At 39.0% G+C, this 42,978-nt stretch carries 36 protein-coding genes and 1 other RNA gene; 21 read left to right on the top strand and 16 right to left on the bottom strand.

Annotated elements, in window-relative coordinates; genetic code table 11:
• Positions 1 to 216 precede the first annotated feature (216 nt).
• Positions 217 to 314: signal recognition particle sRNA small type (gene ffs, locus C5N92_RS02160), an RNA gene on the bottom strand.
• Positions 315 to 512: 198 nt separating this feature from the next.
• Between ffs and C5N92_RS02155 the strand changes: the two genes are divergently transcribed.
• Positions 513 to 1,397, top strand: a complete 885-nt coding sequence (locus tag C5N92_RS02155; protein ID WP_111749245.1) for an acyl-CoA thioesterase — start codon at positions 513 to 515, stop codon at positions 1,395 to 1,397.
• Between the two features lie 372 nt (positions 1,398 to 1,769).
• Positions 1,770 to 2,732, top strand: a complete 963-nt coding sequence (gene cmoB / locus C5N92_RS02150; protein ID WP_111749244.1) for a tRNA 5-methoxyuridine(34)/uridine 5-oxyacetic acid(34) synthase CmoB — start codon at positions 1,770 to 1,772, stop codon at positions 2,730 to 2,732.
• A 71-nt stretch (positions 2,733 to 2,803) separates the two neighbouring features.
• On the opposite strand, the gene C5N92_RS02145 is transcribed toward cmoB, so the two are convergent.
• The 5 genes from C5N92_RS02145 to mazG form a co-directional block, all read right to left on the bottom strand.
• Complete coding sequence (locus C5N92_RS02145; protein WP_281267736.1) at positions 2,804 to 3,577, bottom strand: Nif3-like dinuclear metal center hexameric protein; 774 nt, start codon at positions 3,575 to 3,577, stop codon at positions 2,804 to 2,806.
• Positions 3,578 to 3,584: 7 nt separating this feature from the next.
• On the bottom strand, positions 3,585 to 5,504 hold the full coding sequence (locus C5N92_RS02140) for a MacB family efflux pump subunit (RefSeq protein ID WP_111749242.1): 1,920 nt from the start codon (positions 5,502 to 5,504) through the stop codon (positions 3,585 to 3,587).
• 115 nt (positions 5,505 to 5,619) lie between these two features.
• Positions 5,620 to 6,996, bottom strand: coding sequence for an envelope stress sensor histidine kinase CpxA (cpxA, locus tag C5N92_RS02135; RefSeq protein ID WP_111749241.1), 1,377 nt, complete (start codon positions 6,994 to 6,996; stop codon positions 5,620 to 5,622).
• Between the two features lie 69 nt (positions 6,997 to 7,065).
• On the bottom strand, positions 7,066 to 7,791 hold the full coding sequence (locus C5N92_RS02130; protein ID WP_111749240.1) for a response regulator: 726 nt from the start codon (positions 7,789 to 7,791) through the stop codon (positions 7,066 to 7,068).
• A 98-nt stretch (positions 7,792 to 7,889) separates the two neighbouring features.
• Entirely contained in the window at positions 7,890 to 8,666 is a 777-nt protein-coding gene (gene mazG, locus C5N92_RS02125) for a nucleoside triphosphate pyrophosphohydrolase (RefSeq protein WP_111749239.1), read from the bottom strand.
• A gap of 134 nt (positions 8,667 to 8,800) precedes the next feature.
• Between mazG and pepP the strand changes: the two genes are divergently transcribed.
• The 3 genes from pepP (at position 8,801) to hisC (ending at position 12,377) form a co-directional block, all read left to right on the top strand.
• Complete coding sequence (gene pepP / locus C5N92_RS02120; protein ID WP_111749238.1) at positions 8,801 to 10,120, top strand: Xaa-Pro aminopeptidase; 1,320 nt, start codon at positions 8,801 to 8,803, stop codon at positions 10,118 to 10,120.
• A 66-nt stretch (positions 10,121 to 10,186) separates the two neighbouring features.
• The gene (gene serC, locus C5N92_RS02115) at positions 10,187 to 11,269 is read left to right on the top strand and encodes a 3-phosphoserine/phosphohydroxythreonine transaminase (RefSeq protein ID WP_111749237.1); all 1,083 of its coding nucleotides are present in this window, start codon (positions 10,187 to 10,189) and stop codon (positions 11,267 to 11,269) included.
• A gap of 13 nt (positions 11,270 to 11,282) precedes the next feature.
• Positions 11,283 to 12,377 carry a histidinol-phosphate transaminase gene (gene hisC, locus C5N92_RS02110; RefSeq protein WP_111749236.1) on the top strand — a complete coding sequence of 365 codons (1,095 nt, stop codon included), beginning with the start codon at positions 11,283 to 11,285 and terminating at the stop codon, positions 12,375 to 12,377.
• Between the two features lie 54 nt (positions 12,378 to 12,431).
• Here hisC and C5N92_RS02105 read toward each other — a convergent pair whose 3' ends face one another.
• Positions 12,432 to 12,761 (bottom strand): DUF496 family protein, encoded by a 330-nt coding sequence (locus tag C5N92_RS02105; protein WP_111749235.1) that lies wholly within the window; start codon positions 12,759 to 12,761, stop codon positions 12,432 to 12,434.
• A 218-nt stretch (positions 12,762 to 12,979) separates the two neighbouring features.
• On the opposite strand from C5N92_RS02105, the gene C5N92_RS02100 reads away from it, so the two are divergent.
• Both C5N92_RS02100 and C5N92_RS02095 read left to right on the top strand, forming a co-directional pair.
• Positions 12,980 to 13,621 carry a glutathione S-transferase N-terminal domain-containing protein gene (locus tag C5N92_RS02100; RefSeq protein WP_111749234.1) on the top strand — a complete coding sequence of 214 codons (642 nt, stop codon included), beginning with the start codon at positions 12,980 to 12,982 and terminating at the stop codon, positions 13,619 to 13,621.
• Entirely contained in the window at positions 13,621 to 14,037 is a 417-nt protein-coding gene (locus tag C5N92_RS02095) for a ClpXP protease specificity-enhancing factor (RefSeq protein ID WP_111749233.1), read from the top strand. The genes C5N92_RS02100 and C5N92_RS02095 overlap by 1 nt, the downstream gene beginning before the upstream one ends.
• Before the next feature lie 58 nt (positions 14,038 to 14,095).
• Here the strand turns inward: C5N92_RS02095 and C5N92_RS02090 are convergent, their stop codons facing one another.
• Positions 14,096 to 14,881, bottom strand: coding sequence for an alpha/beta fold hydrolase (locus C5N92_RS02090; protein WP_111749232.1), 786 nt, complete (start codon positions 14,879 to 14,881; stop codon positions 14,096 to 14,098).
• A 107-nt stretch (positions 14,882 to 14,988) separates the two neighbouring features.
• On the opposite strand from C5N92_RS02090, the gene seqA reads away from it, so the two are divergent.
• From seqA to lysS, 5 genes are all read left to right on the top strand, one after another.
• Entirely contained in the window at positions 14,989 to 15,549 is a 561-nt protein-coding gene (seqA, locus tag C5N92_RS02085; RefSeq protein ID WP_111749231.1) for a replication initiation negative regulator SeqA, read from the top strand.
• Between the two features lie 12 nt (positions 15,550 to 15,561).
• On the top strand, positions 15,562 to 16,986 hold the full coding sequence (gene menE / locus C5N92_RS02080) for an o-succinylbenzoate--CoA ligase (RefSeq protein ID WP_111749230.1): 1,425 nt from the start codon (positions 15,562 to 15,564) through the stop codon (positions 16,984 to 16,986).
• A complete protein-coding gene (mscK, locus tag C5N92_RS02075; protein ID WP_111749229.1) occupies positions 16,979 to 20,275 on the top strand; it encodes a mechanosensitive channel MscK in 3,297 nt (1,098 codons plus the stop codon). Before menE ends, mscK begins: the two co-directional genes overlap by 8 nt.
• Before the next feature lie 12 nt (positions 20,276 to 20,287).
• Entirely contained in the window at positions 20,288 to 21,370 is a 1,083-nt protein-coding gene (gene aroC, locus C5N92_RS02070; RefSeq protein ID WP_111749228.1) for a chorismate synthase, read from the top strand.
• 267 nt (positions 21,371 to 21,637) lie between these two features.
• Complete coding sequence (gene lysS / locus C5N92_RS02065) at positions 21,638 to 23,140, top strand: lysine--tRNA ligase (RefSeq protein ID WP_111749227.1); 1,503 nt, start codon at positions 21,638 to 21,640, stop codon at positions 23,138 to 23,140.
• A 41-nt stretch (positions 23,141 to 23,181) separates the two neighbouring features.
• On the opposite strand, the gene C5N92_RS02060 is transcribed toward lysS, so the two are convergent.
• The 3 genes from C5N92_RS02060 to cmoA all read right to left on the bottom strand — a co-directional run bounded on the left by C5N92_RS02060 (position 23,182) and on the right by cmoA (position 25,986).
• Positions 23,182 to 24,918, bottom strand: coding sequence for a DUF3413 domain-containing protein (locus C5N92_RS02060; RefSeq protein ID WP_111749226.1), 1,737 nt, complete (start codon positions 24,916 to 24,918; stop codon positions 23,182 to 23,184).
• A gap of 1 nt (position 24,919) precedes the next feature.
• Positions 24,920 to 25,144, bottom strand: coding sequence for a YejL family protein (locus tag C5N92_RS02055; RefSeq protein WP_111749225.1), 225 nt, complete (start codon positions 25,142 to 25,144; stop codon positions 24,920 to 24,922).
• Between the two features lie 116 nt (positions 25,145 to 25,260).
• Positions 25,261 to 25,986, bottom strand: coding sequence for a carboxy-S-adenosyl-L-methionine synthase CmoA (gene cmoA, locus C5N92_RS02050; protein ID WP_111749224.1), 726 nt, complete (start codon positions 25,984 to 25,986; stop codon positions 25,261 to 25,263).
• A gap of 172 nt (positions 25,987 to 26,158) precedes the next feature.
• Here cmoA and gyrB point away from each other — a divergent pair, with 172 nt between their 5' ends.
• Positions 26,159 to 28,597: a DNA topoisomerase (ATP-hydrolyzing) subunit B gene (gyrB, locus tag C5N92_RS02045; protein ID WP_111749223.1), complete on the top strand. Its 2,439-nt coding sequence runs from the start codon at positions 26,159 to 26,161 to the stop codon at positions 28,595 to 28,597.
• Positions 28,598 to 28,673: 76 nt separating this feature from the next.
• On the opposite strand, the gene C5N92_RS02040 is transcribed toward gyrB, so the two are convergent.
• The 3 genes from C5N92_RS02040 to znuC form a co-directional block, all read right to left on the bottom strand.
• The gene (locus C5N92_RS02040) at positions 28,674 to 29,471 is read right to left on the bottom strand and encodes a class II glutamine amidotransferase (RefSeq protein ID WP_111749222.1); all 798 of its coding nucleotides are present in this window, start codon (positions 29,469 to 29,471) and stop codon (positions 28,674 to 28,676) included.
• A gap of 145 nt (positions 29,472 to 29,616) precedes the next feature.
• The gene (gene znuB, locus C5N92_RS02035; RefSeq protein ID WP_111749221.1) at positions 29,617 to 30,402 is read right to left on the bottom strand and encodes a zinc ABC transporter permease subunit ZnuB; all 786 of its coding nucleotides are present in this window, start codon (positions 30,400 to 30,402) and stop codon (positions 29,617 to 29,619) included.
• Between the two features lie 8 nt (positions 30,403 to 30,410).
• Positions 30,411 to 31,196: a zinc ABC transporter ATP-binding protein ZnuC gene (gene znuC / locus C5N92_RS02030; RefSeq protein ID WP_111749220.1), complete on the bottom strand. Its 786-nt coding sequence runs from the start codon at positions 31,194 to 31,196 to the stop codon at positions 30,411 to 30,413.
• A 150-nt stretch (positions 31,197 to 31,346) separates the two neighbouring features.
• On the opposite strand from znuC, the gene mepM reads away from it, so the two are divergent.
• The 7 genes from mepM (at position 31,347) to dapA (ending at position 38,842) form a co-directional block, all read left to right on the top strand.
• Complete coding sequence (gene mepM / locus C5N92_RS02025) at positions 31,347 to 32,924, top strand: murein DD-endopeptidase MepM (RefSeq protein ID WP_111749219.1); 1,578 nt, start codon at positions 31,347 to 31,349, stop codon at positions 32,922 to 32,924.
• A gap of 16 nt (positions 32,925 to 32,940) precedes the next feature.
• On the top strand, positions 32,941 to 33,630 hold the full coding sequence (gene dsbC, locus C5N92_RS02020; protein WP_111749218.1) for a bifunctional protein-disulfide isomerase/oxidoreductase DsbC: 690 nt from the start codon (positions 32,941 to 32,943) through the stop codon (positions 33,628 to 33,630).
• Positions 33,631 to 33,706: 76 nt separating this feature from the next.
• Positions 33,707 to 35,422 carry a single-stranded-DNA-specific exonuclease RecJ gene (gene recJ, locus C5N92_RS02015; protein WP_111749217.1) on the top strand — a complete coding sequence of 572 codons (1,716 nt, stop codon included), beginning with the start codon at positions 33,707 to 33,709 and terminating at the stop codon, positions 35,420 to 35,422.
• Between the two features lie 140 nt (positions 35,423 to 35,562).
• On the top strand, positions 35,563 to 36,411 hold the full coding sequence (locus C5N92_RS02010; protein ID WP_111749216.1) for an OmpA family protein: 849 nt from the start codon (positions 35,563 to 35,565) through the stop codon (positions 36,409 to 36,411).
• Between the two features lie 85 nt (positions 36,412 to 36,496).
• The gene (locus C5N92_RS02005; RefSeq protein ID WP_111749215.1) at positions 36,497 to 37,312 is read left to right on the top strand and encodes a pyridoxal phosphatase; all 816 of its coding nucleotides are present in this window, start codon (positions 36,497 to 36,499) and stop codon (positions 37,310 to 37,312) included.
• 9 nt (positions 37,313 to 37,321) lie between these two features.
• The gene (locus tag C5N92_RS02000; RefSeq protein WP_111749214.1) at positions 37,322 to 37,837 is read left to right on the top strand and encodes a GNAT family N-acetyltransferase; all 516 of its coding nucleotides are present in this window, start codon (positions 37,322 to 37,324) and stop codon (positions 37,835 to 37,837) included.
• Positions 37,838 to 37,954: 117 nt separating this feature from the next.
• The gene (gene dapA / locus C5N92_RS01995; RefSeq protein WP_111749213.1) at positions 37,955 to 38,842 is read left to right on the top strand and encodes a 4-hydroxy-tetrahydrodipicolinate synthase; all 888 of its coding nucleotides are present in this window, start codon (positions 37,955 to 37,957) and stop codon (positions 38,840 to 38,842) included.
• Positions 38,843 to 38,886: 44 nt separating this feature from the next.
• Here dapA and C5N92_RS01990 read toward each other — a convergent pair whose 3' ends face one another.
• Both C5N92_RS01990 and uvrA read right to left on the bottom strand, forming a co-directional pair.
• Complete coding sequence (locus C5N92_RS01990; protein ID WP_111749212.1) at positions 38,887 to 39,267, bottom strand: YacL family protein; 381 nt, start codon at positions 39,265 to 39,267, stop codon at positions 38,887 to 38,889.
• 93 nt (positions 39,268 to 39,360) lie between these two features.
• Positions 39,361 to 42,189 carry an excinuclease ABC subunit UvrA gene (gene uvrA / locus C5N92_RS01985; protein ID WP_111749211.1) on the bottom strand — a complete coding sequence of 943 codons (2,829 nt, stop codon included), beginning with the start codon at positions 42,187 to 42,189 and terminating at the stop codon, positions 39,361 to 39,363.
• Positions 42,190 to 42,352: 163 nt separating this feature from the next.
• Between uvrA and ssb the strand changes: the two genes are divergently transcribed.
• Positions 42,353 to 42,910 (top strand): single-stranded DNA-binding protein, encoded by a 558-nt coding sequence (ssb, locus tag C5N92_RS01980; protein ID WP_111749210.1) that lies wholly within the window; start codon positions 42,353 to 42,355, stop codon positions 42,908 to 42,910.
• Positions 42,911 to 42,978 lie beyond the last annotated feature (68 nt).

Raw genomic sequence — 42,978 nt, 5'->3', positions numbered from 1 at the left:
ACGAGAAGCATCCCGAGTTAAATATAGAAAAGACAACAAATCGAATAGAAGGGCTATTTAAAGAACTTAAAGACAAATTACGCCCACATAGTGGTTTAACGAGAAAACATAAGATATTGTTTATACAGGATTTTTTAAATAAAAGGAGTTGGTAATGATTACGGGAAATAATAATTACCAACTATTTTGTCCTATATGCCGATAAAAAGGCGAGAGCGCTTCCAGCAAACTCTCGGCACACGGAAATTTCAATTCTGGCTGCTTTCTTCCGAACCTGACCAAGTAAACTGAACTCCATTGCGAGAAACCAGAAGCGCTCTCATTGGATTACACGAGTTGTGTAAGGCTTCAAATTATAGATGGACTCCCGCTCTAATACAAGCAAAAAAACAAACAAGCGGTGCGATTGCTGTAAAAATTTGCAAAAAGCCAGACTCATCCGACCGCTTGTGTCTATCTTTTCCTGTTTCTTTCTTTTACACTGACTAAAATTGCTTAGGAAAGGAAAAAATATGTCTCAAGCATTAAGTCGCTTAATCGAATTACTTACTTTAGAACGTTTAGATGACAACCTATTTCGTGGTGAATGTGAAGATGATGGTTTACCACAAGTGTTTGGGGGGCAAGTCGTTGCGCAGGCGTTATCAGCAAGTATGAATGTGGTAGATGAATCTCGCCATTTACATTCATGCCATTGCTATTTTCTACGGGCGGGAGATGTGGCTTATCCGATTATTTATGAAACGGAAATCCTTAGGGAAGGGAAAAGTTTTACTGTAGTGTCTATTAATGCGAAACAACATAATGAAGTGATTTGTCGTGTGATGGCTTCTTTCCAAGTTGTTGAACAGGGTTTTGAACATCAAATTCAAGTAGAGAATAACTTAGAACCTGATAGCCTATTTTCTGAAAATGAGTTAATCCAGTCCCTTGCATTGATGTTGCCTTCTCCATTAAAAGAAAAATTTCAGAAAGAGAGAGCGTTTGATGTTCGCCTAAAATATGTGAATCATCCATTTCAGGGCAAAAAATTGCCACCAGAACAGCTTGTGCTAGCAAAAACCAATGGCATTGCGCCAACATCTCTTCGTTTACAACAATGTTTACTCGCTTACTTTACGGACTTCCATTGCATATTAACCATGTTACACCCACATGAACGGGGATTTTTGCAACAGGGATTAAAAGTCGCAACGTTAGACCATAGCATTTGGTTTCATCGAACGTTTAATTTAAATCACTGGACACGATTTCAGCTTGATACCCCAAATGCTTCAGGCTCAAGGGGGCTTGCTCGTGGGCAAGTTTTTGACCAAAACGGTAATCTTATTGCGAGTTATCAACAGGAAGGGCTAATTCGAGAGCTTGTAGACGTTGTAAAAAGCGATACTATGTAGTCGTTATACAAAACTCAGAAAAGCTTGTAAAGACGGGTTTATCTCCCCGAAACACCCAATATTTAATAGGCGGAGATACCCCCTGCTCCTACGCTGTATTTGTGTAACTGCTACATAAAACCGGATATTTCTCTACCCGTATATGGATGTGAATTTGGGTGGGGATTTATGCAAATGCTATATTAAATTGTAATTTTTTGCTTGCTTTTTTTTTTTTTTTTTTTTACAATCATTAAGTTTGTTTTTTTGGAAGAAAAGGCAAACATTTATTATAACAATAATATTTTATTCATAGAGAAACCCTTTGCCTAAGTTGTTTTCTTAGGCTTTTTTTACCCTAAAATTTATCCTTTCTTACTTAGTACTAATATCATGATTGATTTCCGTCCTTTTTATCAACAAATTGCAACTACTCGTCTTTCAGACTGGTTAGAAACCTTACCTTTACAACTTAAACAATGGGAAAAGCAAACCCACGGTGACTATGCAAAATGGGCAAAGATCATCGAACATTTGCCGAACCTTGAGGCAACGCTTAATTTAGTCGATAAAGTAGAAGCGATTGCTACAGAGCCTTTAAGCACTGGAGAAACGCAACGTTTGGTTTACCACTTAAAACAACTTATGCCATGGCGTAAAGGTCCTTATCATTTACATGGTATTCATGTTGATTGTGAATGGCGTTCAGATTTTAAGTGGGATAGAGTTTTACCCCATCTTTCTCCTTTAAAAGATAGAATAATTTTAGATGTCGGTTGTGGTAGTGGGTACCACATGTGGCGTATGGTTGGTGAAGGGGCAAAAATGGTGGTGGGGATCGACCCGACAGAGCTGTTTTTATGTCAATTTGAAGCGGTACGTAAGTTGTTGAATAATGACCGTCGTGCGAATTTAATTCCCCTTGGGATTGAGCAGATGCAACCTTTACAAGTGTTTGATACGGTTTTTTCCATGGGGGTTCTGTATCATCGTAAATCGCCATTAGATCATCTTTCTCAATTAAAAAATCAGTTAGTCAAAGGCGGTGAATTAGTATTAGAAACCTTAGTGATTGATGGTGATGTAAATGATGTGCTTGTGCCAGCCGATCGCTATGCAAAAATGAAAAATGTCTACTTTATTCCTTCTGTACCTGCTTTGATTAATTGGCTAGAAAAAGTTGGATTTAAAAATGTACGTTGTGTAGATGAAGAGGTTACGACAGTAGAAGAACAACGTAAAACCGAATGGCTTGAAAATGAGTCGTTGATTGATTTTCTTGATCCAGCAGATCATTCAAAAACGATTGAAGGCTATCCAGCACCAAAACGAGCGGTTATTATAGCCAATAGTTAAAAAGCAGTTTCCTATTAAAATAAAGGGACACCAAGGTGGTGTCCCGACACTATATTTGTGTATAGATTAAGTTAAGCGGGATTATCTATATCAATAAATTCTACGTCTAAGCCATATTCTTTACTTAACCACTCGCCTAGTGCTTTTACGCCATCTCTCTCTGTTGCATGATGTCCACAAGCAAAATAGTAGATCCCTTGTTCTCGTGCGGAATGTGTAGTTTGCTCAGAAATTTCACCGCTAATAAATGCATCAATGCCTTTGTTTGCAGCTAAATCAATATAACCTTGACCGCCACCAGTACAAATACCGACAGTTTTTATCTGTTTTTGTGGAAAATCGGTGATAAATTCATCGCATAAAATCGGTTTACGATTGAGAGCTTTTTCTAAACGGCCGGCGAGTTCTTGAGCGGAAATTGCTTCATCAAGCTCACCATAAACAGGGATAGAGAGCGGTTTATCTTCTAAGCCTTGTAGATTTTTTACGCCGACTTTTTCCGCTAATTGTGCGTTATTGCCTAATTCAGCGTGCACATCAAGGGGAAGGTGATAGCCAAACAAATTAATATCATGAGTCAGTAATTGTTTAATACGTTTACCTTTCATACCACGAATGCAAGGGTTTTCACTTTTCCAAAAATAACCGTGATGCACTAAAATTGCATCAGCATTTTTGGCGATGGCTTGTTCAATTAAAGGCAAACTTGCGGTAACGCCAGTGATAATTTTGCGAATTTCACGGCGACCTTCTACTTGTAAACCATTTGGGGCATAGTCTGAAATCGCTTTGTTATTAAGCTTTTCATCTAGAATTTGTTCAAGTGCTAGATTTGTTAACATAATATTTTCCTTATTCTTGTGCTAATGCAGTAATTGGATTTAAGCGCGAGGCATTTCTTGCAGGAATATAACCAAAAATAACGCCAATCAGTGTTGAGCAGAGTACTGCAACAACGACAGATGATGTAGATAAGACCATTTTAAAATCGGTTTCCCAAGAGTTAAAACTTAAAATAATGGTTGTTGCTAACAGAATGCCAATGACGCCACCTAATAAACAGATTAGGATAGCTTCAATTAAAAACTGTTGTAATATATTACCTTGTTTTGCACCAATCGCCATTCTTACGCCAATTTCTTTTGTGCGCTCTGTGACAGAAACTAACATAATATTCATTACCCCAATTCCTCCAACGACTAAGGAAATTAATGCAATTGATGAAATGAGTAATGTCATGGTATTTGTTGTACTTTCAATGGTTTGTTTAATCGTATCTGTATTCATCACGAAAAAATCTTTTTTTCCATGACGAGTAGTGAGAAGCTCCGTTAAACTTTTTTCAGCTGTTTGGCTTTCAATGTCTGATTTGATTTTTACGGTAATAGAATCAATTTTTTTCTCTCCCGAAATACGTTGCATCAAGGTAGTATAGGGTGTCCATAGATTTAAGTTTGTGAATTGCTGCATATTATTTTGGCTGGCAACACCGATGATTTCTAATGGTTTTTTATCTATCAAGATAATTTGTCCTAGCGGATTTTCCAAGCCTAATCCTTTTTGGGTATTCGGATCAATCACGACAACTTGTGCTGCTTCTTTCACTTCCTGTTCATTAAATAATCTCCCTGAAATGAGAGATATACCTCTTACATCAAAATATTGTTCACCAACACCATTGATTTGCCCTGTTACTGCAGTATTGCGAAAAATTAATGTCCCACTATGAGAACTATTGGGTGTTGCACTTTCCACATAACTTTGGTTTCCCAATGTACTAACATCTGCAATCGTTAGATTTTTAGTTAGGTTAGCTCGACGATCACCAAATCCTGTCCCGTTGTAAATACTCATGGTATTTGTACCTAAGTTATTGATATTAGAAAGAATTTGTTCTTGAGAGCCTTTTCCCAATGCTACAACGGAGATAACAGAAGCAATACCAATAATAATGCCTAGCATGGTCAGCAATGCTCTTAATTTATGCGCCATAATGGCACTTGTTGCCATTTTGAAAGACTCATAAAGTTGATCAAGAAAGCGAGGATGTCCACTTTCACGTTTGTATGAATCCGTTGGAGCATGTGCAGGGTGTTGGCGTTCATCACGAATAATCTCGCCATCTTTAATCTCAATAATACGTTGAGCATGGGAGGCGATCTTTGGGTCGTGTGTGACAAGAATCAGTGTGTGACCTTCTTTGTGTAACTCTTGTAAGATTTCCATCACCGTTTCACCGCTATGAGAATCTAACGCACCCGTCGGTTCATCGGCCAAAATAATTTCTCCGCCATTCATTAACGCCCGTGCAATACTCACACGTTGTTGCTGACCGCCAGAAAGCTGATTGGGTTTATTTTGTGTTTTGTCCGAGAGCCCTAATTTTTTAAGTAATTCTTTAGCTCTCGCTGAACGTGCTGATGAATTTATCCCTGCATAAATCGCAGGTAAAGCTACATTTTCTTCAGCACTGAGTGCGGATAATAAATTATAGCGCTGAAAAATAAAGCCAAATTTCCGTTGGCGTAGGTTTGAAAGTTGATCTGAACTGAGACTTTGGGTTTCTTTCCCTTCAATTTTATAGGAGCCTGAACTTGCTGTATCTAAACAGCCTAAGATGTTCATTAAGGTAGATTTTCCTGAGCCTGATGCACCAATAATGGCAACAAAATCACCTTGTTCGATCGTTAAATTGACATTTTTAAGAATATGTGCGGGAGATTCGGGGTTTCCCACATATTTATTGAGATTTGTAATTTCAATGAGTTTCATAGATTCCGAGTAATGATATATTTTTATCATTGACAAGATGAGTGAGACATTGGTTCAACAAGCGGTAGTTTTTGCAAGGTTTTTTACAAAAATCACCGCTTGTCATAGAGATTTATTATTCAAACCAAAGTGGTAATTGCATTTTGACTCTAAGCCCGCCAAGAGAACTTTTTTCAGCTTTAACTGAACCGTGATGTTGTTGCATGGCGTTGTCGACAATTGCTAATCCTAATCCAGTGCCGCCAGTTTGACGAGCGCGATCTTCTTGTACCCGATAGAATGGACGGAAAATTGCTTCATACTGATCTTCTGGTACACCTTCACCATCGTCATCAACCAAAATATATAAGCTAGTTGAATCAATATAACACATAATTTTAACAGTAGAATGAGCATACTTTTTAGCATTTCGAATAACATTTTCTACTGCACTTGAGAGTAATGTGACACTACCATTAATAAAATAACGATCAGGATGTAAAATACGTTGACTGATAACGAGAGTAAAACCGCTCTGTTCTAATTCAAATTTCGCATCTTTAAAAACATCATCCCAAATTTTATGAACGGGGAAAACTTCACGTTTTAAATGATGATTGCTTTCTTTTCTTGAAAGTGCTAATAAATCATGAATCATATTATCTAATTTGAGAATTTCACCTTCAATTCGAGAAATTTCACTGGATTCTCCAGTACGGCGGCGTAATAACGATAGTGCTAACTGCATACGTGTTAGCGGGGTTTTTAGTTCATGTGAAATATTAGAAATTAGGCGTTGCTGATAGCTACTTAAGCGCTCTAATGCAATAATCATTTGATTAAAACTAGTACCAACTTGGCGAAGCTCCATAATCCCTTCTGTTTCAAGTTTTGGATTTACGGCTAAGTTTCCTCGTGCAACGGCATCTGCAGCAAGACGTAGTTCTTTCACAGGTTTAGCAATGCGATAAGATAGCCATAACATGACTGGCGTACTGACAAGTAAAAGTAGGAGAAGCATTAGCCACGGAGAATCAAACATATCATTAATATATTCTCTCTGCGCATCTACTTTTTTCATAAAATAGAGATTGTATGGTTTGCTATCTGATTTTGCTAAAAAGGGCCCATAAAACTCAATATTGTCAAAACGACGTTGTAAGGGATTATAATAATTTTTTGCTTTATACATAAACACATGAAACTCGTCAGATGTGTCGTCTTTTACCCCAGCAATATGAGAATCGATAGGATCTACAAGAATAATGTCAAAACCGTTAACGGACTTTAGTGATAAATTTCGGCGAGAGATTTCATCAAGATTATATTCTTGTACAACATAGCTAGTTTCTTGTTGCATAAGACGAAGTTGAAGGTCTTCTATTCTTTTAAAAATACGAGCATCTAGATTAGGAAGTAATAGTGCTAATGTAAGAACGATAGCAATAATTACCATAAACGAAGCAAAAATCTGATAGGCAAGATAAGTTCTAAAATTGGTGAGCTTTAACATAATATACCACACTAAATGACAAATCCCTCAACAGTGCAAGCAATGTGAGGGATTTTCTTTTGATATTATTTATTTTTCAGTAACAAGCAAATATCCACGTCCACGCAAGGTTTTAAACCAAGGCAAATCATCATTCCGTTCAGGAAGTTTTTTACGTAAATTGGATATATGCATATCAATTGCTCGATCATAAGGCGTTAGGCGTTTTCCTAAGATCTCTAAGCTAAGTAATTCACGTGATAAAATTTGACCTGGATTCCGCATAAGAATTTGTAATAAAGCAAATTCAGTACCAGTTAAATCAAGATCTTTACCTTCGTAAATAACTTGCTGACGACCAGGATGTAATTCTACACCCCCAAATTGAAGATGCTTACGATCATCTTCATGGTTTGGTTCGATAAAGTTATCTGCAATATGAACTGTTTTAGTATTGGCTGAACGGCGTAAAATTGCTTTAATTCGAGCAACTAATTCACGATCATTGAATGGTTTAGGTAAGTAATCATCAGCACCTAATTCTAAGCCTAAGACGCGATCAATTTCATCATCTCTTGCACTTAACATCAGTACTGGTGTTGAATAGCGCTGTCGAACTTGCTTTAACGTTTCAATTCCATTTAAGACTGGCATCATTACATCAAGTAATATGAGATCATAATTGTGAAACTCCAATTCATTCAATGCTTCTTGACCATTGTGTACGGTATGAATATCAAAACCTTCTAGTGAAAGTAATTCTGCAAGAAGCTCGGTTAAATCGATATCATCATCAACAAGTAAAATTTTTGGCATAGCACGATTTCCTATTCCATCTAACATTATTCTGTTAGTTTATCTTTATTTCTTTACATAAACTAATTCTATCTCACACTTTACCGAATTTTGTCAATTTATTCCACTTTTTTTATTTCATTCCAAATAAAATCTAGTTCAGATAAAGTGCAGTCTTGTGGCTTTTTCCCTTGCTGTTTAAGGACTTTCTCTACTTTCTTAAAGCGGTTTTCAAATTTTACATTTGCATTGCGAAGTGCTGTCTCTGCGTCAACTTTATGATGTCTACATAAATTTACGGTAGCAAAGAGCAGATCGCCTAATTCTTCCGCTAATTTTTCAGGTTGTTGCAGGATGATTTCTTCACGCACTTCATCCAGTTCTTCTTCTACTTTTTCAAAAACACCTTGCGGATTATCCCAATCAAAACCGACTTTTGCACAACGTTTTTGTAATTTATCCGCACGGGTCAGGGCAGGCAGAGCAAAAGGCAAATCATCTAAAATCGACTGTTGCTGTTTCGCTGCTTTCTCTTTGGCTTTTTGTGCTTCCCAATTTTGCAACGCTTCTTCGCTGTTATTCGCTGTAGTATCTCCAAAAACATGAGGATGGCGATAAATCAGCTTATCGTGAATGTCGTTTAGTACATCTTGAAAGCTAAATGTTCCTTCTTCTTTAGCTAATTGACTAAGAAATACTACCTGAAGTAATAAATCACCCAATTCTTCACGTAAAGCGGTACGATCTTGAGTATGAATTGCTTCTGCTACTTCGTAGCTTTCTTCTAATAAATTAGGAATCATCGAATCAAAGGTCTGCTTAATATCCCAAGGACAGCCAGTTTTCGGATCTCGCAGATGTGCGACGACTTGTAAAAATTGTTCAATACTAACCATATATTGCTCCCTAAATAAATCTATTGTCTGCCTATGTGAGATAAATGTCTATAACATTTGTCAATTTTGTTCAAGAGCGGTATGCTTAACGTTATTCATTTATCTAAATTCACCTGAATTTATAAGGAATCACTATGGATTTAGCCTATCTTCAAAAACTACCCCAAGCGGAATTTACCACTCGTCGTCAGCGTGTGTTTGAGCAAATGCAAGATAATTCAACGCTGATTGTGTTTACCGAAACGGAAAAGCGCCGTAATAACGACTGCGATTACCTGTTTCGTCCTGACAGCTACTTTTGGTATCTCACGGGCTTTGCGGAGCCGAAATCGGCGTTGGTGTTAATCAAAAGAGCGGGGCAGTGTGAGAGCTTGATTTTCTTACGGAAAAAAGATCCGCTCATGGAAACATGGAACGGTCGCCGTTTAGGGATTGAGCTTGCACCTAAAACGTTAGAGGTCAATGAAGCTTATGATATTGAAGATATTCGCTCCGTTTTTGCAAAAAAAATAGAAAATTTAACCGCTTGTTACTACGCTCGTGGCGTACAGACATGGGGCGATGACATTGTATTTAGTGCATTTGATGCCGTTAAAGCAAACCGTCAGCAACCACCAACAACACTTATTGATTGGCAACCGATGTTGTCAGAAATGCGCTTGTTTAAGTCTGAAGCAGAAATCGCCTTGTTGCAACAAGCGTGCCAAATTTCTGCTTTTGGGCATATTCGAGCGATGAAACAAACTCGCCCGAACCGTTATGAAATGGAAATTGAGGGGGAAATTCAGCACGAATTTTCTCGCTTTGGCTCACGTTTTGTCTCTTACAATCAAATTGTTGCCAGTGGCGATAACGCCTGTATTTTGCACTACAACGAAAACGACCAAGTATTGAAAGACGGCGATTTGTTATTGATTGATGCAGGGGCGGAGTTTGCAATGTACGCTGGCGACATTACCCGAACTATTCCGATTAATGGCAAATTTTCGCCAGCCCAACGTGAAGTGTATGAAATTGTGCTAGAAGCGCTCAAAGAAGCGACCAAGCTGCTTGTGCCAAAAAGCTCAATCAAATTAGCGAATGATAAAGCTGTCCGCATTATGACAGAAGGCTTGGTGCGCTTAGGCATTCTTAACGGCAATGTTGATGAACTGATTGAAAACAAAGCCTACAAACCATTCTATATGCACGGCTTAGGGCACTGGCTTGGTTTAGATGTTCACGACGTGGGCGACTACGGTAATGAGCGAGATCGCCCGTTGGAAATTGGTATGGTACTGACCGTCGAACCGGGTTTATATATCCCGAAAGATGCCGATGTGCCAGAGCAGTACAAAGGGATCGGCATTCGCATTGAAGATAACTTATTGATTACCGAATATGGCAATAAAAATTTAACATCAGGTGTACCGAAAGAGATTGATGAGATTGAATTGATAATGGCGGCTGTGTGAAAATTTTGACAGAGTAACCATTTTCGTTAGAATGCAAAATATGATTTTTTATAAGAGGCAAACACAATGACACAAGTTTATAATTTCAGTGCAGGGCCAGCAATGATGCCAACGGCTGTTTTAGAAAAAGCACAGGCGGAATTGCTTAACTGGCAAAATCAGCACACATCAGTAATGGAAGTAAGCCACCGTGGTAAGCTGTTTATGGAGATGATCACCGAGTGCGAAAAAGATTTCCGTGAGTTGTATCACATTCCAAATAACTACAAAATTCTCTTTTTGCAAGGCGGGGCGAGAGGGCAGTTTGCGGCGATCCCGATGAATTTGATCGGCGAAAAGGGCAAAGCGCTCTATCTTACTAGCGGACATTGGTCGGCAACGGCGGCAAAAGAAGCCCGTAATTTCTGTGAAATTGATGAAATTAACATCTTAGCACAAGGCGATGAACTGAAAGTCGGCAACCTTGATTTTAGCGATATTGCCGAACAATACGATTATGTTCACTACTGCCCGAATGAAACCATTAGTGGTGTGGAAATTTTCGAGTTGCCAAAGGTGGGCAATGCGGTGCTGGTGGCGGATATGTCGTCTAACATTCTGTCTCGTGCAATCGACATCAGCAAATTTGGCATTATCTACGCTGGGGCACAAAAGAACTTAGGGCCGGCAGGGATTACCATTGTGATTGTGCGTGAAGATTTGATCGGCAAAGCTCGCAAAGCCACGCCGTCCATTTGGAACTACGAAACCCAAGCCAACAACGATTCAATGATCAACACGCCGCCGACGTTTGCGTGGTATCTCTGCTCGTTGGTCTTTAAACATCTGCTTGAATTGGGTGGATTAGCTGAAATGGAAAAACGTAATCACGCCAAAGCGGAATTGCTTTACAACTACCTTGACCAAAGCTCGTTCTATCGCAATACCGTAGCAAAAAACAACCGCTCTTTAATGAACGTTACTTTCACTACAGGCAATGATGAGTTAAATGCAAAATTTGTCGCAGAAGCGACCGCTTGCGGTTTACAAGCCCTAAAAGGACACAAGGTGTTAGGCGGAATGCGTGCCTCAATCTATAACGCCATGCCAATCGAAGGCGTGCAAGCATTGATTGCATTTATGCAGAAGTTTGAACAAGAAAACCAATAATAAAGGAATCGATATGCAATTTATCAACATCGCCAACGAAGGAGTTAAAACGTTAGCTCCCTATCAAGCAGGTAAGCCGATTGAAGAGCTTGAGCGTGAATTGGGGATTTCAAATATTGTCAAACTTGCGTCAAATGAAAACCCGTTTGGCTTTCCTGAAAGTGCGAAGCAAGCGATTTTAAAGCAACTTAATGATTTAACTCGCTATCCTGATGCGAATGGTTTTGAACTCAAAGCAACTATTGCCAAAAAGTTTGGGGTGAAGCCTGAACAAATCACTTTAGGTAATGGCTCAAACGATCTGCTTGAGCTGTTCGCTCATACCTTTGCGAGCGAAAAAGATGAAATTATCTATTCGCAATATGCCTTTATTGTCTATCCGCTTGTGACTAAAGCGATCAATGCAGTGGCACGTGAAATCCCTGCGAAAAATTGGGGACACGATTTGGCGGCGTTTGAGCAAGCGATCAACGACAAAACTAAGCTGATTTATATCGCCAACCCAAATAACCCGACAGGTAATTTTTTATCTGAGAGCGAAATTGATGCTTTTCTTGCTAAAGTACCAAGTAAAGTGATTGTGGTGCTGGACGAGGCTTACACGGAATTTACCGACCCGAAAGAGCGGTTAGATTCCTTTGCTTTAGTGCAAAAATACCCGAATTTGATCGTCTCTCGCTCGCTTTCTAAAGCTTACGGTTTGGCAGGGTTGCGAATTGGTTATGCGGTTTCTCACCCTGAAATTGCCGACTTGCTCAACCGTGTACGTCAGCCGTTTAACTGCAATAGTCTTGCGTTAGCTGCCGCCATTGCTGTAATGCAAGATGATGCGTTTATTGAGAAAGTGGCTGAAAATAACCGCAATGAAATGCAACGTTATGAAGCTTTCTTCAACGCAAATCAATTAGATTATATTCGTTCCAAAGGTAATTTTATTACGGTGGATCTAAAACAGCCTGCCCAACCCATTTATCAAGCCTTGCTACATGAGGGCGTGATCGTTCGTCCAATTGCAGGTTATGGTATGCCGAATCATTTGAGAATCAGTATTGGATTGCCGGAAGAAAATGATCGTTTCTTTGTAGCATTAACGAAAGTCTTAGGGTAGATGAATAAAATAATAAAACCACCATTAGCGGTGGTTTTATTGTTTATATGATAGTTACGCTTTCTCAGTTTTTTTAGATGCGTGTTCTGCCATTCTTCTACGGATTTCGCGGCGCTCTTTTGATAATTCAGCATTACGGATCATGTAATCATCTACACGATTTTCATAGTCATCTTTCATGTTATGGATAATGGCTCGAATTTCATCAATAGACATATTATCAGTAATATATTGATTTAAATTCTCTAAAAGCAATGCACGTTTTTGATTATCACGGATCTTTCTATCGTTATCTGCTGTTTCACGTAGCAGTTTATTTTTTAAACGATAAAGATGTACATAATCTAACATATCTTGGAAAGGTTGTTTTTTATTACTATCCATTGAAATTTCCTCATAGTAGGTAAAGTAGTTCATATAAATCGTAGACTGGTTATTCTTTAGTGTCAAAAGGTTTGTGAAAAATTGTGAAGATAACTTGATAAAGTTTAAGGGAATAAATAACATTAGTCAGATATAAAAAATAGCGCTATGCCCAGCACTGTGCAATGTGCTAGAATAACGAGATCAAATTTGAAAAGAATTTTTATTAGGAGAAATCAATGACAAGCGCGAATAAACGTTCCGTTCCTACACTTTTTTCATCAAAAACAGATATCTATAGCCATCAAGTTCGTATTGTTTTGGCAGAAAAAGGGGTGGCATATGAAATTGAAAATATTGCACCTGGTTCAATTTCTGAGGATTTAGTAGAAGTTAATCCACGAGGAACAGTTCCAACGCTTGTTGATCGTGATTTAGTCTTATCTAATGCACGAATTATTATGGAATATTTGGATGAGCGTTTCCCTCATCCTCCATTAATGCCTGTTTATCCTGTATTACGTGCACAGTGCCGTTTGAATATGCATCGTATTCAGAATGATTGGTACTCATTAATGGACTTTATTGATCGTGATCCAACGACACCTGATGCTCAAAAAGCACTAAATCAGTTACGTGAAGAAGTATTAGCACTAGGTCCTGTATTTGCAGACTCTACCTATTTTTTAAGTGAAGATTTTAGTTTAGTGGATTGCTATGTGGCTCCATTACTTTGGAAAATGAGTAGCTTAGGTGTTGAATTTACAGGTGCAGGCGCTAAAGCGGTCAAGGCTTATATGAGCCGTGTCTTTAAGCGAGATAGTTTTGTGCAATCTATCGGCGGTAGCGTACCTAAAAATCTAATGGACGACAAAGATTAATGAAAGCCTTACGCCCTTATCTTTACCATGCTTATTACAACTGGATCATTGATAATGACAATACCCCTTATTTATTAGTCAATGCACAATATCCAGATGTAGATGTACCCATGGAATTTGTTCGTGATGGTAAAATTATCTTAAATATTTCACCACGTTCTATTGGTCAATATGTTGTAAACGATGAATTCATTAGCTTTAGTGCTAGATTCCAGGGTATGCTACGTGATATCTATATTCCATTTGGTGCTGCAGAAGCGATTTATGCACAAGAAAATGGAGATGGTGTGATGTTTCAAGAAGAGCCATTTTATTCAGAAGAAAGCTATCTAAAACGCATGGCATCTAAACAACCTGAACTTGAAAAGAAAGCGCCAATTAAGAAAAAAAGCTCACATCTAAAACTTGTTAAATAACATTATCAAAGTTTAGCATTGCCCTTATTCCTGATGGTTTAAGGGCATTTTATTTCTGTTAAGCGATAAATTTTTGAACCGCACGAATAACTGCATCGGGTTTTTCAGCATGAACCCAATGGTCCGCATTACTGACGACAAAGGATCTTGCTTGTGGAAATTGTGTCAGAATCTGTTTTGTATCTTTATCTTGTAAATAATCCGATAGCGCACCTTTAATAAAAAGTGTGGGTTTATCCACAAAAACAGGGTTCCACCCCATTAAATTTGCATAATTCTGTCTTAAGCCTGATAGATTAAATTTAAATGACTCAGGGCTTTGTGGATCAAAGGATTTCAACATAAATTGTTGAATCCCTTCATCATCAATCCCTTTAGCAATTGCCAGCTTTGCTTCTTGGCGATTTGCTGGCTTTTCTGCTTTTACCGCAAATAACCCTGCAAAAATATCATCATGACGATGAAGATGGTAAGCAACAGGTGCAATATCAATAACGACTAATTTATCGACAAGTTCTGGGGCAATATGTGCAAGTGTCATTGCTGTTTTTCCGCCCATAGAATGCCCAATAAGAATCACATTATCCAGTTTGAGATGAACTAAAAGATCGCGTAGATCTTCAGCCATCACTGCATAATTCATGGTATCGCTGTGAAAAGACTGTCCATGATTGCGTAGGTCAACTCTTAAAATATTAAATTGTTCAGAAAAAGCTCTGGCGATAACACCTAAGTTATTGAGATCGCCGAACAAACCGTGGATAAATACCATGGTTTGTGCTGAATTTGTTTCAGGAAGAGACGCTTTTTGAAATTGATGATGAAGATACATTTTTTCTGCCATTTTTTATCTAAAATTTATCCAAATATCGTATTTAGATCCTGTCAAAAAGATCGGAAATGCGTATAATGCCTAGAATTTTTCTGGAATCAAGTTATTTAGGGGACAAGATGAAAACAATCGAAGTTGATGATGAATTATACCATTATATTGCAAGCAGAACTCAGTCTATTGGTGAAAGTGCGTCAGATATTTTGCGTCGTTTACTACGTTTACCAGCTTCACCACAGCCGTTTGTACTTGTACAAGAAAATATGCTGAATGAGTTAAAAGATCTCGCTAAATTGCCGAAGAAAAAACAATCACTTAATCAGCAAGAAAAAATTGTAAAACAGATTGAGTTTGTACTTGCATCAAGTGCATTTATTAATGAAACTAAAGGTGTAAATCGTTTTTTACAGCTACTTTCTGCTATTTATCGCGCAGATCCAGAAGGATTTTCTCATGCGACAGAAAATGTTCAAGGCAGTGAACGTATTTATTTCGCTCGAGATGAACAAACTATTTTAGCCACGGGCTCAAGTGTAAAAGCGAAGCAAATTCCAGATTCGCCATTTTGGGTAATTACCAACAACAATACGGAACGCAAGGGTATTATTCTTTGTGCATTAATGAATGCGTTAGAGTTACCTGAAGAATTAGTTGCTCGTATTAAATCCCTATTTAATTAGTCAAAGATATCTATGCCTTTAGTAGAATTTCCTGTTTTTCCCATTGTACATTGGGCTGAGAAAAAGGCTCAATCGTGTGCGGTTGTGTGGGAAAAAGGAAATTCTGTCTTCTCTTCTCTTCCTTCATCTATTTCTTGGCAGTCATTATCCCAATTCCTTGTGCAAGCGGTGAGTTTGATGGATTTTTTTGCAAAAGAGCATCGCGTTATCGCCTATTTAGGTTCAGATCGATTCATTGGGTTACTTTGTTATTGTGGTGCTTTAACAAGTGGCAGACAGATTTTAATGTTAAACCCGGCAATAACTGAGCAACAGAGAGAGCAAATCTTGCAGAATAATCAAATTAAGATTTTGATAACCGATCAGCTTTTTGTAAAATTTTTTGAGAATCCGACCGCTTGTAAAAGCGATTTAAATCAAGTAATCACCCCTTTAGATTTACATCAGCCTGCAACGTTGACCTTAACATCAGGGTCGTCAGGTAAACCAAAAGCTGTTGTTCATACCATGGCGCAACATCTAGCCAATGCCCAAGGGGTTTGCGATTTTATGCACTTTAGTGAAACAAACTCTTGGCTACTGAGTTTGCCGTTGTTTCACGTATCAGGGCAGGGCATTGTATGGCGTTGGCTAATGCAAGGTGCGACGCTTTATATTAGCGAGACAAAAAACAGCTTTTGGCACTCATTATCTAAAGTAAGCCACGCTTCTTTAGTGCCAACCCAATTACAGCGTTATTTAGACTGGCTTGGTAATAAACATATTTCACAACATATTTTGTTAGGCGGTACCGCAATTCCTGAAGATTTGATTGTTCAAGCCCAAAAACAAGGGATCACCACTTACGTAGGTTATGGTATGACCGAAATGGCATCGACCATTTGCGCTGTGAAAAATGAGAGAGATAATGTTGGTTTCCCTTTAGCCAATCGAGAAGTAACTATTGTTGAAAATGAAATTTGGGTGAGAGGTCAAAGTTTAGCGTTAGGTTATTGGAATAAAGGCGAAATAATACCATTAACGAATCAAGATGGCTGGTTTGCCACGAAAGATCGTGGTGCTTGGAACTCTCAAGGAAAATTAACGGTATTAGGCAGATTGGATAATATGTTTATTTCAGGCGGCGAGAATATTCAGCCAGAAGAAATAGAGCAGATTTTATTATTGCACCCTTGGGTAACGCAGGCGTTTGTCGTGCCAGTGTCTGATGTGGAATTTGGCGAACGTCCTGTGGCTGTTGTTGCATTAAGCGAACCATTTCATCAACAAGCGGTCAGTTCATTGCAAGATTTTGCAAAACAGCGCTTAGAAAAATTTAAACAACCTATTCAATATTTCCCCTTAGATAAAGGTATTGAGCAAGGAAGTGGGATTAAAATTTCCCGTAAGCAAATCAAAGAGTATGTAGCACAACGTATAAGAGAGAACCATGTTTAAAAAGTCATTTTGGTTAGCAATATGTTTATCCTTCTTTTCAGTTGCCGTGCAAGCAGCACCTGAAGATGTTATTTCAGCAGATGATCTAAAATTACAGTTAGATTCTGTAAAAGCAGATACATCGGGTGAATCGACACAATTAGCGAAGAACCTAGAAGGTGCGATTGGCTTTCTTGAAAAAGCAAAGAAGCAAGAACAAGATCTTGTTGCGTTACAAACTAAAGTTGCAGACGCACCTAAAACGCTGAATTCTTATCAGCAGAGCATTGCTAAACTAACAGAAGATCTCAAAGATGAAACGAATCGTTTTACACAATTAGAAACGTCAGAATTAGAGAAAAAACAAGACAGTATTCACCAAGAATTGAACACATTACAAGCAGCATTAAATGAAGTGAATGCAAGCTTGACCACTTATCGTTCAGCAACAGAACAAACACGAAAACAGACAGCAGAAAATAATCAGCAAGCAGAGAAATTAACCCGTTGGAAATATAACAGCAAAGCCAGTAAATCGCTCATTGATAAATATAATGCGGAACTAAAATTTATTGATGCTAATAACAAATATAATCTTTATCTTGGACAAAATGTCGATTTACTGCTCTCGGTTGATGAAGCAAAACGTTCAGAACTTACCCTAAAACAACAGATTTTGCAAAAACAGCTTACCGATCTGCAAGAAGTGCTGAACGCTAACCGCCTAAAAGCTTATGAGGCACAAGCAAAACAAGCCGAAGAGTTAAAAGCGAATAATAAAGTTGAAAATCCATTGATTCATGATGAATTGTCGATCAATACGGATCTTAGTCAATTTTTAGTCGAGCAAACTCAAAAAGCGAATACTTTATCGCGTGATAATTTACGAGCAAAAAATGTTTTAGATAGTCTAACCCAGACACAACGTAATATTGAAGAGCAAATTAGTGCCCTTCAAGGGACGTTGGTGCTTTCACGCATTATTAATCAGCAAAAACAAGCGTTACCAACAGAGAGTTTGATTAAAGGGTTAGCAAATGACATTGCGAATCTTCGTGTTGAGATATTTAACTTATCACAAAGTCGTGATGAGCTTTATAACATTAATAATGTAATTTCAAAGATTGAAACGACGAATAAAGTTCTCTTTGATGATAATGAAAAGAAAACACTGACCAGTATTCTTACAGAGCGTGAAAAAATTATTATTGATTTAATTAAAACATTAAATCTACAGCTCAATCTATCTAATGAAATTGAAGCTACGCAACGCCAAATCATTACGATCAGTGATAATCTGCAAAACCAGCTACAGCAACAGAGCTTTTGGGTTAAAAGTAATAATCCTATCGATCTTTCATGGTTAGAAACCTTCCCTAAACAAGCGATTGCAGAATTGGCGATGTTAACCCGTTATTTAGGGTTTGAGAATTTAGGAGAAAATTTACCTTCTACCTTGGCATTTATTGGTATGTTATTGCTAATTTATGGGGCGATTTTATGGAAGAAACCAGCCATTAAAGCCAGATTAGCGGTATTGAATAGTCAGATTAATACGCTTAAAAACGATAGTCACTGGCACTCACCAGAGGCAATGTTATGGACCATTATTTTAGCCTTACCAAGTGGCTTGATGTTTCTTGTCATCGCGACTGTTGTATTGTATCTCTTTTTCCCAGACCCTCTTGCTGCATGGGGTTGGGTAATAAAAGCGGTTGGTTATTGGCTGTTTTTTGCAACGATTTTATCCTTGTTACGTCCAAATGGATTAGCCTATCGCCATTTTGGCATGCCACAAACAAGTAATGAGATTTTCCAACGTATTATAAAGCAGTCTGTATGGATTGTGGTTTTACTGTTGGTGTCATCCATATTCTCTCAAGTTGAAGTGATTGGATTTACCAACGATGTGATTGGTCAGGTTGTGACTATTGTTGCCCTAGCATTATGTACCTTTGTGGTACGTCCGTTACTCGATCGTGGTATTCAAGAATATGAAAATGCGAAAACAGAAGATGGCAAAAAACGCAGTGTTAGCCTATTTAAACTTTTACGTTTTGTTCTCTTTATCGTACCGCTTACGTTAATCGTATTAATCATTCTAGGTTATTACTATACGGCGGTTTATCTCATTGAACATATTATCAAAACCTATTTAGTCGCATTGGTTTGGGTATTTGGGCGTTATTTTGCTTATCGTTCGTTAACGATCTCATCTCGCCGTATGGCATACCGCCGTTTACAGAAAAAACGGGAAAAATTAAGAGAACAAAACTTAGAACAAAATAAAGAAGAGCCAAAAGATAAACCTGAAGAAGTGATAAAAATTTCAACGGTCAATGAACAAATTTTCCGTATGGCAGATTTGATTGGTTGGGTTGTATTATTTGTCTCTTTATATGCAATTTGGTCTGATTTGATCAGTATTGCTTATTATCTCAATAATGTGATTTTATGGGAGCAGGTTGAAACCACCTCAAAAGGTACCGTCGTAGAATCGGTTACGTTACTGAATATTTTGCGTTCTATCCTTTATGTGACTATCACTTATGTCCTTGTGAAGAACATTAAAGGGATACTCGAAGTCACTTTCTTCTCTCGATTAAAATTATCGAAAGGAACGCCACATACCATTACCGCAGTATTAACCTATTTTATTGTTTGTTTTGGAAGTATTTCGGCGTTTTCTGCGCTAGGAATCTCATGGAGTAAAATTCAGTGGGTATTTACGGCACTTTCTGTCGGTCTAGGTTTCGGGGTGCGAGAAATTTTTGGTAGTTTTGTCTCTGGGACAATTTTATTATTTGAACGCCCGATTCGTGTTGGCGATAAAGTGACGGTTGGCAACTTTACAGGGGTCATTACCCGTATCCGCTTGAGATCGACAACCTTAGTGGACGATGAACATAAAGAAGTTGTATTACCAAACCAAGCATTTGTCACGGACCGTTTTATTAACTGGACATACAATAATACGATTACCAGATTGCAAATTATCATTAAGATCAGCACAGAGGCGAATTTAGAGCTTGTACGGAACTTATTATTCCAAGTAGCAAGCGAAGCCCCTAAAGTGATGGAAGAACCATCACCAAATGTAAATTTAGTCGGATTTGGTGATGGATGGATTGAACATGAATTTACGGTTTATGTTCCTGAATTAGACGACCGCAGTGCAACACGTAATTTCCTTTATAAAAGGATTACTGAATTATTTAACCAACATCATATTAAAATTGCCTTCAATCAAATGGATGTGCATTTGCATCAACCCCAAGAGAAAAGAAGGCTGATTAAATCTTTTAAATAAGGAAACGAATTCATGGCAGGCAACAGCATTGGACAACTTTTTAAAGTCACTACTTTTGGCGAGTCACACGGTATTGCATTAGGCTGTATCGTCGACGGTGTTCCCCCTAATATGCAACTGAGTGAAGCAGATTTACAACCTGATTTAGATCGTCGCAAACCAGGAACATCTCGTTATACCACACCACGTCGTGAAGATGATGAAGTTCAAATTCTCTCGGGCGTTTTTGAAGGTAAAACAACAGGTACGAGCATAGGTTTAATCATCAAAAATGGTGACCAACGTTCACAAGATTATGGTGACATTATGCATAAATATCGCCCAGGGCATGCAGATTATACCTATCAACAAAAATATGGTATCCGTGATTATCGTGGCGGTGGACGATCATCAGCACGTGAAACGGCAATGCGTGTAGCAGCGGGCGCAATTGCTAAAAAATATCTCAGAGAACAATTTGGTATTGAAGTCCGTGGTTATTTGTCACAAATTGGTGCTGTAAAAATTGATCCTAAAACGGTAGAAAATATTGAAAAAATTGATTGGCAACAAGTCAACAGCAATCCTTTTTTCTGTCCTGATCCGATTGCCATCGAAAAATTTGATGAGTTAATTCGTGAATTAAAAAAAGAAGGTAATTCGATAGGCGCAAAATTGACTGTTATTGCAGAACACGTTCCCGTTGGTTTAGGTGAACCTGTTTTTGATCGTCTTGATGCTGATCTTGCTCATGCCTTAATGTCGATTAATGCAGTAAAAGGCGTTGAGATTGGTGATGGTTTTGATGTTGTGGAACAAAAGGGTAGTGAGCATCGTGATGAAATGACCCCAGATGGTTTCTGTTCAAATCACGCTGGTGGTATTTTAGGGGGAATTAGCTCGGGTCAGCCAATTATTGCCCATATTGCGCTAAAACCTACTTCCAGTATTACTGTCCCAGGTAAAAGCGTGAATATCAATAATGAACCTGTTGAAGTGGTTACTAAAGGTCGCCACGACCCTTGCGTTGGTATTCGTGCTGTACCTATTGCAGAAGCGATGATGGCGATTGTGTTGCTTGATCATCTATTACGTTTTAAAGCCCAGTGTAGATAAATGCTTTATCTACACAGCAGATTTTTTGAAACATAACGATTTATTCTTTTCATCATAAATAGTACAAGCGGTTAGATTTAACAATAAATTCACAAAATTTAGAGATAATGTTACCGCTTGGATTATTTTTCTACAACAGCGTGAAAAAAACTTCACAAATCTCACCGCTTGTTTCCTACCAAATTAGCGTAAAATCGCTTATAATCTCACCCTTTCTAACTCAAATTAACTAAACCGAATTCTTTTTAAAATTTTGAAGGTAATACAATGTCTGAAGTCGAAAACCAAGAATTAGATCTCAATGGCGAAATGATTGCTCGCCGTGAAAAATTAGCTCAATTACGTGAGCGTGGTAATCCATTCCCGAATACATTCCGCCGTGAAGATAAAGCGGAAGATCTACATAAGCAATATGATGAAGTTGATGGCGAAGAACTTAAAGCCAAAGAAATTCCTGCAGTGGTGGCAGGGCGTATTATGTTGCGTCGTGTGATGGGTAAGGCGACATTTATTACCATTCAAGATGTCAGCGGTCAAATTCAGCTTTATGTAGCGCGTGATAACTTGCCTGAAAATGAATATGAAAATACCGTTGGTCTGTTAGATTTAGGCGATATTGTTGGTGTGAAAGGAACATTGTTCAAAACCAAAACGGGCGAATTGACCGTGCGTGCAGCCGAATTACAGCTTTTAACCAAGGCACTTCGCCCATTGCCAAACAAACACAAAGGCTTAACCGACCAAGAAACTCGTTACCGTCAGCGTTATTTGGACTTAATTGCGAACGAAGAGTCTCGCCGTGCTTTTGTGATCCGCTCAAAAGTAGTGTCAGGTATCCGTCAATTCTTCTTAGAGAAAGATTTTATTGAAGTTGAAACTCCGATGTTACAAGTGATCCCAGGCGGTGCAGCGGCAAAACCATTTATTACGCACCACAACGCCTTAGACGTGGATATGTATTTGCGTATCGCCCCTGAGCTTTACTTAAAACGCCTTGTAGTTGGCGGTTTTGAGCGTGTATTTGAGTTAAATCGTAACTTCCGTAACGAAGGCGTTTCGGTGCGTCACAACCCTGAGTTTACGATGATCGAGTATTATCAAGCCTATGCGGATTACCACGATTTAATGGATAACACAGAGGAATTATTACGCAAACTAGCCTTAGATATTTTGGGAACAACCACTGTACCTTACGGCGAATATGTGTTCGATTTCGGCAAACCGTTTGAGCGTATCACCATGCACGAAGCAATTGTGAAATACGGCAACGGTATCTCAATGGATGATTTACACGATTTCGACAAAGCCGTTGCGATTGCTAAAGGCTTAAACATTGAAATTCAAAAATCGTGGGGATTGGGTTTTGTGGTAAATGCGATCTTTGAAGAAGTGGCAGAACATCAATTAATTCAGCCAACATTCTTAATGGCTCACCCAGCGGAAATTTCACCGCTTGCTCGCCGTAACGATGAAAATCCAGAAGTAACAGACCGCTTTGAGTTATTTATCGGCGGACGTGAAATCGGTAACGGCTTCTCAGAATTAAATGATGCCGAAGACCAAGCAGAACGTTTCCAAGCTCAAGTGCAAGCGAAAGAAGCGGGCGATGATGAAGCGATGTTCTACGATGATGATTTCGTGGTGGCTCTTGAACACGGCTTACCGCCAACGGCAGGCGAAGGCTTAGGCATTGATCGTTTAGCGATGATTTTCGCTAACGCACCGTCAATTCGTGATGTGATCTTATTCCCTGCGATGCGTCAGAAATAAGTTAATCTATCTAATCCAAAAGGACGCTTAAGCGTCCTTTTTTACTTCTCTACAAACTGATTACTTTGCTGAATTAATTGCAAGAAGAGCGCAAGTGGCGGGCGGCTAGTCTGTTTTTCACCCTGTGCATTGAAATGCTCAAAATCCCCTTTGCGATCGACTTGATATTGTTCGCCATCAGGCATAATCGCCACATTCCATTTATAGTTAGATGCAAGAAGCCATTTACGGTCATTTTCTTTTGTTAAATCAATCCCTTGTGCATAATCTTGAATCGGTGATGTTACCCCTAAAAATTGACTAAGTAGCGTTGGCACAATGTCTAAATGGCTTGATAATGGTAGATAACGACTCTTATCTCCTTGCCAGTACATTAACATTGGCACTTGAATGCGATTTTTTGCAAAAACATCGCCTGAACTGACCGCTTGTTCAGCAATATCAGCAGTGATAATAATCAGCGTACTTTTGGTTAAGCCCTGTTGTTCAAGAGTTTGCCAAATATCGTTAAATTGCCAATCAAGCACTTTTGTTTGTTGAGCATAATCAATGCCCGCCGGTAAATTGAGATCTAAATAGCTGAAAAAAGGTTTTTCATTGCGTTTATTTATCCATGTTTTCCACTGCTCAATCGCATCTAAACTCCCTTTGGCTTTAGGTAATTTGAATTGAGCAAATAAGGCTCTTTGATAAATCGGTTCTGCAAAGCCATTATGTGAAAATAGCCCGAATTGGTATTCCAATTGCTGTAAACGAGAAATGAATAAAGATGGCTCTTTCTCATTTAAAATTGCATCTAAATAACGTCCACTTAAACCATAAAACAAGCCTACAATACTGCTACTAATGTTATCGCCACTACTGTAATGTTGCATAAAGCGACGAGAAGATTGGCTGACTTGATAAAGCGACGGCATATTTTCTGCAGTAATGGCATCGTTTTTCAAACCAGACAGATTGATAAATAACAGGTTAGCTTTATGTTGTGGTTCGGTAAATTGCAATGATTTCTTTGGATAATTGAGATAAAAGGTATCTAAACGCCCTGTTTCTTCAATTTGTTGTTCTAAGGCAGAGCGATCGATTAAGCCGTGTTTTTCAAGAAAACTACGTGCAGTCATCGGATAAGCTAACGGATAATTTGCTTTTTGTGCCGTAATTGGACGGTAGAGCGACATATCTGCCCACGCATAAAGCAAATGGGTTGCCATAAAACAGCTTAAGAAAATCATCGCAACATATTTGCCCCATTTTTGACGGTTAAAGCTGCGCAATTTGTTCCAACACCAACGGGAATAGAGCATTTCTACCAGTAAAATCAATGGCATAGGCACAAAAAGAAGTTGCCACTGACGTGTTAATTCCCCTTCACCATTTGGGTTGACTAAAAGATCCCAAACTAATGGTGATAAATGGAGATAAAAACGCTTAAAGACTTCGGTATCTAAGAGCAAAACCGTCATACCAACGGTTGCAAATATAACCGAAATACTACGAAAGGCCCGATTGTTTTTAATGATAAAACTGAGTGGGAAGAGTAGCAGTAAGTAAAGGGCAAAGACCACAAAGCTAAAATGACCAAATAAGCTGATAAAGAAATAGAGTTTTCCAAACAGGGTATTTGGCCAGTCTGCATTAAAGGCATAACGAGAAGAGATCAGCAACGCCACTACGATATTAAATAACGCAAACCAATGCCCCCAACTGATGCGTTGAGAAGTCTCTTCTCGATATTGGCGAGAATTTTCAGGTAATAAGTGGCGAAGTTGATTCAACATATTATTTTGCTGATTTAAGTGAATTTTTTAATGCTGAACTAAAAGCATCGGCTAAGGCTTCACGTTGTTGTGGCGTTTGAACATTGGTAACTAAAATATTTGTCACGATGTTTCCAAGCGCCATTAAAGAGAGATCAACAGGTGCTTTATGTTTTTCTAAGGTAATAATTAAATCGTTTAATAATGCATCGAGTTGTTTATCTTGATATTTTGATTTTGTTGCCATTTTGATAATGATGTTTTGAAAAATAAAATTGGGAGAATACTAGCATAAAAGCTAGCAACAAGCGGTCAGATTTAGCGAAAATTTTGCAAAATTTCTTTAAAATCTGCCCGCTTGTATTACTTAATTGCGACCATTGAGCCAAAATTAAAGCATTGGAACCACAGTTCCACTTGCTTAAAGCCCGCCTGTTTTAAACGTGTTTTATGTGTGTCGATACTGTCAGTCAACATCACATTTTCAAGGGCTGTACGTTTTTGGCTTACTTCCAACTCACTGTAACCATTTGCACGTTTAAAAGTATGATGTAAATCAATCAACAGTCCATTCATGGTGTTATCTTCAAAGGTAAACTTTTCAGATAAGACCAACACGCCATTAGGATTTAACCCTTGATAAATCTTACTCAATAATGCCAAGCGGTCTTCTCGTGGCAAAAATTGTAAAGTGAAATTCAGCACGACCATCGATGCATTCTGGATTTCCACTTGGCGAATATCATCACATAAAATCTCAACAGGGATTTCAGAATGATAGGCTTCCAAATGGCGACGACAACGTTCTACCATCGGCTCTGAATTATCGACCCCAATAATATGCACGCCAGATTTATCGACATTACGTCGGATCGACAAGATCCCCGCCCCACGAGAGCAGCCTAAATCATAGACATTTGAATGGTGCGTCACAAAACGAGCCGCCAACATACCAATAGCGGTAATGATGTTAGAATAGCCAGGGACTGAACGTTGAATCATATCGGGAAAGACTTCAGCCACAGACTCATCGAATGTAAAATCACCTAATTTTTCAATAGGTGCGGAAAATAGCGTATCTTTAGACATACTTTATTTAGCATAAATTTAAGAAGGGGATATTGTACTCTAAATCGCTCTTTTAGGGAAAAAATTCACATAATATTCCTTTTTCCTAATATCCCTTTTTCTGATATAATCTTGCCAATTTTTACGGTCTATTTTATGACCGTGGTCAATTTAAAATGAAATAGGAATAACAATGTCAGAACAAGAACAAAAGCAACAAACTAGCTATGATTCTTCCAGCATTAAAGTCTTACGTGGTCTTGATGCCGTACGTAAACGCCCGGGAATGTATATTGGCGATACCGACGACGGTACAGGTTTACACCACATGGTTTTTGAAGTGGTCGATAATGCGATTGACGAAGCCTTGGCGGGATACTGTAATGACATTGTGGTGACTATTCATTCGGACAATTCTGTTTCAGTACAAGATGACGGACGTGGTATTCCTGTGGGTATTCACCCTGAAGAAGGTGTTTCAGCGGCTGAAGTCATTATGACGGTATTACACGCAGGCGGTAAGTTTGACGATAACTCTTACAAAGTATCGGGCGGTTTGCACGGCGTGGGTGTTTCTGTGGTAAATGCACTTTCATCTAAATTACAGCTGACTATTCGTCGTGAAGGTCATGTGCATGAACAGTTTTATAGCTTAGGCGATCCTGATGCGCCTTTAGCTGTCATTGGCGAAACTGAAAAAACAGGGACAACCGTTCGCTTTTGGCCAAGTTACGATATTTTCAAAAACAAAACCGAATTTGAGTATGCGATTTTATCAAAACGCTTGCGTGAGCTTTCGTTCTTAAATTCAGGTGTATCCATTCGTTTAGTCGATGAGCGTAACGATAAAGAAGAGCATTTCAAATACGAAGGCGGTATTCGTGCTTATGTGGAATACCTTAACGAAGGCAAAAATGTGATTCACCCAACGCCGTTCTATCTTTCGACAGAAAAAGATGGCATTGGTATTGAAATCTCAATGCAGTGGAATGATAGTTTCAACGAAAATGTCTATTGCTTTACCAATAACATTCCACAACGTGATGGCGGTACGCACTTAGCGGGTTTCCGTGGCGCATTAACTCGTGCTTTGAAAAACTATATGGAAACAGGTGCAAAACTGAAAAAAGAAGACGCTAAAATTGATGCGTCAGGTGACGATGCCCGTGAAGGTTTAGTTGCGGTGATTTCGGTTAAAGTGCCAGATCCAAAATTCTCATCTCAAACCAAAGATAAATTGGTTTCATCCGAAGTGAGAAATCCATTAGAAAGCTCAATGAATGAAGCGTTGCAGGAATATTTGCTTGAAAACCCAACAGATGCGCAAAATATCGTCACCAAAATCATTGATGCGGCACGCGCTCGTGAAGCGGCTCGTAAAGCTCGTGAAATGACACGCCGTAAAGGTGCATTAGATTTAGGCGGTTTACCGGGTAAATTAGCGGATTGCCAAGAAAAAGATCCTGCGTTATCTGAACTTTACTTAGTGGAAGGTGACTCTGCGGGCGGTTCTGCAAAACAAGGGCGTGACCGTAAAAACCAAGCGATTTTGCCGTTGAAAGGGAAAATCCTAAACGTTGAAAAAGCCCGTTTTGACAAAATGCTCTCGTCTCAAGAAGTGGCGACACTGATTACCGCATTGGGCGCAGGCATTGGACGTGATGAATATAACATTGAGAAATTACGCTACCACAAAATCATTATCATGACCGATGCGGACGTGGACGGCGCCCATATTCGTACCTTGTTATTAACCTTCTTCTATCGCCAAATGCCAGAGCTGATCGAACGTGGTTATGTGTATATTGCACAACCGCCACTGTATAAAGTGAAAAAAGGTAAACAAGAGAAATATATTCAAGACAATGGCGAAATGGAGCAATATGAATTAGCGTTAGCCCTTGATGGTGCCGCACTTTATGTGAGTGATAAAGCGCCGGCATTAAGTGGTTTAGCGTTAGAAAAACTGATTGCTGAATATAATGATGTACAAAAATTATTTGAACGCTTGGCACGTCGTTATCCAACTGCATTGTTAAATGAACTCATTTATCAGCCTGCATTAACCGCAGAATTTGTAAAAAATGAAGCGGAAGTGACCGCTTGGAACAACAAATTAGTTGAAATTTTAACAGCGAAAGAGAGCAGTGGTAGCAGTTATGTGGCAGACGTATTCTACAATGCAGAGCGCCATATCTATGAACCACAAGTGATCGTCACAACTCACGGTATTAGCACGACTTATCGCCTTGATTTTAACTTTATCACCAGTAACGAATATGCTCGTATTACTAAATTGGGTGCGCAGGTTTGTGGCTTACTTGAGCCAACGGCTTATGTACAACGTGGTGAACGTCAGCAACAGATCGACAGCTTTGCTGATGCGATTGATTGGTTAGTTAAAGAGTCTCGTAAAGGCTTAACCATTCAGCGTTATAAAGGGTTAGGCGAAATGAACCCAGAGCAACTTTGGGAAACAACGATGGATCCTGTGGCTCGTAAAATGTTACAAGTGACGATCAGTGATGCTATCGCAGCGGATAAACTCTTTACCACTTTAATGGGCGATGAAGTAGAACCTCGTCGAGAGTTTATTGAAAATAATGCGTTGTATGCGAATTTAGATATTTAACGAAAAGGCAACAGTATATGCTAATGAGCTATATCTTTTAGGGATATAGCTCATTTTTATTTATCTTATCTATTCATTATACATGTGGTTTACAATCAGGTAGTGTCCCTTCAATTTCAAAAAGCACATCGCCCTCTTTAAAAAAGACATAGCCACCATTTTTCATTTTTGTCCAATTTTCATTTTTGGTTAGTGGCTGAGTTGTAATGATGGTGACCTTGTCAGATTCTTGCGTATACTCGCGAAAGTCGATCATCACATCATCATCACGTAAAGCAGTACCAAAAGGGGCTTTACGACAGACGTAATGTAAATTGGTGGAACAACGGGCAATCATCCAATGTCCATTTGACATAATAAAGTTAAAGACACCGTGGGTAGCGATTTCGCTGGTGATTTCGACCACGGCATCAAAAATTTCTTTTTCACTTGGTTTTTGTGAGAAACGCTTTTTAAGCCCCGCTGCAATACAGCAGAATGCCGCTTCTGAATCGGTTGTACCGATTGGTTGGTAGTGATTATTTGGGCAGACTTTAACATCAACGGTACCGTTGTGGGCAAAGACCCAGTTTTCGCCCCAAATTTCACGAATAAAAGGGTGGGTATTTTCTAAATTAATATCACCACGGGTTGCTTTACGAATATGGGCGATAACGTTATAAGATTTGATTCGATATTGACTGACAAGATCAGCCATTGGAGATGAAGCACCTGGGCGGTTGTCTCTAAAGATACGCACGCCCTTACCTTCAAAAAAAGCGATACCAAACCCATCGGTATGGTGATCAGTTAAACCTGCACGCCGTCGAAATCCTTCAAAAGAGAAGGTAATATCTGTTGGTGTATTACAATTCATTCCTAATAATTGGCACATATATTACTTCTTATGTTTGTTGTTACGATGTTGTTTTAGTGCTTGTAATCCCCAGTGAAGATAGTTTCAAAGGTCGTTTACAAGCGGTATGATTTAATCGGAAATTTACAAAAAATTCAATAGGCTAAATGAGAATTTCTTGAGCTTAAGCATGCTCTTTTTTTAATAAAGAGAATAAAAATAAAATTCCTGAACAAATAACGACTGATGGTCCTGCTGGCGTATCTTTAAAGGCGGATAGCATAAGCCCACCTGTGACAGAGATAATACTAAAGAAAATAGCATAAATAACCATAATTTCAGGGGTTTTTGCGAAGCGTCTTGCTGTTGCTGACGGGATAATTAATAAGGATGTAATAATTAACGCACCAACGAATTTCATGGTTAAGGCAATGGTAAATGCTGTAAGGAGCATTAATAGAAGGCGTAAACGAGCCACATTGAGTCCTTCAATTTGCGCAAGTTCAGGGCTTACTGTAATAGAAAGCAGTTTTTTCCAAAAAAAAGCCAATATTGTTGCAATACAAAATACGCCAACTGCAATAAAGAAAACATCGTCAAAGCTAATGGCAAGAAGATCACCAAAGAGATAGGACATTAAATCGACACGAACATTATCTAATAAGCTGATAGTAATAACCCCTAAAGAGAGACTGCTATGTGCGATGATGCCTAATAGGGTATCAACAGAATGATTTGAACGTTGTTCTAACCAAACGAGACCCAAAGCAAGCAGTAAGGTCATGGCAATCACGGCAAAATAAGGATCGACTTCGAGAAAAAAACCAAATGCAACGCCAAGTAATGCAGAGTGAGAAAGGGTATCGCCAAAATAAGCCATTTTGCGCCAAACAACAAAAGCACCGAGTGGTGCTGTGATGAATGATAATAAAATACCTGCAATCCAAGCGGGGAATAAAATATCAAACATAAAACCTCTTAATGTTTTCCATCACATTGGCAGACATTGCCATGTAAATCGTGGTGGTGATTGTGTTTATGTGAATAAAAGGCAACATTTTTTGCAAATTGATCACCAAAGAAATGAATAAAACTAGGATCTGTTGAGATCATTTCTGGTGTACCGGCACAGCAGATATGTCGATTGACACAAAGGACTTCATCCGTATTTGCCATGACAATATTTAAATCGTGAGAAACCATTAAAATCGCACAGTTTAACCATGAGCGAGTTTTATTTAATAGTTGATAGAGTTCCGTTTGCCCTGTAATATCCACTCCCTGCATCGGTTCATCCAAAACGAGTAGTTGAGGTCGATCTAAAATGGCTCTAGCGAGTAAAACACGTTGGAGCTCTCCCCCTGAAAGTTTTTGCATACTGTTTTGGGCAAGATGAGTAATAGAAAAGAGCGATAGTGCTTCTTCTATTAACTGCTTGGTACCATTGGGTTTCAGCGATAAAAACTTTTCCACCGTGATTGGGATGGAGTGATCAAGGTGTAATTTTTGTGGAACATAGCCAATTTTGAGATTTTTCTGATGAATGACCTTTCCAGATGTAGGTTGTTGTAATTTAAGTAATACTTTAAGTAACGTTGATTTCCCCCCACCATTTGGGCCTACGATAGTCGTAATGGAGTTGGGATAAATACGTAAATTAATATGCTCTAATGCGGGGATATTATTAAAGAAAACATGGATATTATCTAGTTGAACTAAAGGTTCTTGGGCAGACGGATGTTTTCGAATTTGCTTGATTTGCATAACAATAATAAAATTAAGGATATAAGTGTGCAAGGTAACGGATTTTTTTACCTTTGACAAGACAGAGATGAATTTTTCATGTTTCTTTTGGTCTATATGAAACTGGAATCCAATTTAGGATAAAAATTAAAAAGAATTAGGAAGAATATTTTGCAACATGTGATTTTTGCTAGAGATCGTCGTCGTAAAAAACATCGTTTCAAGGCATTTATTTTTTTATTAGCACTATTGTGTATTTTTGTTGGAATTGTACTAACTCTAAAAAGTCAATCGCCTACACAAACTGGTACATTGCCTGTTGTTTCTGTACCTCAGTCGTCATCGCCTATTGTGTCGACAGATACGTTGACCGCTTCTCATGTAGAAAAGCAAACTGAAAACACACAATCTTCTAGCGTTCCTACAGATTCTACTACTGCAGTGGCTAATCTTGCGGAGAATATGTCAAGTGAATTGACCTATATTGATATTGACGCTGCGAAATCTGAAGAAGATGAACAATCATCAAATGAACCTGTAGATGAAAATGCAACATCTTATGAAGATGAGTTATTAGATGTCGATGATGAAGTAGAAACAGCAGAAAATACCGTAAAACCTGAAGATAAACTACCAGAAGAAGCTGAAAATATTCTTGAAGAGATGCTTGATGTTGCAGATCAAGCGATCCGTATTCAAAATCAGTTTAGTTATACGGTAACACGTGGCGATAAATTAAAAGATGTGTTGGAGCAATCGGGTCTAGGAAGTGCAACAGCAAAAGCGTTGGAGAAAAAATTTCCACAATTAGCTGACTTACAACCAGGTCAACAATTCTACTGGATTTTAGATAATGATGGCGAGCTAGAGTATATGAATTGGCTCGTTTCAGAAAAGGAAGAAAAAATCTTTGAACGTAAAGAGAAAAATCAATTTGCGGTTCAAACAATCCAGAAAAAAGGCACTTGGCAGCAAGATGTTGTTAAAGGCACAATTAATGGTGATTTCAGCTCAAGTTTAAAATCAGTAGGACTTTCTCAACGCCAAATTAACCAATTAGCCAGTGGCTTGCAGTGGCAGATTGCGACGAATAAGCTGAAAAAAGGCGACCGTTTTGCGATTTTAGTAAAACGTGAATATATTAATGGAAAAGTCACCGATTTAGGTAATGTCGAGGCGATTCACATTATCAGCGGTAAGAAAAGTTATTATGCCATTCAAGCTGATAATGGACGCTATTATAGTCGTCATGGTGAAACTTTAGGTAAAGGATTCTCTCGCTATCCATTACAATTTACACCACGGATTTCTTCAGGGTTTAATCCGCGTCGTTTACACCCAGTCACTCGTCGAGTCGCACCCCATAAAGGCGTCGATTTTGCCGTTGGTACAGGCACGCCGATTATTGCACCAGCGGATGGCGTTGTCGAGCATGTTGCCTATCAAGCAAATGGTGCTGGACGTTATATTAAGGTTCGCCATGGAGGACAATATACAACGGTTTATATGCACTTAAGTCGCTCGCTTGTTAAAGTCGGGCAGAGTGTGAAGAAAGGAGAGCGCATTGCGCTTTCTGGAAATACAGGTCGTTCAACAGGCGCACATTTACACTATGAGTTCCATATTAATGGCAGACCCGTCAACCCAATGACAGTGAAATTACCAGGTACGGGTTCTGGTATGCCAGATAAAGAACGTAAAGAGTTCTTAGCGAAAGCGAGAAGTATCGAATCTAAATTAAAATTGTAATTCAAAGGAATTTTAAATGACATTTAAACAGAAAATTTTCACCCTGAGCGCACTCTCTTTGATGGCATGCTCTGCGATGGCTAATGATAAATTACAAACGACCTTAGAAAAAATTGGTGCAACCAATGTAAAAATCAGTGACTCTGTTCTTCCAGGGTTTAAAACAGCCGTTTCAGATCAAGGTGTAGTTCAAATTAGTCAAGATGGGCGTTATGTTATCCAAGGACAAATTTTTGAGATTAAAGATGGAAAAGTCGTTGATGTGACTAATCGTGCACTACTTGCTGAATTAAATGCATTAGAGAAAGAAATGATTATTTACCCAGCAAAAAATGAGAAGCATGTTGTCACCATTTTTATGGATATTACTTGCCATTATTGCCAAGTGTTACATTCAAAAATAAAAGAATATAATGATTTAGGTATTACTATTCGCTATTTAGCTTTTCCACGTGGCGGTTTAAATAATCAGACAGCAAAACAGATGGAAGCTATTTGGACAGAAAAAGATCCAGTTTTTGCGTTAAATGAGTCAGAAAAAGGTAATTTACCGAAAGAATTAAAAACACCTAATATTGTGAAAAAACATTATGAATTAGGGATTAAATTTGGCGTAACAGGAACACCGAATATCGTCACTCAACAAGGTGAATTGATTCCAGGTTATGTTGAGCCGAAAGAATTAGTAAAAATGTTAAGTGAATAAAATTAACAAGCGGTAAGATGTTGCAAATTTTTTGCAATAACTGACCGCTTGCCTTTCTAGCCATATCAAAAAAATCGTGAATAAATTAATTAAACGCCGTTTACCTTTAACAACGAATCATCTCTCCGATCATCCATTACTCAATCGCATTTATCAAAGTCGGGGAATCACATCTTCTCAAGAATTAGAACTCACTTTACAGCGACTACATTCGCCGATGTTATTGGCAAATATTGACGATGCCGTGTCGTTGCTACAAGCCACACTAGCAAAGCAAGGGCGCATTGTTGTTGTGGGAGATTTTGATGCTGATGGTGCAACAAGTACCGCATTAGCAATATTAGCGTTGCGACAGTTTGGTTTTAAACATGTCGATTATCTGATCCCAGATCGTTTTTCTCAAGGCTATGGATTAAGTTTGAGTGTAGCTGAAATGGTGATTGCCAAAGGGGCAGATTTGGTACTTACCGTCGATAATGGAATTTCTTCTTTTGAAGGTATTGCATTATTAAAAAGTCATCAAATTCAAGTGCTAGTAACAGATCACCACTTGCCCGCAGACGAATTGCCAGAAGCTGATGCGATGGTGAATCCTAATTTGCCAAATTGTTTATTTCCTTCAAAAGCACTTGCAGGTGTTGGGGTAATTTTTTATGTCATGATGGCGCTGAGAGCAGGTTTAAGAAAATTAGGCTATTTTAAAGAGAAAGAGCCTAATATTGCAGAGTTGCTGGATTTAGTCGCATTAGGCACGGTCGCAGATGTTGTTCCACTTGATCATAATAACCGTATTTTAGTTAATCAGGGGTTAAATCGTATTCGAGCAGGATATTGTCGAGCAGGGATTCAAGCGTTAGTTGAAATTGCTAAACGTGATCTTGCTGGATTACAAGCCAGTGATTTAGGCTTTGCTATCGCCCCAAGATTAAATGCCGCAGGGCGTTTAGAAAATATGGCATTAGGTGTCGAGTTATTGATTTGTGACGATCTTCAACTAGCTAGACAACTTGCTTTGGAATTAGATTCATTAAATCAAACACGCAAAGAGTTTGAGCAAGAGATGAAAACAGAAGCGCTCGCTATTTGTGCGAAACTGCCTAAATTAACGCAACAAGACCAAGCTCATGGCATTGTGCTGTATCAACCTGATTGGCATCAAGGTGTGATCGGTATTTTAGCATCAAGAATTAAAGATCAGTTTCATCGCCCTGTTATTGTCTTTGCGCAAGAAAGTGAAGATAGCGAATATTTGAAAGGCTCTGCTCGTTCTATTGCGGGATTACATATGCGTGACCTTTTAGAGCGTATGGACAGTCAATATCCAGGCGTAATGGTGAAATTTGGTGGACACGCCATGGCGGCAGGTTTAACCATTCATCAGTCAAATTTGACCCGTTTTCAAAAATTGTTTGATGAAACGGTTGATCAGTTTATTGAGCCAGAGCAGTTACAAGGTATTATTTATACCGATGGGGAATTAGCCGCGGATGAATTTAATCTAGCAACTGCAGAACTGCTTAAACAAGCGGGTCCATGGGGACAACATTTTGCAGAACCAACATTTGAAGGAGATTTCAGAATTTTACAACAGCGATTGTTAGCAGGAAAACATCTAAAAATGATGGTGGAAAATGCGCAAGGCATGTTAATTGATGCCATTTGGTTTAATGTTGATTTACGTTATTATCCAGACTTGTCTATTAAAGGCGCTAAACTTATTTATAAGCTAGATATTAATGAATTTAGGGGAAATAGAAATATTCAATTACTTATAGAGCATTTATCTGCATAAATTATTAGCAAAAAACTAGAATAAATGAAATTTGTATTGTATACTTGAATAGCGTCTATGCCGGAATGCCGGAAGGACAAACGGCTTATTTTTAGTCGCTTTAAGGTTTTAGAATAAATATTTTTAAGGAACATCCCAAGATGAAAAAAACGACTGTTTTTCGTGGGTTATTATTATCAGGTGTTGCATTAGCAGTAGCTGCATGTGGTAACTTAAGCAAAGTATCTGATGAAGGTACAACAGAGAACCCTGTATTCCCAAAAATTTCTGAGTCAGAATTCAATCATGACGGTTCACAATTTGGTTCTTGGCCAAACTGGGAAAATGTTCGTCAAATTGAAAAAGGTATGAACAAAGACCAACTTTATTATTTAATTGGTCGTCCACATTTTGAAGAAGGCCTATACGGTGTTCGTGAATGGGACTATGCATTCAACTATCGTGAAAATGGTGTTCATAAAATTTGTCAATTCAAAATCTTATTTGACAAAAATATGAATGCGCAGAGTTTCTTTTGGTATCCAAATGGTTGTAATGGTAATTCATCATTCAACCTAAGTGGTGACTTCTTATTCGATTTTGATAAAGATGTATTAACAGCTAAAGGTAAAGAAGTTGTTGATAACGTTGCAGCACAATTAAAATCTTCAGGTGCAGAGAAAGTGAAAGTAGCTGGTTATACAGACCGTTTAGGTTCTGAAAGCTATAACTTAGACTTATCACAACGCCGTGCTAACATGGTTAAAGCTCGCTTAGTACAACAAGGCGTTACTGCACAAATCGAAGCAGTAGGTTATGGTAAAGCAAGCCAAGTTAAAGCATGTGATGGCGAATCAGGTCAAGCGTTAAAAGACTGCTTACGTCCAAACCGTCGTGTAGAAATCACTGCTAACGGTGGCGTATTAAAACAAAGCGAAGGTGGTAACGTTGCAGGTCCTAACGGTCCAGCACCACTTTACCAAACTCCAGCTTATAACTCAGGTAAATAATTTACTGATTTAAGCGTTATAGCATAGTACAATAAAGGGATAATTCTTAGGAATATCCCTTTTTTATTTTATGGAGCTATAACATATGTCTTACCAAGCGATTGCTTTCGATCTTGACGGTACTTTACTATCAAGCCAATCTACTATTTTAGAATCCAGTAAACAAGCGATTCAAAAAGCAAGAGAATTGGGGCTAAAAGTGTTCATTGTAACAGGTCGTCACCATACTGCCGTACGCCCTTATTATGCAGAATTGAATTTAGACACCCCAGTCGTTTGCTGCAATGGCACATATTTATATGATTTTCACCAGGATAAAGTCCTTATATCCAACCCATTAACGCAACAACAAGCATCTCATTTAATCACTTCTGCAAAAGCCTTAAATATTCATCTGGCGGTATATACCCGTGATGCAATGACTTACGAAGTATTAAATCCACATTTTACCAAGCTGATGAAATGGGTCGAAAGTTGCCCTGAAAATGTTCGTCCTAATGTTCATCAAGTGGAAAATTTCCAACAACTAATTGATGATAATATTCTGATTTGGAAAGTATTAATCAGCGATCCTGATTTAGAAAAAATGCAAAATTTTGTGAATAAGTTACCGCTTGATGTGAGTGCAGAATGGTCTTGGGTTGACCGTGTCGATATTACACGAGCAGGGAATAGCAAAGGAGCTTGTTTAGCAGAATTATTGAAACAAGAAAAGATTGATCCAAAACAGGTGATTGCTTTTGGTGATAACTTTAATGATATCAGTATGTTAAAGCTTGTCGGTATGGGAATTGCAATGGGAGAATCGGAACAGGATGTACAACAAAGTGCGAAACGTGTGATTGGCTCTAATAATGAAAACAGCATTGCAACAACATTGGCTGAGTTATTAGCATTTTAAGGATATGCCATGAAGATTCGTAAATCTATTCCGTCTGATTTTGAGACGATTTTAGCGATTTATAATCAAGCTATTCCCACTCACCAAGTGACGGCAGATCTCTTCTTAGCGACAACAGAAAGTCGAAAAGCATGGTTTGAATTTCATTTGGCAAGTGAAAAATACCCGCTTTGGACAGTAGAAGATGAGCAGGGCATTGCAGGTTGGTTTAGCTTTTCGCCATTTTATGAGCGTCCTGCATTTGTGCATACCTCTGAAATTAGTATCTATCTTGATCAAAATGCCAAGGGAAAAGGCTATGGTTCCAAAATCATTCAATTTATGCAAGATAAAATGCTAGAACATGGAATAAATACGTTAATGGCTTATGTATTTGAACTTAACCAAGTCAGTATGAATTTGATGAAAAAGCATGGTTTTGAATGTTGGGGACGTTTTCCTCATATTGCCAATATGGGAAAAGATGAACAAGGAAATGAAAAATGGCGCACCCTTGTGATGATGTCTTTTCAAAAAGGCATTTAGTAAGCGGTAAGATTTAATAAAAATTTTGCAAAATCAGCGGAAAAGACTTGCATATTTAAGCTGAATTTTGCAATCTATGTATACTTTTGACAAAGTATAAATATACAGGAGCAAATTATGTCAAAACCTCTCTTCTACGGCAGTATTGTTGCATTAATTACCCCAATGAAAAATGGTGAAATTGATTTTGACGGGTTAAAGGATTTAGTTGAATTTCATATTAAAGCGGGAACACATGCGATTGTTTCTGTAGGAACAACAGGGGAGTGCAGTACCTTAAGTATTGATGAAAACGTTAAAGTCATTAAGAAAACTGTTGAGTATGCAGCAGGTCGTATTCCTGTGATTGCGGGTACTGGCTCGAATGCAACCAGTGAAGCCATTATCATGACGAAGCTACTTGCAGACAGTGGCGTTGCAGGCTGTTTAAGTGTTGTGCCTTACTACAATAAACCAACACAAGAAGGTTTATATCAACATTATAAAGCGATTGCGGAATCTACCACATTACCACAAATTCTTTACAATGTACCGGGGCGTACAGGAACAGATTTAAAACCTGAAACTATTGGTCGCTTAGCGAAAATTCCAAATATTGTTGCAGTCAAAGAAGCAACAGGGGATTTAAGCCGTGTTGCAAAAATCAAAGAATTAGCGGGTGAAGATTTCATTTTCTTAAGTGGTGATGATGCGACGGGTTTAGAATCCATGAAGTTAGGCGGGCAAGGTGTTATTTCTGTGACAAATAATCTCGCAGCGGCGGATATGGCTAAAATGTGTGATCTTGCATTAGCGGGTAAATTTGATGAAGCGGAAGAAATTAACCAACGTTTAATGGATTTACATACTAATTTATTCGTGGAAGGTAACCCAATTCCAGTAAAATGGGCTGCTCACAAAATGGGCTTAATCAGCGATCCATGCTTACGTTTACCATTAACGGTGTTGTCAGAACAGTATCATTCTGTGATTACAGCCGCTTTAGAGAAAGCGAAATTAATTTAATCGATAAGTAAAAATCGGCATTGAGATGATCAATGCCGATTTTTTTAGTGATAAGTCTGAATAAATTTTTGATAAGCGGTGAGAAACATTTCAAAATCTTCTAACCCACAAAAAGCAATGCTTTCTTCATCATAAAAACTAAAACCATCTTCAACGGCTTCAATTTCTTCAAAGGTCATTTCCAAATTATTTGCTTTTACCATCACTTCTTCAATATTCAGATAAAGCGAATATTCTTTACCTTCTAAAATCCATTCATAATTGATATCTTTCGTGTGGCGACAATGTTCAATTTCCGCAAAAATATTATTAAGTTCTTTAGGATTTGGGCTAATTTCGGTATTTAGCCAACGGGCAAACGCTTCATGATCCATAGAACATTTAGCAACAACACCGTGCATCGTATGAGTAAATTGATATTCCATCGTTTTCTCCTTCGTTTTTCTTTAATGCAAGCGGTCGGATTTTGTGAATTTTTGCAAAATGTTAAGAAAAACTGACCGCTTGTAAAAGTATGTTTAACCTTTCTGCAAAATGGCTTTTAAGAATCTTGCCGTATGGGATTTTTTATCTTTTGCGACCTCTTCTGGCGTACCTGTAGCGATAATCTGTCCGCCGCCGCTACCGCCCTCAGGACCGAGATCGACAATCCAGTCGGCTGTTTTGATCACATCTAAATTATGCTCGATCACCACAATAGTATTGCCCTGATCACGCAAGCGGTGTAATACGCTCAATAATTGCTTAATATCGGCAAAGTGCAAACCGGTGGTCGGTTCGTCAAGAATATAGAGCGTTTTGCCTGTATCTCGTTTAGAGAGTTCCGCCGCCAGTTTCACCCGTTGGGCTTCGCCGCCTGAAAGGGTGGTAGAAGATTGTCCTAAACGAATGTAGGATAAACCAACATCCATCAGCGTTTGCAATTTACGGGCAATCATCGGCACAGCGTCAAAAAATTCTCTTGCTTCTTCAACGGTCATATCCAATACTTGATGAATGGTTTTGCCTTTGTAGCGAATTTCAAGGGTTTCACGGTTGTAACGTTTGCCTTTACAGTGATCGCACGGCACATACACATCAGGCAAGAAGTGCATTTCCACTTTGATCACCCCGTCTCCCTGACAGGCTTCGCAACGTCCGCCACGCACGTTAAAGCTAAAACGCCCTACGTTATAGCCCCTTGCTCGAGCTTCTTGCGTTCCTGCAAATAGCTCACGGATTGGCGTAAACAAGCCCGTATAAGTAGCTGGATTTGAACGTGGCGTACGTCCAATCGGGCTTTGGTTGATGTCGATCACCTTGTCAAAATGTGCCAAGCCGTCAATGCTCTTATACGGGGCAACATCGCTATTTTCCGCACGGTTTAACGCATTTTGAGCGATAGGGAAAAGCGTATCGTTAATCAATGTTGATTTGCCCGATCCTGACACCCCTGTAATACAGGTAAACAAGCCAACGGGAATTTCCAAATCCACTTCTTTCAAGTTATTGCCACTTGCCCCTTTGAGTACCAATAACTTGCTCTCATCTCGTGGCGTACGATGTTTCGGGATCTCGATTTTCTCTTTGCCCGACAAGAACTTACCCGTAATAGATTCTTCATTTTGCATAATCTCTTGAGCTGTGCCTTGAGCAATAATTTGCCCGCCGTGAACCCCAGCCCCCGGTCCAATATCGACAATATGATCCGCCGCCATAATTGCATCTTCATCGTGTTCCACCACAATCACCGTGTTGCCAAGATTACGCAGATGAATAAGGGTATTGAGCAAGCGTTCGTTATCTCGCTGATGTAGCCCAATAGACGGTTCATCAAGCACATACATCACCCCAACCAACCCCGCACCAATTTGGCTGGCAAGGCGGATACGTTGAGCTTCACCGCCCGATAAGGTCTCCGCTGAACGAGAGAGCGAAAGGTAGTTCAAGCCCACATTGACAAGGAAAGAGAGACGTTCACGAATTTCTTTCAAAATCTTTTCGGCAATTTGAGCTTTTTGCCCCGACAAATGTAAGTTCTCAAAAAAATCCAACGCTTCGCCAATACTTTTTTCTGATACTATCGGCAAGTTGGTTTTCTCCAAAAAGACATAACGAGCCTCACGGCGTAGTCGAGAGCCTTCGCAGTCGGTACAAGCACGATTGTTGATATATTTCGCCAACTCCTCACGCACCGCATTTGACTCCGTCTCTTTATAACGGCGAGCCATATTATTCAACACGCCCTCAAAAGCGTGAACTCGCTTAACGCTATCGCCCCGATCATTGACATAGACAAACTCAATCTCATCTTTTGAGCCGTTCAAAATGATCTGTTGAATTTTCTTCGGCAGTTGGCTAAATGGCGTTTCAATATCAAAATCATAATGTTTCGCCACCGATTTCAACAAACCAAAATAGTAGAAACTTCGGCGATCCCAGCCCTTAATCGCACCGCTTGCGAGCGAAATATCAGGATTTTGCACCACTTTGCGCTCATCAAAATACTGCTGAACCCCCAAGCCATCGCAAGTTGGGCAAGCCCCAGCAGGATTGTTGAACGAAAACAGACGTGGCTCTAATTCGGTTAAAGAGTAGCCACAATGAGAACAGGCAAAGCTAGACGAAAAAACCAATTCTTCCGCCATTGGATCGTCCATATCAGCAATAATTGCTGTTGAGCCTGATAGCTCCAATGCTGTCTCAAAAGACTCTGCAAGACGAGTGGCAATATCGCTTCGTACTTTAAAACGGTCGATCACCACTTCAATCGTATGTTTTTTCTGCAATTCTAACTTCGGCGGATCGGACAGGTCGCAAATTTCACCATCAATTCTCGCCCGAATGTAGCCGTTAGCGGTCAGATTTTCTAATAATTTTGCGTGTTCGCCCTTGCGATTTTTCACCACAGGAGACAGCAACATCAAGCGTTTGCCCTCAGGCTCTTCCAATACCCGATCTACCATTTGCGAAATAGTCTGAGCCGCCAACGGCACATCGTGATCAGGACAGCGTGGCTCACCCACACGGGCAAACAACAGACGCAAATAGTCGTGGATTTCTGTCACCGTCCCGACCGTTGAACGTGGGTTGTGGGACGTGGATTTCTGCTCAATGGAAATCGCAGGGGAAAGCCCCTCAATATGATCCACATCTGGCTTTTCCATTAATGACAAAAATTGACGAGCATACGCGGATAAACTTTCGACATAACGCCGTTGCCCCTCCGCATACAGCGTATCAAAGGCTAAAGACGATTTCCCCGACCCCGACAGCCCTGTAATCACAATAAATTTATCTCTCGGAAGTACCAAATTCACGTTTTTTAAATTGTGGGTTCTCGCCCCACGAATATCAATATGTTGCATAACTGCCTTCTGAACAAATGTAAAGCAAAAATTTTTAAATTTTCGATCATTATCGCATAAATTGACTAACTGTACAAAATATCAGTTTTAATAGGTGATTTTTTTTTTATTTTCAGGCAAAATACCACTAATTTTTTAAAGCAATTTATTGAGAGGATTTTATATGGCAGGTGTAAATAAAGTAATTATTGTTGGTAATTTAGGTGCTGATCCTGATATGCGTACAATGCCAAACGGCGAAGCTGTTGCAACTTTAAGCGTTGCGACGAGCGAAAGCTGGAACGACAAAATGACTGGCGAACGTCGTGAAGTCACCGAATGGCACCGTATCGTTTTCTTCCGTCGTCAAGCTGAAGTAGCAGGGCAATATTTACGTAAAGGCTCAAAAGTTTATGTGGAAGGCAAACTCAAAACTCGCAAATGGCAAGATCAAAATGGGCAAGAGCGTTACACAACCGAAATCCAAGGTGATGTATTGCAAATGTTAGACAGCCGTAATAGTGGTGGCGACTTTGGTGGTCAAGGTGGTGGTTGGAACCAACAACCGGCACAGCAAAATTATAATCAGGGCGGTAATAATTATAACCAAGGTGGCTACGGCAACGATAACTACGCTCAAAATAACTTTGGCAATGCTCAACAAGCACCAAAAGCGGCAGCAAAACCAGCAGCACAAGCAGAACCGCCAATGGATAATTTTGATGATGATATTCCGTTCTGAAATCCATATACAGAAATTATGTAAAAATACATCATAGAAACCAGAGAGAAGCCTTATAAAATAAGACT

The organism is Glaesserella australis (assembly GCF_003260095.1).
GTDB lineage: Bacteria > Pseudomonadota > Gammaproteobacteria > Enterobacterales > Pasteurellaceae > Glaesserella > Glaesserella australis.
This window is presented reverse-complemented; position numbering and strand designations above follow the sequence as displayed.

Excerpts from the sequence above, each read along its gene's own strand:
- C5N92_RS02060 (WP_111749226.1), bottom strand. The coding sequence starts at position 24,918 with ATGTTGAATCAACTTCGCCACTTATTACCTGAAAATTCTCGCCAATAT.
- dapA (WP_111749213.1), top strand. The coding sequence starts at position 37,955 with ATGTCAAAACCTCTCTTCTACGGCAGTATTGTTGCATTAATTACCCCA.
- cmoB (WP_111749244.1), top strand. The coding sequence starts at position 1,770 with ATGATTGATTTCCGTCCTTTTTATCAACAAATTGCAACTACTCGTCTT.
- cmoA (WP_111749224.1), bottom strand. The coding sequence starts at position 25,986 with ATGTCTAAAGATACGCTATTTTCCGCACCTATTGAAAAATTAGGTGAT.
- C5N92_RS02095 (WP_111749233.1), top strand. The coding sequence starts at position 13,621 with ATGAAAGCCTTACGCCCTTATCTTTACCATGCTTATTACAACTGGATC.
- serC (WP_111749237.1), top strand. The coding sequence starts at position 10,187 with ATGACACAAGTTTATAATTTCAGTGCAGGGCCAGCAATGATGCCAACG.
- aroC (WP_111749228.1), top strand. The coding sequence starts at position 20,288 with ATGGCAGGCAACAGCATTGGACAACTTTTTAAAGTCACTACTTTTGGC.
- C5N92_RS02055 (WP_111749225.1), bottom strand. The coding sequence starts at position 25,144 with ATGGCAACAAAATCAAAATATCAAGATAAACAACTCGATGCATTATTA.
- C5N92_RS02040 (WP_111749222.1), bottom strand. The coding sequence starts at position 29,471 with ATGTGCCAATTATTAGGAATGAATTGTAATACACCAACAGATATTACC.
- C5N92_RS02005 (WP_111749215.1), top strand. The coding sequence starts at position 36,497 with ATGTCTTACCAAGCGATTGCTTTCGATCTTGACGGTACTTTACTATCA.
- lysS (WP_111749227.1), top strand. The coding sequence starts at position 21,638 with ATGTCTGAAGTCGAAAACCAAGAATTAGATCTCAATGGCGAAATGATT.
- C5N92_RS02010 (WP_111749216.1), top strand. The coding sequence starts at position 35,563 with ATGAAAAAAACGACTGTTTTTCGTGGGTTATTATTATCAGGTGTTGCA.
- uvrA (WP_111749211.1), bottom strand. The coding sequence starts at position 42,189 with ATGCAACATATTGATATTCGTGGGGCGAGAACCCACAATTTAAAAAAC.
- menE (WP_111749230.1), top strand. The coding sequence starts at position 15,562 with ATGCCTTTAGTAGAATTTCCTGTTTTTCCCATTGTACATTGGGCTGAG.
- mscK (WP_111749229.1), top strand. The coding sequence starts at position 16,979 with ATGTTTAAAAAGTCATTTTGGTTAGCAATATGTTTATCCTTCTTTTCA.
- C5N92_RS02000 (WP_111749214.1), top strand. The coding sequence starts at position 37,322 with ATGAAGATTCGTAAATCTATTCCGTCTGATTTTGAGACGATTTTAGCG.
- gyrB (WP_111749223.1), top strand. The coding sequence starts at position 26,159 with ATGTCAGAACAAGAACAAAAGCAACAAACTAGCTATGATTCTTCCAGC.
- seqA (WP_111749231.1), top strand. The coding sequence starts at position 14,989 with ATGAAAACAATCGAAGTTGATGATGAATTATACCATTATATTGCAAGC.
- mazG (WP_111749239.1), bottom strand. The coding sequence starts at position 8,666 with ATGGTTAGTATTGAACAATTTTTACAAGTCGTCGCACATCTGCGAGAT.
- C5N92_RS02140 (WP_111749242.1), bottom strand. The coding sequence starts at position 5,504 with ATGAAACTCATTGAAATTACAAATCTCAATAAATATGTGGGAAACCCC.
- C5N92_RS02105 (WP_111749235.1), bottom strand. The coding sequence starts at position 12,761 with ATGGATAGTAATAAAAAACAACCTTTCCAAGATATGTTAGATTATGTA.
- znuB (WP_111749221.1), bottom strand. The coding sequence starts at position 30,402 with ATGTTTGATATTTTATTCCCCGCTTGGATTGCAGGTATTTTATTATCA.
- C5N92_RS02100 (WP_111749234.1), top strand. The coding sequence starts at position 12,980 with ATGACAAGCGCGAATAAACGTTCCGTTCCTACACTTTTTTCATCAAAA.
- cpxA (WP_111749241.1), bottom strand. The coding sequence starts at position 6,996 with ATGTTAAAGCTCACCAATTTTAGAACTTATCTTGCCTATCAGATTTTT.
- ssb (WP_111749210.1), top strand. The coding sequence starts at position 42,353 with ATGGCAGGTGTAAATAAAGTAATTATTGTTGGTAATTTAGGTGCTGAT.
- C5N92_RS01990 (WP_111749212.1), bottom strand. The coding sequence starts at position 39,267 with ATGGAATATCAATTTACTCATACGATGCACGGTGTTGTTGCTAAATGT.
- C5N92_RS02130 (WP_111749240.1), bottom strand. The coding sequence starts at position 7,791 with ATGCCAAAAATTTTACTTGTTGATGATGATATCGATTTAACCGAGCTT.
- C5N92_RS02155 (WP_111749245.1), top strand. The coding sequence starts at position 513 with ATGTCTCAAGCATTAAGTCGCTTAATCGAATTACTTACTTTAGAACGT.
- hisC (WP_111749236.1), top strand. The coding sequence starts at position 11,283 with ATGCAATTTATCAACATCGCCAACGAAGGAGTTAAAACGTTAGCTCCC.
- dsbC (WP_111749218.1), top strand. The coding sequence starts at position 32,941 with ATGACATTTAAACAGAAAATTTTCACCCTGAGCGCACTCTCTTTGATG.
- pepP (WP_111749238.1), top strand. The coding sequence starts at position 8,801 with ATGGATTTAGCCTATCTTCAAAAACTACCCCAAGCGGAATTTACCACT.
- znuC (WP_111749220.1), bottom strand. The coding sequence starts at position 31,196 with ATGCAAATCAAGCAAATTCGAAAACATCCGTCTGCCCAAGAACCTTTA.
- C5N92_RS02090 (WP_111749232.1), bottom strand. The coding sequence starts at position 14,881 with ATGGCAGAAAAAATGTATCTTCATCATCAATTTCAAAAAGCGTCTCTT.